Source organism: Streptomyces sp. NPDC088246, from assembly GCF_044741025.1.
Taxonomy (GTDB): Bacteria; Actinomycetota; Actinomycetes; order Streptomycetales; family Streptomycetaceae; genus Streptomyces.
The window spans coordinates 298,617-356,287 of the sequence record NZ_JBIURV010000001.1; the positions used below are offsets into that span (position 1 = coordinate 298,617).

Below are 57,671 nucleotides of genomic sequence, written 5' to 3' on the forward strand. Positions count from 1 at the left end.
CCGGTCAGACGGTCGCGTTCGTCGGCGAGACCGGCGCCGGGAAGTCCACCCTCGTCAAGCTCGTCGCCCGGTTCTACGACCCGACGGGCGGCCGGGTCACGGCGGACGGCACCGATCTGCGCCGCCTCGGCCTCACCGCGTACCGGCACCGGCTCGGAGTCGTACCGCAGGAGGCCTACCTCTTCGCCGGTACGGTCCGCGACGCCATCGCGTACGGGCGGCCCGAGGCCACCGACGCCGAGGTGGAGGCGGCGGCGCGGTCGGTCGGCGCCCACGACATGATCGCCACTCTGGACGGCGGCTATCTGCACGAGGTCGCCGAGCGGGGCCGTAACCTTTCGGCCGGCCAACGCCAGCTGATCGCACTCGCCCGCGCCGAACTCGTGGACCCGGACGTCCTGCTGCTCGACGAGGCGACCGCCTCCCTCGACCTGGCCAGCGAAGCCCTGGTCAACCAGGCGACCGACCGGCTCACCGGCCGCCGCACCACCCTCGTCGTCGCCCACCGGCTGACCACCGCCGCCCGCGCCGACCGGGTCGTGGTGATGGACCACGGCCGGGTCGTCGAGGACGGCACGCACGACGAACTCCTCGCCCGGGAAGGGCACTACGCCGTGCTGTGGCGCACCTTCATAGGGGAGGACGAGCCCGCGGGGGTGTGAGAGCCGGGCCCGTCCACCGGTTCACCCGCCGATGCCGGAGATCTTGCCGGTCTGCAGGTCCGACCGCACGGTCAGATACGAGTACGTGGGGTGCTTGCCGTTGCTCCAGGTGAGCCGCACCTTCGACCAGGTGTGGCCCGCGCCGCTGTCGCCGGAGGTGACCCGGAAGGCGAGCGGGGTGTTCTGGGCGCGGAGCACACCGTCCGCGTGGTTGCGCTCTTCCCACGTCTTCAGCTGGGTGCGCAGGTGGGGCGTCAGGTAGAACGTCCTCAGGGCGGTGGCGAGCTTGCCGCCGCCCTCCGCCGTGGCGGCATCGATGTAGGCGGCGTAGAAGTGGGCAACCTGTTGGAAAGCCGGGGTGCCGGCGTCGCTGCGTACCGGCGCCGCGGCCACCGGGGCCTGCGGGGCAGCCGCAGCGGCCGGGACTGCGGCGACGACGGTGAGGAGAGCGGTGGCGAGCAGCGTCCGGCCGGTGGTGTGCCGGCCGCGGGGGCCCTGTGAGTAGCGGAGTCGGAGCATGGCAGTTCCTGCCTTTCGTATGGCTCTGCCGTGTTGGAGCCATGCTGTGGCGATTCGGTTGCCCCGGAGGCGGAGCGCGCCGGGTGCAACCTCCGGATGGCCTCCTGCGTCGTACGCATGTACGTGTATGTGTCGAGCGAGGGCGTAAGTGTTCGATCGGACGATGGGGCTGCTGGTGATCAGAGGGACCGGAGAGGCCGGAGAGGTCGGCGGGGGCGGAAGCGGCCGGGGGTGCCGGATGCTTGTGCGCCTGTTCGTCCTGCCGCTGGTGGCCGCCGTCGGTCTGGTGCTCAGCGGCAGTGCGGCGAACAGCGCGGACGCCGCGACGGCCTGCGCCGGGCGCCCCGCGAAGACGGTCGAGTTCAAGACCGGCGAGCTGCGCGTCTACAAGAGCCGCTCCTACGCCTGCGCGGTCGCGGTCGCGAAGAAGCCGGGCTCACGCCGCAAGATGTCCGTGCACATCCAGGCGCGCGGCGGCAGCCCTGTCGTCGACAGCGGCAGATACGCCCGGCAGGCCGGCCCGGTGACGGTCCATGCGCTGAACCGGTGTGTCCGGGCCTCGGCCACGATCTCGGGAAGGTCCGGCTCCACGGGCTGGATTCTCTGCTGACGGCGGCGGCCCGTCGCGGTCCGTGCCAAAAGGGTCTGGCGGCAGAGGTGTTGCCCCGCTAGGTTCACGATGTCTGTTGTGAATCAAGGGGAGGGTGCATGCGCAAGGCGCTCAGAGGGTTCCTGTCGCTCGCGGTGCTCATCGGCACAGTGAGTGCGACGGGTGCCTCGGCCGGGGCGGCCACCGCCGCGGAACCGACCGCGTTCGGGAGCACGGCCGGCAGTGACAGCGGCACGAGCACGGACATCAAGGACCGCATCCTGGCCATCCCGGGAATGAGTCTCATCGAGGAGAAGCCGTACGCGGGCTACCGCTACTTCGTCCTCAACTACACCCAGCCGATCGATCACCGGCACCCGTCCAAGGGCACCTTCCAGCAGCGCATCACCCTGCTGCACAAGGACACGTCCCGCCCGACGGTCTTCTACACCAGCGGCTACAACGTCTCCACGAACCCCAGCCGCTCCGAGCCGACCCGGATCATCGACGGCAACCAGGTCTCTCTGGAGTACCGGTTCTTCACCCCGTCCCGCCCGGCTCCCGCCGACTGGTCCAAGCTCGACATCTGGCAGGCCGCCAGCGACCAGCACCGCGTCTTCACCGCGCTGAAGCAGATCTACACCAAGAACTGGCTGACCACCGGCGGCTCCAAGGGCGGCATGACCGCCACGTACTTCGAGCGCTTCTACCCCAAGGACATGGACGGCGTCGTCGCGTACGTCGCGCCCAACGACGTGGTCAACAAGGAGGACTCGGCGTACGACCGGTTCTTCGAGAACGTCGGCACCAAGGAGTGCCGTGACAAGCTGAACGGGGTGCAGCGCGAGGCGCTGATCCGCCGCGAGCCGCTGGAGAAGAAGTTCGAGGAGTACGCCGCCGAGAACGGTTACACCTTCAACACCGTCGGCTCGCTCGACAAGGCGTACGAAGCCGTCGTCATGGACTATGTCTGGGCGTTCTGGCAGTACAGCCTGCTGTCCGACTGCGACAGCATCCCGGCCGACGCCAAGACCGCCCCCGACCAGGCGATCTGGGACTCGATCGACGGCATATCCGGCTTCTCCGCCTACGCCGACCAGGGCCTGGAGAAGTACACCCCGTACTACTACCAGGCGGGTACCCAGCTCGGCTCGCCGGACATCGAGCAGCCGTGGCTCGGCAAGCTGAGCCGGTACGGATATCAGCCGCCGCGCACCTTCGTGCCGCGCTCCATCCCGATGAAGTTCCAGCCGTCGGTGATGCGCGACGTCGACAGCTGGGTGAAGCACCACGCCAACCACATGCTGTACGTGTACGGGCAGAACGACCCGTGGGGTGCGGAGCGCTTCCGGCTCGGGGCGGGCGCCCGTGACAGCTATGTCATGACCGTGGCCGGCGGCAACCACGGCTCCAACGTGGCCGGGCTCGCCGACGACGAAAAGGCGAAGGCCACCGCGGCCATCCTGCGCTGGGCGGGCGTCGCCCCGGCCGCCGTGCAGGACGACCCGGCGAAGGCGAAGCCGCTCGCGAAGTTCGACGAACGGCTCGACAAGCGGGACGTGATGAACGAGCGCGGGCTGCGGCCGTAACCGGTCCTTGACCGAAGCCGTACCAAGGAAGGGGCTGTGCGGGTGCACAGCCCCTTCCCGGTTACCGGATCTCTAGTAGGTCAGCCCGTACCCGACCGGGTACAGCACGCGCGCCGGATCGTCCGCGCGCTGCACCGGCACCGGCAGGGTGCCCTCCGGTTCGGCGCGGCCCGCGATCACCCGGGCGGCGGCCCGCAGTTCGACATCGGTCCAGGAGTACGTGGCCAGGTTCGCCGCGAACCCGGTCCCGGACAGCTGGGCGATGTCGTACGGATTGCGGATCGCGACCGTGATCACCGGGATGCCGGTCGCCGCCAGCGCGCTCACCAGGGTGCGCTGCGAGCTGGTCGCCGAGACGTTGTACGTCCCCACGATCACCGCGTCCTTGCCCTGTGCGGCCGCCACCGCCTCGTCGATCTTCGCCTTGGTGGGGGCGGTGCCGGTGGACAGCGCGCTTGCCGCGTACCCCAGTTCCACGAAGGCCGTGGCCAGGGTGGTGGTCGGCGGCCCGGTGGTGCCGGACGGCGAGGCCGGATCGGCGCCGACCACGAGGAGGTTCTTGTGGGAGCGGCGGGAAAGCGGCAGCACCGCGCCGTCGTTGGCGAGCAGTGTGGTCGTGCGCTCTGCGAGCCGGTCGGCGGCGGCGAGATGGGCCCGCGTCCCGACGGTGCGATCCACTCCCTTGTGGCTGACGAACGGGTCGTCGAACAGCCCGAGCTTCGTCTTCAGCCGCAGGATCCGCAGGATCGATTCCTCGATCCTGGCCTCGCTGATCTCGCCGTTCTTCACGGCCTCCAGGACGGCGTTCCAGGAGACGCCGAGGTTCGGCGGGTTGAGCAGCTGGTCGACTCCCGCCTGAAGCGCGAGGACCGGCACGCGCTCGTCGCCGTACTTGGTCCGTACGCCCTCCATGCCGAGCGAGTCGGTGACCACGACACCGTCGTAGCCGAGCTCCTCGCGCAGGATGCCGGTGAGGATCGGGCGGGACAGCGTCGCCGGGTCCTCCGCGGGATCCAGCGCCGGGACCACGATGTGTGCGGTCATGATCGAGTCGATGCCCGCGGCGATCGCGGCCCGGAACGGCGGCTCGTCCAGCTCCGCCCACTGCTCCCGGGTGTGGCGGATGACGGGCAGACCGGTGTGGCTGTCGGTGCTGGTGTCGCCGTGGCCGGGGAAGTGCTTGGCGGTCGAAGCGATGCCGCTGCTCTGATACCCCTTCACCTGGGCGGCGACCATCCCGGCCACGGACTGCGGGTCGGAGCCGAAGGAGCGTACGCCGATCACCGGGTTGGCCGGGTTGACGTTGACGTCGGCGTCCGGGGCGTAGTTCTGGTTGATGCCGATCGCGGCCAGTTCGGCGCCCGCGATCTGCCCGGCCCGGCGGGCGTCGGAGCGCGAACCGCCGGCGCCCAGCGCCATCGCGCCCGGCATCAAGGTGGCGGGCGCGCCGACGCGGCAGACGATGCCGTGCTCCTGGTCGGTGGAGACGAGGAGTGGCAGGGGAGTGGGGCCGGCGAGACCGGCGCGCTGGATGCCGTTGGAGAGGTCGGCGATCTGGTGCGGGTCGCGGGTGTTGTGCGCCCAGGCGAAGTAGATGATCCCGCCGACGTGGTACTTCGCGATCAACTCGGCGGCCGTACGGACCCCGATCTCGGCCAGGTTGGCGTCGATGTCGGCCTGGTCGGGTTTTGTGGCGGAGTGCCCGTACACCCGCATCACGAAGAGCTGCCCGACCTTCTCCTCCAGGCTCATCCGGGAGATGAGGCCCTTGAGGCGCTTGATGGCGGCGGCTGAGTTCTGCTGCCCGCTGCTCTGCCCGCTGCTCGCGGACCTCTGGGCGGCGACGGCGCCGGGGGCGACGACCCCGCCCGTGACGGCGGCTGCGGCGGTCGCGGCGGTGGCGGTGAGGAGGGTGCGTCTGGAGGTGCGGTGGTGCACGTGAGCTCCTTCGGCCGTACTCGGGGACGAGGGGGTGGTGAAAGAAACTTCCAAGGAGCACGGATATCCAGAAAATAACTTCCGGTCAAGGGTCCGGACCGTTTTGAGCCCGTCCGGTGATCGGGGAGGTGTGGGCGAATCCGGGCAGGTCCGGTGATCGGGGAGGTGTGGGCGAATCCGGGCAGGTCCGGTGATCGGGGCGCGGGGCCGGGACGCCTGCCGGGACCACTCACCTCCTCAGCCCCACCGCGGCCCCGTGCACCTGGAGTGCCGACACCGCCGCCGTGATCGCGGGCCGCCGGGCCGCCTCCGTACGCCACAGCGCGTACAGCCGACGCACCGGTACGGGATCGAGCGGCACCGCCACCACCCCCGTCGGCAGCGGCCCCCGCCCCAGTCGCGGGATCAGTGCGACCCCGAGACCGGCGGCGAGCAGGGCCAGTTGGGTGTGGTTCTCCTCCGCCTGGTGCCGGATGTCGGGCTCGTAGCCCGCCGCGCGCAGCGTCCGTAGGAGCCAGTCGTGGCAGACCGTCCCCGGCGGCTGGCAGATCCACCGCTCCTTCGCCAGCTCCTCGCGCCGCACCGCCTCCCGCCCGGCGAGCCGATGGCCCTCGGGCACCAGCAGATCGCACCGGTCGTCACCGATCACCGCCTGTGCCACCCCCTCCGGGGCGGGCAGCGGGGCGATGTCCCAGTCGTGCGCGACCGCCAGATCGATCACGCCCTTGGCCACCAGGTCGACCGAGAGATGCGGATCGACCTCGGTCAGCCGGACCTCCAGCGCCGGATGGTCCCGGTCCAGCCCGGCCAGCACACCGGGCAGCAGCCCGCGCGCCGCGGACGCGAACGCGCCGATCGAGAGCCGCCCGGTCGGCAGCCCCCTGCGCTCCTCCAGCGTCGTCTCCGCGCGCTCCACGATCGCCAGCAACTGCTGGGCCGTTTCGGCGAGATGGAGCGCCTCCTCGGTCAGTGCGACGCCGCGCCCGCGCCGTTCGAGAAGGGTCGTACGGGTCTCCCGCTCCAGCTTGGTGATCTGCTGCGAGACCGCCGACGGGGTGTAGCCGAGCGCGGCGGCGGCGCCCGCGACGGAGCCATGGACGGAGACGGCATGCAGCGCGCGCAGCCGGGAAAGATCGAGCACCGGAGCCTCCGGCCCTTGTTGATTCGTTAGCAACGCTCAATTCCATCATGAAGAAATCCGCGCTGGTGCTACATGGTCGGCGTGGGTGATCCTCGGTGCATGCGTCCCCTCCACATCGCCCTGGCCGCCCTGGTGGCCGCCGTCTGGGGTGTCAATTTCGTCGTCATCGAGGTCGGCCTCGGGCACTTCCCGCCGCTGCTCTTCTCCGCCCTGCGCTTCCTGGTCGCCGCGCTGCCCGCGGTCTTCTTCGTCGGCCGGCCCAAGGTCGCCTGGAAGTGGATCGTGGGTGTCGGGCTCGTCCTCGGAGTGGCGAAGTTCGGGCTGCTCTTCATCGGCATGGACCGCGGCATGCCCGCCGGTCTCTCCTCCCTCGTGCTCCAGGTCCAGGCGGTCTTCACGGCTCTCTTCGCGGCGCTCGCCCTCGGTGAACGGCCGGGCAGAATACGGGTGTTGGGGATGATGGTGGCTCTCGCGGGCATCGGGGTGGCCGCGGTCGACGAGGGCGCCGGCGGGCCCGTGCTCGCCTTCGTCCTGGTGATCGCGGCGGCGGCCTGCTGGGGCGTGTCCAACGTACTGACCCGCAAGGCCGCGCCGCCCGACTCCCTCAACTTCATGGTCTGGGTCTCGACCGTGCCCGTGCTCCCGCTGCTCGGTCTCTCCCTCCTCTTCGAGGGCTGGGACCGCGACGCCGACGCCCTGGCCGCGCTCGACTGGAGCGGCGTCGGGATCATCGTCTACGTCGCCTGGATCACCACCGTCTTCGGCTTCGGGGCCTGGGGCTTCCTGCTGCGCCATCACCCGGCCTCGTCGGTGGCCCCGTTCACCCTGCTCGTCCCGGTCTTCGGGATGTCGGCGGCCGCGCTGCTGCTGGGCGAGTCGGTGAGCCCGCTGCGGTGGTGCGCGGCGGCGCTGCTGGTCGGCGGGGTGGCCCTCACATCGCTGGCGGGGGCGCGGCGGACCGGCCGGGCGGCATCGGATCGGGCTCCCGTGCCCGATGGGAATGCGGGACCTGCGGAGCCGGAGACACCGGAACCGGCACCGCGGCCGGCGCGGACCTGAGCGCAGCCGCCTACGGCTTGGGCGCACCCAGCCGCAGCAGATGCTCCCGCCCCGCGCTCAGCAGCCCCGGCAGCTCCGCCGCCCCCGGGTGCCACCGCTTCTCGTACTCCCAGCAGACCCAGCTGTCCGGGTCCAGCGTGTCCAGACAGGCCCCCAGCGGCAGCACCCCGGCACCCAGCGCCAACGGTTCGGTGTCCTGGGCCGATGCGATGTCCTTCACCTGTACGTAGCCCAGGTGCGGGGCCAGCACCGCATGGCTCGCGGCAGGTTCCTCGCCCGCCAGCCAGGTGTGCATGATGTCCCAGAGCGCACCGATCTGCCCGTGCCCGACCGTCCCGACGACCCGGGCCACATCGGCGCCCGCCCGGTGCGAGTCATGGGTTTCGAGCAGGATGCGTACGCCCAGGTCGGCGGCGTGCGGAGCGGCGGCGGCCAGCCGGCGGGCGGCGGTCGCGTCGGCCACGGCCGGGTCCTGGTCACCGCCGCCCGGGAAGACCCGGACGTTCTTCGCACCCAGGTCGTGCGCCAGCTCCACCAGCCCGGCGAGCTCGTCCAGCGCGGCCCGGTCGTCCCCCTCGGCCGCGACCCGGACATACCCGGCGACGGTCAGGATCTCGACGCCGCCCTTCTCGAACTCCTCGACGACATCGGCCCGTTCGAGCGCCGAGATGCCCGGGTGAACCGGTTCCTCGGGGTGGGCGCGCAGCTCCACCCCCTGATAACCGTGCTCCGCGGCGAGCCGGACGACATCGGCCACCGGCATCCCCGGCACTCCGAGGGTCGAGAAAGCGAGCTTCACGTGCATGTTCCTTCCATCGGTACGTGCCACCGCGCCGTACGCACCGGACAGCGGCCAGCACATCATCGGCCCGGGGCATGCATACCGGTACCCCCGGGCCGGGAGCACAACCTCAGCCCACACGCGGCGGCGCCGTCGACCCCCGCACCATCAGCTCCGCCGCGATCGTCGCGATGCCGCCCGGCGGCGGCGTCTCCTTGCCCATCGCCAGCCGGCCCGCCCGCGCGCCCGCCTCGAACAGCGGCAGTCGTACGGTCGTCAGCGCCGGTACCGCGTCCACCGAGAACGGCAGATCGTCGAAGCCCGCCACCGAGATGTCCTCGGGGATGCGCAGACCACGGTCCCGGATCGCCGCGCTCGCGCCCAGGGCCACAGTGTCGTTGGCGGCGACGACAGCCGTCACCTCCGGCTCGCGGCGCAGGAGTTCGAGGGTGGCGTCGTAGCCGGAGCGGCGGTCGTAGGGGCCATGGACGGTGAGGTGCTCCTCGTCGCCGACGAGGCCCGCCGCTCTCATCGCGTCGCGGTGACCCTCAAGACGGTGCCGGGTCGTCGTCCGTTCCAACGGGCCCGCGACATAGCCGATCCGCCGGTGGCCGAGTGAGAGCAGATGCTCGGTGAGGCGACGCCCCCCGCCCCGGTTGTCGAAGGCCAGTGCGGCCACGACCGCCTCGCTGTCCGGCAGCGGGGGCCGCCCGCACAGCACCACCCGTGTGCCCGCGTCCGCGAGTTTCGCCAGCTTGGCGGAGATCGCCGCCTGGTGCGCCGGGTCCTCCACGGCGCCTCCGGTCAGGACGACGGCCGCGGCGCGCTGGCGCTGGAGCAGGGTGAGATAGGTGAGTTCGCGCTCGGGGGAGCCGCCGGTGTTGCAGACGATGGCGAGCTTCTCGCCGCCCGCCCGGCCCGAACCGTCCCCGGGTCCGCCGATCTCGGTCTGCGCCGCCCCCGCCATGATCCCGAAGAACGGGTCGGCGATGTCGTTGACCAGGATGCCGACCAGGTCGGACGTGGCCGCAGCGAGTGCACTCGCGGGCCCGTTGAGCACATAGTCCAGGTCGTCCACCGCGCGCAGGACCCGCTCCCGGGTGGATGCGGCCACCGGGTAGTTGCCGTTCAGCACGCGGGAGACGGTGGCCGGGGACACCCGGGCGCGGGCCGCCACATCCGCCAGGGTGACTGTCATCGTTTTCCTCCGAGGGTGACGAGGAGTGAGAGGAGTTGTCGGCGCGCCCCCTCTTGTCCGGGCCGCTGTCGGCAGGCTAGCGTCATCACCGATAGAAAGCGCTTGCTACGGGTGTATGGAGGAATTTTCGTGACACGCAGGACAGTGCGCATCGCCATGAACGGCGTCACGGGTCGCATGGGATACCGGCAGCACCTGGTGCGCTCGATCCTCGCGATCCGCGAGCAGGGCGGCCTCGATCTCGGTGACGGTGACGTGCTGTGGCCCGAGCCCGTTCTGGTCGGCCGTCGCGCCCATGCGCTGGAGGAGCTCGCCGCACAGCACGGTCTGACCGAGTGGTCGACCGACCTCGACGCGGTCCTCGCGGACGACAGCATCGACATCTACTTCGACGCCCAGGTCACCTCGGCCCGCGTCGAGGCGATCAAGAAGGCGATCGCCGCGGGCAAGCACATCTACACCGAGAAGCCCACCGCCACGGACGTCGAGGGTGCCCTGGAGCTGGCCCGCCTGGCCCGTGACGCCGGGATCAAGCACGGCGTCGTCCAGGACAAGATCTTCCTGCCGGGCCTGCTGAAGCTGAAGCGACTCATCGACGGCGGATTCTTCGGAGAGATCCTCTCCGTACGCGGCGAGTTCGGCTACTGGGTCTTCGAGGGCGACTGGCAGGAGGCCCAGCGCCCGTCCTGGAACTACCGCGCCGAGGACGGCGGCGGCATCGTCGTCGACATGTTCCCGCACTGGGAGTACGTGCTCCACGAGCTGTTCGGCCGGGTCTCCACCGTCCAGGCGCACGTCCAGACGCACATCCCGCAGCGCTGGGACGAGCAGGGGAAGCCGTACGCCGCCACCGCCGACGACGCCGCGTACGGCATCTTCCAGCTGGAGAGCGGAGCTGTCGCACAGATCAACTCCTCCTGGACGGTCCGCGTCAACCGCGACGAGCTCGTCGAGTTCCAGGTCGACGGAACCCACGGCTCCGCCGTCGCCGGCCTCCGCAACTGCCGTGTCCAGCACCGCTCGGCCACCCCCAAGCCGGTCTGGAACCCGGACCTCCCGGTCACCGAGTCGTTCCGCGACCAGTGGCAGGAAGTCCCCGACAACGCCACCTTCGACAACGGCTTCAAGGCCCAGTGGGAGCTCTTCCTGCGCCACATCGTGCTCGACGAGCCGTACACCTGGGACCTGATGGCCGGCGCCCGCGGCGTCCAGCTCGCCGAGCTGGGCCTGAAGTCCTCCGCCGAGGGCCGCCGCTTCGACGTACCGGAGCTGACGCTGTGACGATCCACCTCCCGCAGGGCCCCTACGAACCCCGCACCACCCCGCTCGACCTCGCCCCCGGCGATGCTCCCCTCGCCTCCCGAACGGTCTTCTCCGCCGCCCATGTCGTCGCCGACCCGTACGCCGACATCAGCCTCGACTCACCGGCCGCCGTCGACTGGGACGCCACCCTCGCCTTCCGCCGCCACCTCTGGTCGCACGGTCTCGGCGTCGCCGAAGCCATGGACACCGCCCAGCGCGGCATGGGTCTGGACTGGGCCGGCGCGGCCGAACTGATCCGCCGTTCCGCCGCCGAGGCGAAGGCGGTCGGCGGCCGCATCGCCTGCGGCGTCGGCACCGACCAGCTTCCCGCCGGACCCGCCTCTCTCGCCGAGGTGCGGTCCGCGTACGAGGAGCAGCTCACCCTCGTAGAGGAGAGCGGCGCCCAGGCCATTCTGATGGCCTCCCGCGCGCTCGCCGCCGCGGCAGAGGGGCCCGAGGACTATCTGGAGACGTACGCGCACCTCCTGCGCCAGGCCTCGGAGCCGGTCGTCCTGCACTGGCTCGGCCCGATGTTCGACCCGGCGCTGGAGGGCTACTGGGGCTCCTCGGACCTCGACGCCGCCACCGACACCTTCCTGAAGGTCATCGCCGAGCACCCGGACAAGGTCGACGGCATCAAGATCTCGCTCCTGGACGCCGAGCGCGAGATCGACGTCCGCCGCCGCCTGCCCGGCGGGGTCCGCTGCTACACCGGCGACGACTTCAACTACCCCGAGCTGATCGCGGGCGACGACCAGGGCTTCAGCCACGCCCTGCTCGGCATCTTCGACCCGCTGAGCCCGCTGGCCGCACACGCGGTACGGGTCCTGGACACCGGGGACGTCCAGGGCTTCCGGGACCTCCTCGACCCCACGGTCGAGCTGTCCCGCCACCTCTTCCAGGCGCCCACCCGCTTCTACAAGACGGGCGTGGTCCTCCTCGCCTGGCTGGCCGGCCATCAGGACCACTTCACCATGGTCGGCGGCCTGCAGTCCGCGCGCTCGCTGCCGCATCTGGCGAAGGCGTACGAACTCGCGGACCGGCTGGGACTGTTCCCCGACCCGGAGCTGGCCGAATCCCGGATGCGCGCCCTGCTCGCGGTCAACGGAGGCACACGATGAGCGACGGCCGGCTCTCCATCAACCAGGAGACGATCAAGCAGTGGTCGCTGCCCGAGCTGGCCGAGGGCTGCGTCAAGGCGGGCATCGACAAGGTCGGCCTGTGGCGGGCCCCCGTGCAGGAGTACGGCATCGAGCGCACCGCCCGACTGCTCGCCGATTCCGGCCTCTCGGTCACCAGCCTCTGCCGAGGCGGCTTCTTCACGGCCATCGACCCGGCGGAACGGGCCCGAGCCCTGGACGACAACCGCGCCGCGCTCGACGAGGCGGCGGCCCTGTCCACCGACACCCTGGTCCTCGTCTCCGGCGGCCTTCCCGTCGGCAGCAAGGACCTGTACGGCGCGCGTGAGCGGATCGCGGACGCCCTGGGCGAACTCGCACCGTACGCGGCCGAGCGGGGCGTACGTCTGGCGATCGAACCGCTGCACCCGATGTTCGCCTCGGACCGCTGCGTCGTCTCCACGCTCTCCCAGGCCCTGGACATCGCGGAACGCTTCCCCGCCGAGCAGGTCGGGGTGGTCGTCGACACCTACCACATCTGGTGGGACGACCAGGCGGCCGCACAGATCGCCCGGGCGGGCGCGGGCGGTCGTATCCACTCCTTCCAGCTGGCGGACTGGATCACCCCGCTCCCGGCGGGTGTCCTGGTCGGCCGGGGCCAACTGGGCGACGGGGCCGTGGACTTCCGCGCGTTCCGCACGCTGGTCGAGGCCACCGGCTTCGACGGCCCCATCGAGGTGGAGATCTTCAACGAGGCCCTCTGGGCCCGCGACGGCGCCGAAGTCCTCGCGGAGGTCGCGTCCCGGTACGCCGAACACGCCTGCTGAGAAGGCTTTTTGCCGCCAGGGTAAAGAGATCGCCAAGACGTGCAACCGTTCGGCACCCTGCCGGGTCATATCTGACGTCGGGCGCTTCCGGGGAGGGATCCGGGGGGATCGGGAAGCCCTGACGGAGGGGGAAAGCGAGGGGGCCCGGTCTTCTGACCGGGCCCGTTTCGCCTTGTCGGGACCGCCTCGCGAGTTCCCGACGTTTCATCGCATGCTGATCAATAGGCCGAGTTGACGTTGTCGATCGAGCCGTAGCGCTGTGCCGCGTAGTTGCAGGCGGCGGTGATGTTGGCGACCGGGTCGTAGATGTTCCACGAGGTGCCGGGGACGTGATACGCCCTGAAGGTCGGGTCGATGACCTGGAGCAGCCCCTTGGAGGGGATGCCCTTGGCGGCGTTGGAGTCCCAGTTGTTGATGGCATTCGGGTTGCCGCTCGACTCGCGCATCAGATTGCGGTGGATCCCGTGGTAGGAGCCCGGGATGCCCTGCGCGCGCATGATCTCCAGTGACTGGTTGATCCAGGTGTCGACACTGCCGCCGAGCCGGGCGGGGGTGGCGGCCGAGGCGGCCGGGGCACCGGCGAGAGAACCGGCGAGAGAACCGGCGACGACTGCGGCACCGGCGGCGGCCATGCCGAGCGAGATCTTCTTGGTCTGGGTCATGCGGGCGAACTTCTTGGGCAGCGCGGATATCTGCATCGGGAATCACCTCTTCCGTGGGATTCCGAGAATTGTTAAGCCGGGTTCAAGTTTCGGTCAATGGCTCTCTTTACTATCGGAATACGTACAGGGAACTGGCAACGGCCTCCGAAATCGCCGCAAACAGGCCATGAGGCGGGCTCTTTGCCCTACTAAGTCGTATCATGGTGACGCACACCATATCGGCCACATCACACGACAGAAGTGTTAAATCAGCCCAAAACGGACACTGTTATATGGTCCATGGCGAGCGAAAAAAGCCCTCTATTCGTCCCGTGTAATGAATGAAATACGCGGCGCAGTTGGAGCGCGGTCGGACCATTTGAAGTGACCTGAGGGAACTCGCGGTCCCCACCGCGCACGACCGGCATCACGCTGCGGACGGACGGATCTTCGTGGTTCCGAACGCGAATGCGTGCAGCCGTGGGCGGCGGTCGGCCGAGGTGCGGCGACGACGGCGGACGCTGCGGCTCGCCGCGCGGGACGTGGTCCGCGTCGCCTGGGGCCGCCCGTTGGCGGATGTACTGGCCGCGATGTTCCACCAGGCCGCCCTCCCGGTCGCCGAGAGCCTTTCGGCGGCGAGGACGATGTACTGGAGTTGCTGTGCGATGCGTCCGTGCGTGAAGGGTTTCTCGGGGGAGCGTGACAACGAGCCTCCGCCAACTTGAAACCGCAGCTCACAGGGCTGGTGTGACCAGCGCTCGGGGTGCTCACGCTGGTCGTGGGCGGCTGTCTGCGGAGTAGATCGTCTGACGGAACGGCCGTTTCGCTGTTTCCAGGTCAGGAGCGGTGCCTGATGCGGTCTAGGTCTGCGCCGAAACGTCCTGGTGGACCGGGACGTCGGCGGCCGCGCTCAGGCGCGGCGGGCCCGCCAGAGCCATACTGCCGTGCCGACCATCAGGGCGAGGCTTCCCAGGTTGCCCAGGAGGGCCGGGACTTCGCCCGCCGCCCAGCCGCTGATCAGGTTCCAGGTGACGATGACGGTGGTCGGCACGATGACGGTGAGCAGCACGCCGGTGGTCTTCTGGACGGCGGTCCAGTGCACTGAGGTGCAGAGAAGTACCGCGCCGGTGACACGGAACAGGAAGCCGAACACCGGGCCGGGGTCGAACGCCGCGTCGGGGCCGATGGAGAAGATCATCGTGAAAGGCAGCGAGAGGGTGAGCATCAGGAGCGGGACCAGGGGGTGCACCTTGCCGCGCCGGGCGGGTGCGTCCACGTCGCTCCGGGCCGGGGTGCCGGTGGTCCCGTTCCCCGCCTCGGCCAGTGCCATCGCCGCGATCGTGCGGGGGTCCCCCAGCTCCGCGAGTATCTCGCCGATCGCGGCGTCGGGACGCTCGGTGCGCGTCACCTCGATGTGTTCGGCGAGGTCGGCGAGGAGTTCCTGGCGACGGTCGGCGGGGAGTGCGGAGCTCTCGCGCTCGACGGCGGAGAGGTAGTCGCGTACGGGGTCGGCAGAGGTCTTCATGCGGGGTCTCCGGTGGAGGGGTGCGGGGTGGTCAGGAAGGCGTCGACGGCGTTGCGGAAGCCGGGCCAGACACGGGTGAACTCGTCGAGTGCGGCCCGGCCGCTGTCGGTGAGCGCGTAGTAGCGACGGGGTGGGCCGGAGGCGGACTCCTGCCAGGTGGTGGTGACCAGGTCGTCGCGGCGGAGCCGGGAGAGCAGCGGGTAGACCGTGCCCTGGCTGGTGGCCAGGGCGCCGGAGTCCTCCAGGGCATGGAGGAGTTCCACGCCGTAGCGGGGGCGGTCCCGCATCAGGGCGAGTACGCAGTACTCCAGGACGCCCTTGCGTAGCTGAGCGGCTGCCCGGGCCTGCTTGGTCGAATCACCTGGTTCCATGCGATGCAAGATACCTGGTGGGGCAAGCGGACAGGAAGGGGGGGTCCCCTTCCAGAGCGTCGTCAGCGGTTGTTTTCGAGGTTCGTCAGGACGAGCAGGGCACGCAGGAGGTAGGTGGCGCGGGCGGGGTCGGCGCGGAGCTTGGTGAGGATCCGCCAGTTCTTGAGGTGGGCGAAGCCGTGCTCGACGGGTGCGCGTCCGACGGCGAGGACACGGTTGGCGGTCTTCTGGCCGGGGGTGAGTTTGTGGGTGCGGCTGGCGGTGAAGCCGGTGACGATCACAGGATTGCGTACGTCGTTGTCCAGGCCGCGGAAGCCGAGGTCCGCGAGGGCGCCGAGTCCGGCGGCGCGCAGGCGGGCCAGGACGTGGTCGTGGCGGGCGGCGGTGATGTCGTGGGTGCGGCCGGGCCGGGCTGCGGATATCCAGATCCGTTCCAGCAGCTCGGGATCCATACACCGGATCGTAGAAGGCCGCCCCGCCACCGCGCGCAGGAACCGGCAAGTCAACCGTTGACGGACGATCTACTGCTCAGACAACTGCCCACGACCAGCGCGAGCACCCCGAGCACCGGTCACACCAGTCCTTTGACCAGCGACTTCAAGTTGGCGGAGGCTCAATGCCTCGCATCCGTTCGCCCGGGTCGATCGGTTGCGAGGCGTGGAAGGCGTCAGACCGCGATGCTGTCGTCGTTGACCGCCGCGACGAACGACGACCAGCCGTCGGCGGAGAAGGCGAGCGCGGGGCCGCTCGGGTTCTTGCATGCCGCCGACCTCCTGGCGGACCGGCGTGTGACCGGCAGCTGTCGTCGTGATCCCCAACCTGGCCGCCCCCACTGGCAACGAAAGAAAGCGCAGGTCAGAGCAGATATGCAACGAACTCCGGCGCTACGCGGCTCCGCCCCAAGGACCCATTCCTCCCGGGCTGAAGCCCGGGGCATCCTGGGAGAACCGGTGAAGCCGCACTGAAGCGGCGGTCCGGCCGGTCGCGGCGTGAGTGGGCGAGGAGGCGTGATGCGAACCAGCGACGAGATCTATCACCGGGTCCGCTGGGATCCGCGGTTCGACCCGGCCCGGTTCGTGCTGGGGATCAGCCAGCGGGGGGATGCCTGCAAACGCATCCCGCTGCCTTCATTCGTGCCCGGGGGCGACATCCCGTGGCACCGGGTGGTGTTCATCGAGGCGGACGGCGAGGTGGTCTGGGACCGGGCCACGGGCGTGGACCGTATCGATGTGTCGGGCGCCGGCCGGGTGCGGGACCCGCAAGCGGACCTGAGCTTCGATACGAGCTCCGGCAGGGGCGATCCCGCCGGCGTCCTCGACGTGCCCCCGACGGCCCGCACAGCGGTGGCCTGGATCCCGCCTGCGGAGCTGTGGCCGCCGATCCAGGACATCCGCCGGGATTACGATCCGCAGATCCACCGGTGGCCGCCGCACGTCAATGTGCTCTTCGGCTTCGTGCCGGAGTCCGACTTCGAGCGGGCCGCCCCGCTGCTCGCCGCGGCGACGGCCGAGACGCCGGTCTTCACCGCCCGGCTGGACGGGGTGCACACCTTCCGGCACAGGGCGTACTTCACCGTGTGGCTCGACCCGACGGCAGCCGGCCAGGCGCCGTGGGCCCACCTGCACCGCCTGCTGCAGCAGCGGTTCCCGCGCTGCAGTGGGCCCGCCAAGAACTTCACCCCACATCTGTCCCTGGGCCGGACCCGGGATCCGCGGCGAGTCACCGCCGACTGTGTCACCCGGCTCGACACCATGGCGGCGACAGTCTGGGAACTCGTCCTGCTTTCACGCAGGGGCGACGGGCCGATGCGGCCACGGGCCACGGTCGCCCTGCGAACGGGCGAGGTCCGCCGGCTGCCCGCGCCCGGCCTCGGAGCGCCGGGCCCGGAGGACACGGCATGGCTCTCCGGGATCACCGACAGATGAGGCCATGGCCAGCTGGGGCAAAGTGCCGCCGGACAACAGCTTCCCAGCCGCTCCGCCCCATGGGCGCAACAGGCCCTGGCCCGGCTGTGTTCCCGGCGGTCCGGACAGCGCTGCTCAGGCGCCGTCACCACAGGAAACGGGCGGCCTCCGAGGCCGGGAATGCGTTGTCGGTGGGAACCGATACCGTCGGAACATGTCCAACATGGCCGTCCTCGAAGGGGTCCTGGAGCGGATCACCTACGCCAACGAGGAGAACGGGTACACCGTCGCCCGCGTCGACACCGGTCGGGGCGCAGGTGATCTGCTCACCGTGGTCGGCTCGCTGCTCGGTGCGCAGGTCGGCGAGTCGCTGCGGATGGAGGGGCGCTGGAGCTCGCACTCCCAGTACGGCAAGCAGTTCACGGTGGAGAACTACACGACCGTGCTGCCCGCCACCATCCAGGGCATCCGCCGCTACCTCGGCTCCGGCCTGATCAAGGGCATCGGCCCGGTGATGGCGGACCGGATCACCACCCACTTCGGCGTCGACACCCTCGACGTCATCGAGCAGGAGCCGAAGCGGCTGGTCGAGGTGCCCGGGCTCGGGCCGAAGCGGACGAAGATGATCGCCGCGGCCTGGGAGGAGCAGAAGGCGATCAAGGAAGTGATGGTCTTCCTCCAGGGGGTCGGCGTCTCCACCTCCATCGCCGTCCGTATCTACAAGAAGTACGAGGACGCGTCGATCTCCGTCGTGAAGAACCAGCCCTACCGGCTGGCCGCCGACGTCTGGGGCATCGGATTCCTCACCGCCGACAAGATCGCGCAGGCCGTCGGCATCCCGCACGACAGCCCGGAGCGGGTCAAGGCCGGGCTCCAGTACGCGCTGTCGCAATCCACCGACCAGGGGCACTGCTTCCTTCCCGAGGAGCGGCTGATCGCCGACGGGGTGAAGCTGCTCCAGGTCGATACCGGGCTGGTCATCGAGTGCCTCGCCGAACTCGCCGAGGACCCGGAGGGTGTCGTCCGGGAAAAGGTGCCGTCGCCCGAGGGCGGTGAGCTGGTCACGGCGATCTACCTCGTGCCGTTCCACCGTGCCGAGGTCGCGCTCGCCGCGCAGGTGCAGCGACTGCTGCGGACGCCCGAGGACCGGCTGCCGGCCTTCGCGGACGTCGACTGGGACAAGGCGCTGACCTGGCTCGCGGGCCGTACGGGGGCGAAGCTGGCCCCCGAGCAGGAGGCCGCGGTCCGGCTCGCGCTCAGCCGTAAGGTCGCCGTCCTGACCGGTGGGCCCGGCTGCGGGAAGTCGTTCACCGTCCGGTCCATCGTCGAGCTGGCCCGCGCCAAGAAGGCCAAGGTGGTGCTGGCCGCGCCCACCGGGCGGGCCGCCAAGCGGCTCTCCGAGCTGACCGGGGCCGAGGCGTCCACCGTGCACCGGCTGCTCGAACTGAAGCCGGGGGGCGATGCCGCGTACGACCGGGACCGGCCGCTGGACGCCGATCTGGTCGTCGTCGACGAGGCGTCGATGCTGGATCTGCTGCTCGCCAACAAACTGCTGAAGGCGGTGGCACCCGGTGCCCATCTGTTGCTCGTGGGAGATGTCGACCAGCTGCCGTCGGTCGGCGCGGGGGAGGTGCTGCGCGATCTGCTCGCCGACGGCAGCCCCGTTCCGGCGGTCCGGCTGACCACGATCTTCCGCCAGGCCCAGCAGTCCGGAGTCGTCACCAACGCACACCGGATCAACTCCGGAGTACCGCCCCTCACCCAGGGCCTCACGGACTTCTTCCTCTTCGTGGAGGACGAGACGGAGGACGCGGGCGTGCTCGCGGTGGACGTCGCCGCCCGCCGCATTCCGGCCAAATTCGGGCTGGACGCGCGGCGTGACGTACAGGTCCTCGCCCCGATGCACCGAGGCCCGGCCGGGGCGGGCACGCTCAACGGGCTCCTCCAGCAGGCCATCACCCCGGCCCGCCCCGACCTGCCCGAGAAGCGGTTCGGCGGCCGGGTCTTCCGGGTCGGCGACAAGGTCACCCAGATCCGCAACAACTACGACAAGGGGGAGAACGGTGTCTTCAACGGCACGGTCGGCGTCGTCACCGCCCTCGACCTGGACGAACAGCGGCTGACGGTACTGACCGACGAGGACGAGGAGATCGGTTACGACTTCGACGAGCTGGACGAGCTGGCCCACGCGTACGCCATGACGATTCACCGCTCCCAGGGCAGCGAGTACCCGGCCGTCGTCATCCCCGTCACCAAGAGCGCCTGGATGATGCTCCAGCGGAACCTGCTGTACACCGCCGTGACCAGGGCCAAGAAGCTCGTCGTGCTGGTCGGCTCGCGGCAGGCGATCGGCCAGGCGGTCCGCACGGTTTCCGCAGGCAGACGCTGTACGGCGCTGGATTACCGGTTGTCAGGGGGTCTGGGCGGAGGATCCCCGGAAAAAATGATCGATCAAATCGGTGGGAAACATCACGGAGGCCTTCCGGAACCGGAGTCAAGGGGGCAGGATGAGTAAGCTCGCGGCACTCAGTGCCGCGAGTAGGTCCAATGGACGACCCCGAGTGCACTCTCCTGAGCCAAATGGGGGAGGGTGGAGACAGTCAGGGAACCTCGAAGAAGAGGCACTACGTCGGTGAGGGATGACGTGAGCGAGCACACCAACAACGCTGTAGTACTGCGGTACGGCGATGGCGAGTACACCTACCCGGTGGTCGACAGCACCGTCGGCGACAAGGGCTTCGACATCGGGAAGCTCCGGGCCAATACCGGCCTGGTCACGCTGGACAGCGGATACGGCAACACCGCAGCGTATAAATCCGCCATCACCTACCTCGACGGTGAGCAGGGCATCCTGCGCTACCGCGGCTACCCGATCGAGCAGCTCGCCGAGCGCTCGACGTTCCTCGAGGTCGCGTACACGCTCATCAACGGTGAGCTTCCCAAGGTCGACGAGCTGTCGACCTTCAAGAACGAGATCACCCAGCACACGCTGCTGCACGAGGACGTCAAGCGGTTCTTCGACGGCTTCCCGCGCGACGCCCACCCGATGGCCATGCTGTCCTCGGTCGTCAGCGCGCTGTCCACGTTCTACCAGGACAGCCACAACCCGTTCGACGAGGAGCAGCGTCACCTCTCGACGATCCGTCTGCTGGCCAAGCTGCCGACGATCGCCGCGTACGCGTACAAGAAGTCGATCGGCCACCCCTTCGTCTACCCGCGCAACGACCTCGGGTACGTCGAGAACTTCCTGCGCATGACCTTCTCGGTCCCCGCCCAGGAGTACGACCTGGACCCGGTCGTCGTCTCCGCGCTCGACAAGCTGCTCATCCTGCACGCGGACCACGAGCAGAACTGTTCGACCTCCACCGTGCGTCTGGTCGGCTCCTCGCAGGCGAACATGTTCGCCTCGATCTCCGCCGGTATCTCGGCGCTGTGGGGCCCGCTGCACGGTGGCGCCAACCAGTCGGTGCTGGAGATGCTCGAAGGCATCCAGGCCAACGGCGGCGATGTCGACTCCTTCATCCGCAAGGTGAAGAACAAGGAGGACGGCGTCCGGCTGATGGGCTTCGGCCACCGCGTCTACAAGTCCTTCGACCCGCGCGCCAAGATCATCAAGGCCGCGGCCCATGACGTGCTGTCCGCGCTCGGCAAGTCCGACGAGCTGCTCGACATCGCGCTGAAGCTGGAGGAGCACGCGCTCTCCGACGAGTACTTCGTCTCGCGCAACCTCTACCCCAACGTGGACTTCTACACGGGTCTGATCTACCGGGCCATGGGCTTCCCGACCGAGATGTTCACCGTGCTCTTCGCGCTCGGTCGGCTTCCCGGCTGGATCGCCCAGTGGCACGAGATGATCAAGGAGCCGGGTTCCCGCATCGGCCGCCCGCGCCAGATCTACACCGGCGAGGTCCTGCGTGACTTCGTCCCGGTCGAGGGCCGCTGAACCTCGTACCGCCCCTGCGTCACCCCGGCCGCCGAGGCCGGTCGTCTTCGCCCCGAGTACCGCGCTTTCGCACAGAGCGCGGTGTCCGGGGCGATTTGCGTGACCGGCGCAGCCGTGCGGGGTGTTGCCCGCCGGGCGGACAGCGAGAAGCGCCCCGCCATCGATCCCCCCACGGGCCGACAGCGAGGCGCTTCCCATATCCCGGAGCGGATTCCCCCCACGGGATCCGGCCGGGCGTCTGCGGGAGCCGAAGCTCCTGGGCGCTCCTCACCTACTGCGAGCTGCGCTCTTCACTTGTACTTCCAGTGCGGTCCGCCGGGGTACGTACGCACGGGAGGGCCGCTCAAAGCTCCCCGGTGCACGTGCCCCGGCCAACGCTTGCCCGAAGCATCCCCCAAGACACTTCGATGGACGTCCCCCAAGACATCCTTGGCATCGCACTCTTAGACTCGCGAACCCGCCGGATGGTTACCCTGAAACCGGTGTGATCTAAATCTCTTTGTGGAAGTTACGTGAAGGCGCGCAACCGCAGGCTGTTCGTCACGACGAAGACTGATGAGAACGCCATCGCCGCTCCCGCAATCATAGGGTTGAGCAGGCCAAATGCCGCAAGGGGTAGGGCGGCTACGTTATAGCCGAATGCCCAGAAGAGATTGCCCTTGATGGTCGCCAGGGTGCGCCGGGAGAGCCGGATCGCATCGGCCGCCACCTTGAGATCTCCACGAACGAGGGTCAGATCGCTCGCCTCGATCGCGGCGTCCGTACCGGTTCCCATCGCCAGGCCGAGATCGGCGGTGGCGAGTGCGGCCGCGTCGTTGACCCCGTCGCCGACCATGGCTACGGAGCGCCCCTGGGCCCGGAGCCGCTCGATGACGTGAACCTTCTCCTCGGGCAGGACCTCGGCATGGACCTCGTCGATTCCGACGGCGTGGGCCACGGCGTCCGCCACGGCCCGGTTGTCGCCGGTCAGCAGAACGGGACGGAGGCCGAGTGCGCGCAGCTCGGCGACGGCTGCCGCGCTGGACTCCTTGACCGCGTCGGCGACGGCGAGGACGCCGCGTGCCTGTCCGTCCCAGGCGACCACGATCGCGGTACGGCCCCGAGCCGCCGCGTCCGCCGCGGCGCCGGACAGGTTGTCGGGGATGCCGATGCCCGCGTCGGCGAGCAATTTCGGGCGGCCGACCAGTACTTGGTGCCCGTCGACCGTGCCGCGTACGCCGAGGCCCGCGACGTTGGCGAAGTCCTCGGGGGTGGGGAGGGGGCCGCCGATGCGTTCCGTGGCTCCGGCGGCGACGGCCTGGGCGATGGGGTGCTCGGAGGAGTGCTCCAGCGCGCCGGCCAGCCGCAGGAGCCGGGTCTCGTCGGTGCCGGGTGCGGGGTGGATGTCCTGGAGCGTCATCCGGCCGGTGGTGACCGTGCCGGTCTTGTCGAGGACGATCGTGTCGATGCGATGCGTGGTCTCCAGGACCTCGGGGCCCTTGATCAGGATGCCGAGCTGGGCGCCGCGTCCCGTACCGACCATGAGAGCGGTGGGAGTGGCGAGGCCCAGGGCGCAGGGGCAGGCGATGATCAGTACGGCGACGGCGGCGGTGAACGCGGCGGTCACGTCGTCCGTGACGAGCAGCCACGCGATCAGGGTGGCCACTGCGAGCACCAGCACCACGGGGACGAAGACCGCGGAGATCCGGTCGGCGAGGCGCTGCACCTCTGCCTTGCCGTTCTGCGCGTCCTCGACGAGCTTCGCCATCCGGGCCAACTGGGTGTCGGCGCCGACCCGGATGGCTTCGACGACGAGCCGGCCGGAGGCGTTCACGGTGGCCCCGGTGACCCGGTCGCCGACGCCCACATCGACCGGGACGGACTCGCCGGTGAGCATGGAGGCGTCCACGGCGGACGCGCCCTCGACGACGGTGCCGTCGGTGGCGATCTTCTCGCCGGGGCGGACGACGAAGCGGTCGCCGACGGCGAGCCGGCCGACGGGGATGCGTACCTCGGTGCCGTCCCGGAGGACGGAGACGTCCCTCGCGCCCAGGTGCATCAGCGCGCGCAGGGCGGAACCGGCCTTCCGCTTGGACTTCGCCTCCAGGTAGCGGCCCAGCAGGATGAAGGTGACGACGCCGGCCGCGACCTCCAGATAGATGGTGGACGAGCCTTCCCCGAGCTCCCGGCTCCGCTCGAGCAGGGGAGAGCCCATTGCGCGCGAGACCGTGAAGTCGAAGCCGTGCCGCATCCCGGTCATGCCGGCGTCACCGAAGAACAGCGCCCACAGGGACCAGCCGAAGGCGGCGAGGGTGCCGACCGAGACCAGGGTGTCCATGGTGGCCGCGCCGTGCCGGAGATTGGTCCAGGTGGCGCGGTGGAAGGGCAGCCCGCCCCAGACGACGACGGGGGCGGCGAGGGTGAAGGAGAGCCACTGCCAGTTGTCGAACTGGAGGGCGGGGACCATCGCGAGCACGACGACGGGGGCGGCGAGGACGGCAGAGACGGTCAGACGCTGACGCAGTGATGCGAGGGCGTCGGCGGCCTTCCGCTCGGCGGGGTCGTCGGCGTAGGCCTCGGTCTCGGTCTCGGCTTCGGTGCCTGTGCCTGTGCCTGTATCGGTCGGGCTTTCGGTGGCCTGCTCGGTGCGGACCCGGGTGCTGTGCGGGCCGCCGTCCTCGGGGGTGCCTGTGACGGTGATTGCGGACGTGACCGGTGCCTCGGCACGTGCCGGGGTGGGCGGTGCCGATTCGGGGCGGCGTACCGGCTGAGCGGTATAGCCGGTCTTCTCGACCGTGGCGATCAGATCCGCGAGGCCGGTCTCTGAGCCGAAGGAGACGCGGGCCTTCTCGGTCGCGTAGTTGACGGTGGCGGTGACGCCGTCCATCCGGTTGAGCTTCTTCTCGACGCGGGCCGCGCAGGAGGCGCAGGTCATCCCGCCGATCGTGAGTTCGGCCTGCGAACTCTCCGCTGCCGGGGTCTCGGCCTCTGTTGCGCTGTGCATGTCCGAACTCCTGAAACGCCGACCGGGCCGTACTCCACCAGTATCTGCTGGTCGGTCCGGCCCGGCGGCAAAGGGGGGTTATTCGGGTGTATCCGGCGTATCGGGTGCGCCCGATGGTGTTCAGGCCCGGCCGACGAGCTCGTAGCCGGCCTCGTCGACTGCGGCGCGCACGACGTCCTCGGCCAGCGGGGCCCCGGAGACGACGGTCACTTGGCCGGTGGCGGCGACGGCCTTCACCGAGGTGACGCCATCGATGCCGGAGATCTCCTCGGAGACGGCGCCTTCGCAGTGGCCGCACGTCATGCCGGACACCTGGTAGACGGTGGTCACCCCGCCCGCAGGGGTGCCGGAGTCCGCACCGTCGTGGCAGGAGCCGCTGGGTGAGCAGCAGGAGCCGGTGGCCTGGGGGAGCTGGGTCTCGGCGGTCATGGTGTTCTCCTCTTCGACGAGCACAAAGGGCGTGGCGTGTCGGGAACCCCGGGAGACCCGTGAGCCCCAACGCTCATCACACTATACCCCTAGGGGGTATGAATGCGAGTGTCCGCTGCGCGCGCTTGCTCGTCGGTGGAGGCCGGGGTGCATCCCTGTGCGAAGCGTGCGCGGCTCGGGCCGGTGTCGGTGACCCGGGCGGCCGGATCGCGATACGTGCATCGAGTCCCGGAGTGAGTGCAGCACGGTGACGCCGAGGTGCCTGGCTATCGCGGGCGCGGCGAGCTGGAAACGCCCGTTCGGCCTCCGGAGGGAGAGTGGGGCGGCAACCCCGGCGAACGCCGTCCGGAGGCTGCGCCCGACGGTGTGGGCGCCCCGCACGGTACCTCGGTCTCCAGTGGGGCGCGCAGGCCTGCGCCGTTCATGGCGACGGCATCATGCCGAGCCTGCCCACGAGTCAGCTCCGAACGTGCCCTTCACATCGGATGCGACGGTGGTGGCGTCCACCTTGGCCTGCAGGGCGTACACGATCGTCTTGCGTGCGCTGCGGACGCTGAGGTGGACTGGGCTGTCGCCCGGGTGGTCCGCAAGGATGCGCTTCAGTTCTCTGACGGACTGTTCGGTGATCCGGTGGGCGGGGAGGGCAAGCCGCACGGGGGGTTTCCCGCCGTGCTCGGCGGAGGACACGTCCAGTACCGCGAGTTCTCTGCCGAAGACGTTCACGGTTCCGTCCCGGTCTTCGATCTTGCCCTTGACAGCAATGACGTTGTCTTCGGCCAGTGCGTGCTGCACGAGCTGGTAGGCGGCGGGGAAGAAGAGGACCTCGATGCCGGCATCACGGTCCGCGAGGTTCACGATGGCCCAGGCGTTGCCCTGTTTGGTCATCTTGAGCTGGATGCTGGTGATCAGACCGGAAAGCTGCACGTCCCCGGTGGTGCGGCCGGAGGCGAGCAGTTCGGCGATGGAGCAGTCCCGCGCGCCGGAGAGGATGTGCTCGGCGCCGTCCAGCGGGTGGGCCGAGACGTAGAGGCCGAGCATTTCGCGTTCGGTCGCCAGGAGCTGTCTGCGGGGCCACTCCGAGTCGTCGATGGGGAAGTCGAGGCCGAAGGCCGGTTCGCCGCTTCCTTCGCCGCCCAGGTCGGCGAAGAGATCGTCTTGTCCGAAGCTTGCCGCTTTCTTCACGGGGATGATCGCGTCGATGGCGTCCTCGTGGATGGCGGTGAGGCCCTTGCGGGAATGCTCCAGGGAGTCGAAGGTGCCGGCCTTGATCAGGGACTCCACAGCTCGCTTGTTCAGTGCGGGCAGGTCGGCCTTGTCGAGGAAGTCGGAGAAGGAAGCGAATTTCCCTTTCCGGCGGCGGGTGTCGACGATGGCCTCGATGACGTTGTCGCCGACGTTGCGTACGGACCGCAGCCCGAACCGTACGTCGTCGCCGATGGCGGTGAACTCGGCGACGGATTCGTTCACGTCGGGCTGGAGGACCCGGACGCCGTTCCTGCGGGCGTCGGCGAGGTAGATCGCGGCCTTGTCCTTGTCGTCGCCGACCGAGGTGAGCAGGGCGGCCATGTACTCGGCCGGGTAGTTGGCCTTGAGGTAGGCGGTCCAGTATGAGACGAGGCCGTAGCCGGCGGTGTGGGACTTGTTGAAGGCGTAGCCGGAGAACGGGAGCATGACGTCCCACAGGGCCTTGATGGCTTCCTCGCTGTACCCGTTGCCCCGCATGCCGTCGTGGAACTTGTCCCACTCCGCGGCCAGCACCTCCGGTTTCTTCTTGCCCATCGCACGGCGCAACAGGTCGGCACCGCCGAGGGTGTACCCGGCCAGTTCCCGGGCGATGGCCATGATCTGCTCCTGGTAGACGAGCAGATGGAAGGTGTTGCCGAGGATCGGCTCCAGTGAGTCGCGCAGCTCGGGGTGGATCGGGGTGATCTCCTGGCGGCCGGTCTTACGGTGTGCGTAGTTGGTGTGCGCGTTCGCCGCCATGGGGCCGGGCCGGTAGAGGGCGTTGACCGCGGCGATGTCCTCGAACCGGGTGGGTTCCATCTGCTTCAGCAGGACGCGCATGCCGCCGCCGTCGAGCTGGAAGACACCGAAAGTGTTGCCCTCGGCCAGCAGTCGGTACGTCTTGGCGTCGTCCAGAGGGATCACGACGGTGGACGGGGCGCCGTCCAGGGGATCTACGGTGGCCAGACTGATGCCCCGGTTCTCGCGGATGTTCTCGATGGCCTGGTCGATGACCCCCAGGTTCCGCAGTCCCAGGAAGTCCATCTTGATCAGGCCCATGGCTTCGCAGGACGGGTAGTCGAAGCCGGTGATCTTCACGCCGTCCGAGGCGCGCATGTGCAGGGGGATGCGGTCGGTGAGCTTCGTCTTGGAGAGGATCACCGCCGCGGCGTGCACGCCGGTGCCGCGGGTGAGGCCCTCCACCCCGCGGGCGGTGTCGATGACCCGCTTCACATCCTGTTCGCTGTCATACATCTGCCGGATCTCGCCGGCCTCGCCATACCGCTCGTGGGAGGAGTCGAAGACGGCAGCCAGTGGGGCTGACTTGCCGTTCTGGTCCGGCGGGAGCGCCTTGGTGATCCGCTCGCCGTGGGAGTAGGGGTAGCCGAGGATGCGCGAGGAGTCCTTGATCGCGTTCTTGGCCTTGATCTTGCCGAACGTGTTCACCATGGCGGTGTACTCCTCGCCGTACTTCTCGGTGACGTAGCGGACCATCCGGTCGCGCTGACGGTCGTCGAAGTCGAGGTCGACGTCCGGCGGGTTGATGCGTTCGGGGTTCAGGAACCGTTCGAAGAGAAGGCCGTGCTCCAGGGGGCACAGCTCGGTGATGCGGGTGGCGTAGGCCACGATGGAGCCGGTGGCCGACCCCCGGCCCGGACCGAGCGGGATCTTGTTCTCCCGGGCATGGCGGCAGATGTCCGCCACGACGAGGAAGTAGGAGCTGAAACCCATGGGGCCGATGACCGACATCTCGGTCTCGAAGCGGTCCATGACGTGCTGGGGGACCGGGTCCCCGTAGCGCGTCGCCAGACCCTTGAGGACTTCCTTGCGAAGCCACGACTCCTGGGTCTCGCCTTCGGGCACGTCCGGGAACTGCGGCATCTCGTCGACGTAGTCGAAGACCTCGTCATAGGACTCGATGCGCTCGGCAATCAGCAGGGTGTTGTCGCAGGCTTCCGGCAGCTCCGAGAACAGGCTGCGCATCTCGGCGGCTGTCCTGAGGTAGTAGCCGGAGCCGTTGAACCGGAAGCGGCCCGGGTCGTCCTTGTTCTTGCCGACACCGATGCACAGCAGGCTGTCGTGAGCGTCGGCCTGGTCCTCGGTGACGTAGTGCGCGTCATTGGTGGCCAGGAGGGGAATGCTCAGTTCCCTGGCCAGACGCAGCAGGCCCTCACGGACCTCACGCTCGATGTCCAGGCCGTGGTCCATCAGCTCCAGGAAGTAGTTCTCGCGGCCGAAGATCTCCTGGTAGACCGCGGCAGCAGCCTTCGCCTCGTCATACTGGTTCAGCCGCAGGCGGGTCTGGATCTCGCCGGACGGGCAGCCGGTGGTGGCGATGACGCCGTCCGGTCGCTCAGCGATCAACTCCCGGTCCATGCGCGGCTTTCCGGCAGGGAACTGACCCTCATAGCTGGCCTGCGTGCTGAGCCAGAACAGGTTCCGCAAGCCCTGGCTGTTCCGCGCCCACATGGTCACGTGAGTGAAGCGGCCGCCACCGGAGACATCCTTCGACCCCTCACCGTCCGCGCTCATGGCGCGACGGCCTCCCGGCCCCCAGAACTCCTGCTTCCGGACGAACCGGGAGGAAGGCGCCACGTACGCCTCGATGCCGATGATCGGCCTGATCCCCTCGAAGCCCTTCGCGACCTGCGCGAACTCGTAGGCGCCGAACATGTTGCCGTGATCGCTCATGGCGATCGCAGGCATCCCCTGTCGGGCCACCTCGCCGAACATCGGCTTCAGCTTCTGCGCGCCGTCCAGCATCGAGTATTCGGTGTGATTGTGCAGGTGAACGAAGGAATCCGGCACGGGTGGGTCACCTCCGAGGTGAGTAGGAAGCCCCATCCCGACCAGAGACGCGATGGTGGCCTTGTCGGTGGCCGACCGCACCGGCATCGGCAGATGGGCGGACGGCTCGGCCCGTCGCGGTGCGGTCACGCCGACAGGACGGCCAATGGGCCGCACCGCTCGTGAACGCGATCGGCCCGAGCCCTTGAAGCGCAGGCCCGTAGCCACCCGGCCGCCGGGCAGCACTCCTCCTGCCGCACTGCTTGCCAAACCACACGTTGACCAGAGACATCAAAGCGAGCATGGAGTACTGGAATCAAACAACCATTTCGCCGATCGGACTCAACGATTGGTTGTCCATCTAAGATGGTCGGCATGGACCTCACCGCCGTGCGCACCTTCGTCACCGCTACGGACGCGGGACAGTTCCAAGAAGCCGCTGCCAACTTGTCGATCACCCCACAAGCCGTCTCCAAGCGCATCGCCGCGCTGGAGAAGGACCTCGGTGTGCAGCTGTTCAGCCGTACGGCCCGCGGAGCCCGGCTCACCATCGATGGGCAGGCGTTCCTGCCTTACGCCCGGGCTCTCCTCCAAGCCGAGGAACGGGCAGCCGCTTCCGTGCGGCCAGGGCGCCGGGCGTTGCGCGTCGACGTGATCGGCCGCCGGGTCTCAGTGGCGGGTCTGCTGCGCGACTTCCACCGCGCGTATCCCGAGACCGATCTCGATGTCGTGACCCTCTTCGACTCCGACACGGCCATCGCCGCCGTCCGGTCCGGGACGATCGACGCGACCTTCCGCGCCGTGACCATGCCGGGCCGGCAGCTCCCCGACGGTATCGAGGCCACTCCGGTCTTCGATGAACCGCTGTACCTGTTCACCGGGCCGGCTCACGAGTTCGCGGCCGCCCGCGCGATCGCTCCCGCCCAGCTCGCCGGGCGCCGGATCTGGATGCCCGGCAACATGCCTGGCACCGAGTGGGCCGCCTACTACGACGAACTCGCCGCCACGTTCGGTCTCACCATCGACTCGGTCGGCCCCAACTTCGGTATCGAGCCCCTCCTCGACACGATCGCGGGCTCCTCGACATTGGCGACCTTCGTCAGCGAGCAGACTCCGCTGGTCTGGCCCGCCGGCCACGACCTGCGGCGCATCCCCCTGCACGACCCGACCCCGGTCTACCCCCACTCGCTGATCTGGCGCACCGACAACCCGCACCCCGCCCTCACCGCACTGCGTAACCACCTCACCTCTACATACCCCGGCCGCCCCGACAGCGGGACCTGGACACCGAAGTGGGCCCAGCGAGCCACACGGCCGAGCTAGTCGACGGTCTTGAATGCCTCGATCCGGCTCACCGGAGACGGCCTCGTCGCGGGGTCGGTATCAGTGCAGCAGGTCGTACACGTAGCTCCGGCAGGTCAGTGGGCTCATGTCACCAAGCATCCGGTCCAGCGAATAGGTGCTGACAGACACGATCTCCCGACCCGCGCCATCCGCCACAACCCACGGCAATGACGGACTGTCGCCGGCAAGTGCCGCCCCGATCCGCGGCGGCCGGCCTCGGCCACCGGGCGCCACCACCGGGTCGAGCCCTACTCCTTGCTGGTGCAGTCAGCAGACCAGTGGCTCCAGATAACGGAGCAGTGCGGTCTTCAGCTCCCTGATGTACGCGTCCCGCTCATCGCCCTCGTGGGCCATGATCAGGTCGAGCCCGCCCTTGAAGAGGATGAAGATCATGTTGGCGATACGGGTGATCTGGGCGGGCGGAGTGTCCGGCAGGTAGTCGCCGAGGATCGCCTCGACGCGGTCGAGCATGGTCATGTGCAGCGCGTCGTGCCCCTGGGTGATTCCGGGGATCTCGGAGCCGTGCATGAGGACGGTGAACGCCGGATTCTCGCAGTTGAAGGCGATCAGCGGGTCAAGGGTGGCGTCCAGCATCCGGTCCAGCGGGAGCGTCAGATGGTCCGGAAGGAATGCGGCGCCGTATGTCTCCCGCCAGCGGTTCAGGAGTTGGTCGCCGAGTTCGACGGCGATGGCCTCCTTGTTGGGGAAGAACTGGTAGAGCGTGCCCGGTGAGACGCCTGCCTCGCGGGCGATGGCGTTGGTGCTCGCCGCGGTGTAGCCGGTTGTGCAGAAAACGTTGGCCGCCGCTTTGAGGAGCTGCGTGATACGGGCTTCGCCGCGGGCCTGGCGACGGCGGGGGCGGGTGGCACCGGCGGCCGCTTCGGGGCGTGCGCTGCCGGTGTCGCTCGCGCTGTGTGCGCTGCCGCCCACGCTCCCGGCGCCGCTCGTGGCCGGGGGGTTCGCGGTGCCGCCCGCGCCGCCCGTGCCCCTGGCACCACCGGTGCCCTTCGCTCTGGCCTCCGACACGGTCGATCCCCAGCTTTCATGACGCGATTGACAAACACGAGCGGTCGCTCGCATTCTTGGTGAAACGCGAGCGATGACTCGTGTTTGCCAGTGTAATTGGCAACGACTGATCCATGCTGCCCTGCGCGGCCACTCCGTGTGGCCGTCTCGCGCCGCCGGATCTGGGGGAAGGGGACACCGCGCCATGCCTGAAGTCAACAGTCCGGAGCGTCTGGGGGGCTGGACCCGCTTCGTCACTGCGCGGCCACGGCTCGCGCTGCTCGCGGCCCTGGTCATCACGGCGCTCGCCGTGTTCGCGGGAAGCGGGGTGGCCGACCGGATGGGCAGCGGCGGCTGGGAGGCCCCGGACGCCGAATCGACCTGTACGACCAAGGCGCTGGAGCGTGAGTTCCCCGCATCCCAGCCGAATCTGCTGCTGCTCGTGGACAGCGGCAGCACATCGGTCGACGATCCCGCGGTGGCCGCCGAGGCGGCCCGGCTGGCCGAACGGCTGGCCGGAGAGAAGGACATCACGGGCGTCGGCTCGTACTGGCAGAGCAAGGCACCCGCGCTACGTGCCGAGGACGGGCGGGAAGCGTTGATCGCCGCCCGGATAGAGGGCGACGACAAGGCGATGGGCGAGGTCCTGGACCGGATAGCCCCCGCATACCGTGGTGCGCACGGCCCCGTGGAGGTCTCGGTCGGCGGCCCGGTCGCCGTACGGCACGAGATGCAGACGATCATCCAGGAGGACCTGCTGCGGGCCGAGATGATTGCTCTGCCGGTGACGCTCGTGCTGCTGGTCATGGTCTTCGGCAGTGCGATCGCCGCCCTGCTGCCGCTCGGCGTGGGCATCGTCGCAATCCTGGGGACCAACGCCGTGCTGCGCGGCATCACCGAATTCACCGACGTCTCGGTCTTCGCCCAGAACCTCACCACGGCCCTCGGCCTCGGGCTCGCCATCGACTACGCGCTGTTCATCGTGCGCCGGTTCAGGGAAGAGCTCGCGGCCGGGGCGGACACCCGGGCGGCTGTGGGGGCGACGCTGCGCACCGCGGGGCGCACGGTGCTGTTCTCCGCGCTGACCGTCGCGGTTTCGCTCGCCGCGATGCTGGTCTTCCCGCAGTACTTCCTGCGCTCGTTCGCCTACGCGGGGATCGCCGTGGTGCTGCTGGCGGCTGCCGCCGCACTGATCCTGCTGCCGGCCGCGCTGATGCTGCTCGGACCACGGGTCAACTCCCTGGATCTGCGCCGTCTGCTGCGACGGGGGGCCGGGCGCACGGGTGGGCGTGTCGAGCTGTCCGCGACCGCCGCAGCCGGATCCGGCAGCGGGTGGGGCCGGTTCGCGGCCCTCGTGATGCGTCGGGCGCCGGTCTTCGCCGCCGTCACCACCGTGGGTCTCGTCCTGCTCGGGCTGCCCTTCCTCGGGGTGAAGTTCGGTACGGCGGACGACCGCCAGCTGCCCGCGACCGCCGAGTCGCATGTCGTCCAGCAGCACATCCGGGACGGCTTCCCCGGCAGCCCGGGCGGCGGCCTCGCAGTACTCGCGGAGGGTGCGGCGACGCCGGCCCAGTACGCCGAATACCGCAGCAGGATCGCCGGCCTTCCCGGTGTGCTGCGGGTCGACGGGCCGGTCACGACGGGGCGGTTCGCCTACTTCAGCGTTCTGCCCGACGGTGAGTCCGTGGGGGAGGAGTCCCAGCAGCTCGTCCAGGACCTCCGGGCCGAGCCCGCCCCCTTCGACACCTCGGTGACGGGCACGGCAGCCGTCCTGGTCGACTCCAAGCACGCCATCGCGGACCGGCTGCCCTGGGCGGTGGGCATCATCGTCGTGGTGACACTGCTTCTGGTCTTCCTGCTCACCGGAAGCGTGCTGATCCCCCTCCAGGCGGTCGTGCTCAACGCGCTGAGTCTCACGGCGATGTTCGGAGCGGTCGTCTGGGTCTTCCAGGACGGGCATCTGTCCGGACTGCTCTCCTTCACCAGCACCGGGGACATAGAGACGACACTGCCGGTTCTGATGTTCTGCGTCGCCTTCGGACTCTCCATGGACTACGGGGTCTTCCTGCTTTCCCGGATCAAGGAGGAGTACGACCGCACCGGGGACCACGAGCGGTCGGTGACCTTCGGGCTGCGGCACACCGGCGGGCTGATCACCGCGGCAGCCGTGATCCTGGCGGTGGTGATGGTCGCCATCGGTACGTCACGGGTGGCCAACACCAAGATGCTTGGCCTCGGTATCGCCCTGGCCGTGCTGATGGACGCGATGGTGGTGCGCAGCCTGCTGGTTCCTTCCGTGATGAAGCTGATGGGCAAGGCCACCTGGTGGGCACCCGCTCGGCTCCGGGCCTTCCACCGGAGGTTCGGCCTGAGCGAAGGGACGTCCGTGCCGCTGCCGGCCGAGGAGATATCGAAGGACGCTCCGGAGCGGGACAAGATCACCAGCGGAGCGTAGATTCGGCCGCCCGGACGACGGATGCGGAGCGCATCGCGGCGCGGACCGAACAACGGCGCGGAGCGGACAACGGGGCTGAACGAAGGGCTGGGCCGATGCGAGCAGTAGTGTTCGAGGAGTTCAAGCAGGACGCCCGGGTGCGGGAAGTGCCGGACCCGAGCCCTTCCGGCCAGGGCGTCGTGGTCCGCGTCGAGGCAACCGGGCTGTGCCGCAGCGACTGGCACGGCTGGATGGGCCACGACCCCGACATCACCCTGCCTCATGTGCCCGGTCATGAACTCGCCGGTGTGGTCGAGGCGGTGGGGAGCGATGTCGTCAACTGGCGGCCCGGTGACCGGGTCACCGTGCCCTTCGTCTGCGCGTGCGGCCGCTGTCCCGCCTGTGCGGCCGGGGCCCAGCAGGTCTGCGAGCGGCAGATCCAGCCCGGCTTCACCCACTGGGGCTCGTTCGCCGAGTACGTGGCGCTGGAACGGGCCGACGTCAATCTGGTCTCCGTTCCCGAGGGCCTGTCCTTCGCCACGGCGGCAGGTCTGGGGTGCAGGTTCGCCACGGCGTTCCGGGCGGTCGTGGCTCAGGGGCGGGTGGCACCGGGCGAGTGGGTCGCGGTGCACGGTTGCGGAGGGGTCGGGCTCTCGGCCGTCATGATCGCGGTGGCCTGTGGGGCCAGGGTCGTCGCGGTCGACGTCTCGGCGGGTGCTCTTGAACTGGCGCGGGCGTTCGGCGCGGTGGAGTGCGTGGACGCGTCCACGCACCCGGACGGGGCGGACGAGGTGGTACGCGAACTGACGGGCGGCGGGGCCCATCTGTCTCTCGACGCGTTGGGCTCCCCGGTGACCTGCGCCGCCTCGGTGCGGAGCCTGCGCCGGCAGGGCCGCCATGTGCAGGTCGGGCTGATGCCCACGGCCGCCGGTGACCCCGTCGTGCCCATGGCGCGGGTGATCGGCCTGGAGCTGGAGATGCTCGGCAGCCACGGCATGGCCGCGCACGCGTACCCGCCGATGATGGACATGGTCCTGGCCGGCACCCTGCGCCCCGATCTGCTGGTGACCTCCACCATCGGCCTGGACGCGGCCCCGGCGGCGCTCGCCGCGATGGGGACGGCGCCCGGGGCAGGGTTGACGATCATCCAGCCGTCGAGCGGTGGGACGTACACCCCGGCGAAGGAGTGAAGCCCCGTACGGCGGCAGGTGGGAGTTGTTCCCCGTACGGGGCGCCGGAGGTGTCAGTCCCTGCGTCCTCGGTTGCCGGGTCTTGAGGCGACCCAGGCGCGGATGGTGTCCGCGTACCAGTAGGGCTTGCCGCTCTCCACATGGTCGGGTGACGGGAGGAGGCCGTGTTTGCGGTAGGAGCGGACGGTGTCCGGCTGTACCCGGATGTGCGCGGCAATGTCCTTGTAGGACCAGAGTCTTCTGTCCGTCATGTATGACACCTCTCTGCGCCGCAGCGCAGCCGGGCAGGCCGTCGGGGGAGCTGCGGCGCGGACGCTGACGATCACTCAGCCTGCTCCCGGTGCAACGACAGGGGGAGAGTTCCGGGGAGGGGCTGTCGAGCGCCTGTGACGGAAGACCCGCGTAACGGAGACATGTGTGACGAGAGTGTGATCTCTGTTACAGAAGGCATGCATGGTGCCCAACGGGGCCACGGGAGAGGAGTCCCGCGTGCCGGGTCACACCGGTGGGTAGGGGAGAGGGGTCGTGCGGGTCGGTCCCGCGTGCCAGAGCGCCGACCAGGTGACCGGGGTGACCAGGCCGTCCGGCACGAGCGGCGGATTGTCCGCCTGGAAGCGCTGTACGGCGAGGAGGGTCTGCGGTCCGAACGTTCCGTCGAGTGCTGACCACGGCAGATAGTGGCGGTTGGCCAGCATGCACTGCACCTGGGAGACCCGATCGCCCTGGTCGCCGTACACGGTGAGCCCGTCGCCGTCGTAGAAGACGCAGACCGGGCTCGAGCCGGGCGGTGGCGGCGGGTTGTGCTCGTCGGCCGAGGCGCCCGGGGCAGTGGCGAGGGCGGCGGCCAGGGCGACGACGGCCAGGGCCGAGGCACCGGCCGTCCTGCGGGACGACAACATCTTCCGGATCATGGCGAGTTGCTCCTGGTGCGCTGGTGGGGTGTGCGGTGGTGGGGCGCGGCCCGGGCCGCGCACCGACTTCTCATCGAGGACAACACCGCGTACCGCCACTACGTCACTTCCCGGGGCCGCTCGGCGTGTCAGGGAGCCCGGTGCGGGCTGCCGCAGGAGCGGAGGAAGTCCCGGGTGCGGCGGGCGATGGGAAAGGGCTTGTCGGGCGGGCAGGGATACATGTCCTGCTCGACGATGGCGAAGAGATCGACATCCAGCTTGCGGGCGGCTGCGAGTACGGGCTCCAGCGCGGGCACCCCGCCCGGCGGTTCGCACATCACTCCACGCGCCACGGCGGGTCCGAACGGCAGTTCGTCCGCCACGACTTCGGCCAGGATCCCCGGGTCGACCTGCTTGAGATGCAGATAGCCGACCCGTTCGCCGTAGGTCTCGATCAGCTTGACGCTGTCGCCGCCGCAGTAGGCGTAGTGGCCGGTGTCGAGGCACAGCGAGACCAGTTCGGGATCGGTGGCGTCGAGGAAGCGGCTGACGTTCTCCTCGCTGTCGATATGGGTGTCGGCATGCGGATGGACGACGATGCGCAGCCCGAAACGGTCCTGCACCTCGCGGCCCAGCCGCTCCGTCTGGGTGGTGAGGCTGCGCCACTGCTCCGCGGTGAGGCTGCGGTCCTCCAGGACCTCGCCAGTCTTGTCGTCGCGCCAGAACGACGGGATGACCACGAGATGTCCGGCGCCCATCGCCCGGGTGAGTGCCGCGATGTCGGCGACATGCGCCCAGGTCCGGTCCCAGACGTCCGTGCCATGGTGCAATCCGGTGAAAACGGTCCCGGCCGAGACCGTGAGCCCGCGGCGGCGCGTCTCGTCGGCGAGGCGGGCCGGGTCGGTCGGGAGGTAGCCGTACGGGCCGAGTTCGATCCACTCGTAACCCGCCGCGGAGACCTCATCGAGGAAGCGCTGCCAGGGCACTTGCCGCGGATCGTCGGGGAACCACACACCCCACGAGTCGGGTGCCGAACCGATACGGATACGGGCCGGAGCCAATGCGGAGGAGGTCATGCGGCCCAGCCTTCCGGCCCGGAAGACGAGTGTCAATCATTCGTCCTTATGTCCGGACAAAACATTGACAGGGTTCCGGGGGAGGGCTAGACCTGGGAGCAGCCGCCCCGGTCGCCGGTCGAAGGGATGCATATGCCTGAGCTGTACGACGTGATCACCATGGGCCGGATCGGTGTGGATCTCTACCCCCTGCAGACCGGTGTGCCGCTGGCCCGGGTCGAGACATTCGGGAAGTTCCTCGGCGGCTCACCGGCCAATGTCGCCGTCGCGGCAGCCCGGCTCGGCCGGCGGACCGCCGTGGTGACCCGCACGGGCCGGGACGCCTTCGGGGAGTATCTCCACCACCAGTTGCGGGAGTTCGGGGTGGACGACCGGTGGGTGACGCCCGTCGACGCGTATCCGACACCGGTCACCTTCTGCGAGATCTTCCCGCCCGACGACTTCCCGCTCTACTTCTACCGGCAGCCCAAGGCCCCCGACCTGGAGATCCACGAGTCGGAGCTGGACCTCGACGCGGTGCGGTCCGCCCGGGTCTTCTGGATGACGGGCACCGGGCTGTGCGCCGAACCGAGCCGCACATCGACCCTCGCCGCACTGCGCGCCCGCGACCGGTCCGGCATCACCGTCTTCGACCTCGACTGGCGCCCGATGTTCTGGGACTCCACAGAAGCAATCCCCGAGGCCGCGTCCAACCCCTCCGCCCGCTACCGCGAGGCCCTCGCCCATGCCACCGTCGCCGTCGGAAACCTCGACGAATGCGAGATCGCGACCGGCGAGCGCGAACCGCACGCGGCCGCCCGCGCCCTGATCGCCGCGGGTGTCGAGCTCGCCGTCGTCAAACAGGGCCCCAAGGGCGTACTCGCCGTCCACCGCGACGGCACGGTGGCCGATGTGCCGCCGCTGCCCGTCGAGGTCGTCAACGGCCTCGGTGCCGGTGACGCCTTCGGCGGGGCGCTCTGCCACGGGCTGCTCGCAGGATGGGAGACCGAACGCATCATGCGGTACGCCAACGCCGCCGGTGCCATCGTCGCCTCCCGGCTCGCCTGCTCGTCCGCCATGCCGTTCCCGTACGAAGTCGAAGCGGCCCTGACCGAAGGTGCCGTCACCTCCCGCCCCACCGGAGCCACCCCATGACGCCCCCGGCCTCCTCGGTCTCCGAACTCGTCCAGCTGCGCATGCGCCACCCCGAGGCCATCGCCGAAGCTGCCGCGCGACGCCGCAGACGCCCCCTCGTCGGCAGCGGCGGCCGCCTGATGATCATCGCGGCGGACCATCCGGCCCGTGGCTCCCTGGCCGTCGGCGGCCGCGAACTGGCCATGGCCAACCGCTTCGAGCTCCTGGACCGGCTCTGCCTCGCCCTCTCCCGCCCCGGCGTCGACGGAGTCCTCGCCACCGCCGACATCCTCGACGATTTGCTGCTCCTCGGCGCACTGGAGAACAAGGTCGTCGTCGGCTCGATGAACCGTGGCGGACTCGCGGGCGCCGCCTTCGAACTCGACGACCGCTTCACCGGCCACCGCCCCGAGGACCTCGCCCGGCTCCGCTTCGACGCGGGCAAGCTGCTGCTCCGTATCGACTACGACGACCCCGGCTCGCTCGACACCATGCACGCCACCGCCCGTGCCATCGACGCCATGGCCGCGCACCGGCTGCCCGTCTTCGTCGAGCCGTTCCTCTGCCGCCGCATGGACGGCCACGTCCGCAACGACCTCGGCGCGGAGGCGGTCACCACCTCGATCGCCATCGCCTCGGGGCTGGCCGGGACATCCGCGTACACCTGGCTCAAGGTCCCCGTCACCGAGAACCCCGACGACATGGCCCGGGTGATGGAGGCTTCGACGCTGCCCGCCGTGCTGCTGGGCGGCGAGGTGGGTGACGACCTGGACGGCGCGTTCGAGAAGTGGCGCACGGCGCTGCAACTGCCGACCGTCCAGGGCCTGGTGGTGGGGCGTTCGCTGCTCTACCCGGCCGACGGTGAGGTGGCCGCGGCCGTCGACACGGCCGTATCGCTGCTGGAGCCGAGAGGAACGGGCGGGGACCGGGTATCGAGTAGGGAATGGGTATGACGACGCACAACGAACCGCGGTACCACCTCGGCGCCGGGAGCGCGGCGAGCGGGCCCTACGCCCTCGACATCGACCCGAAGCGCGCCGGCTGGGACCGGTCGAGCCTGCGTGTGCTGGAGCTGGGGCCGGGCGGAGTTCACACGCTTGTCACCGGGGAGAGCGAATGGATCGTTCTGCCTTTGACCGGTGGCTGTACGGTGCACACCTCAGGTGAGATCTTTGAACTACTGGGCCGGGAAAGCGTGTTCAGCGGGGTATCCGACTTCGCGTACGTACCGCGCGACGCCCATGCACAGATCGCCTCCGGCGCAGGAGGCCGCTTCGCCCTGGCAGGAGCGAAGTGCGAGCGACGACTCCCCGCTCGCTACGGCCCCGCGCCGGAGGTACCCGTCGAGCTGCGCGGCTCCGGGAACTGCTCCCGCCAGGTCAACAACTTCGCCGCCGCCGACACCTTCGAGTGCGACCGGCTGATCGCCGTCGAGGTACTCACCCCGGGCGGCAACTGGTCGTCCTACCCACCGCACAAGCACGACGAGCACCGACCCGGCGTCGAGTCCGTGCTGGAGGAGATCTACTACTTCGAGGTGGAGAACGACGGCCTCGGCTACCACCGCGTGTCGCCGTCGAGGGACGGCGGTACGGATGTCCTCGCCGAGGTCCGCAGCGGTGACGCGGTCCTCATTCCCGACGGCTGGCACGGTCCGTCCATCGCCGCCCCCGGCCGCACGCTCTACTACCTCAATGTGATGGCGGGCCCGGGGGAGCAGCGGGAGTGGCTGATCAGCGACCACCCCGACCACAGCTGGATCCGCGACACCTGGCCGTCGCAGCCGGTGGACCCCAGACTCCCGCTCTACGGACCGGAGGCGACCTCGTGAGCGCACCACGCACCCGCAGGCTCACCACCGCCCAGGCCCTGGTGTCCTTCCTGTCCCGCCAGTACACCGAGCGCGACGGCCGACGACAGCGCCTGATCAGCGCCACCTGGGGCATCTTCGGCCACGGCAATGTCGCCGGAGTCGGTCAGGCGCTCGTCGAGTCGGGCCGGGCGATGCCCTATCTCCAGGGCCGCAACGAGCAGGCCATGGTGCACGCCGCCGTCGGCTACGCCCGCCAGTCCGGCCGGCTCTCCGCGCACGCCGTCACCACCTCCATCGGCCCCGGCGCCACGAACCTCGTGACCGGCGCCGCCCTCGCCACCATCAACCACCTCCCCGTCCTCCTCCTGCCCGGGGACACCTTCGCGACCCGGCCCGCCGACCCCGTGCTCCAGCAGCTCGAAGTCCCGTCCGCGGGCGACATCTCGGTCAACGACTGTCTGCGTCCCGTCTCCCGCTACTTCGACCGGATCACCCGCCCCGAGGCCCTGATCCCGGCCGCACTCCAGGCCATGCGGACCCTCGCCGACCCGGCGGAGACCGGCGCGGTCACGCTCGCGCTGCCGCAGGACGTGCAGGCGCAGGCGCACGACTGGCCGCAGGAGTTCTTCGCCGAGCGCATCTGGTACGTACGCCGGCCGGCCCCCGATCCGCACGAGCTCGACCGGGCGGTGCGGGCCGTGCGCAGCGCCCGCCGGCCGCTGATCGTGGCGGGCGGCGGCGTCCATCACAGCGCGGCGCAGGAGACCCTCGCCGCGTTCGCCGCCGCCACCCGTATCCCCGTCGCCTCCACCCAGGCCGGCAAGGGCTCCCTGCGTCACGACCACCCCGCCGACGTCGGCGGCATCGGCCACACCGGCACCGCGACCGCCGACGAGCTGGCCCGCACCGCCGACCTGGTGATCGGAATCGGCACCCGCTACTCCGATTTCACCACCGCCTCGGCCACGCTCTTCTGCGACCCGGCGGTCCGCTTCCTCAACCTCAACATCACCGGCTTCGACGCACACAAACTCGGCGCGCTCCCGCTCGTCGCCGACGCCCGCACCGCCCTCGAAGCCCTCACCGCCGCGCTTGCCGCACGCAACCACCGCGTCGACCCGTCCTACGAGACCGAGTACACCGAGGCCAAGGAGAAATGGGAGCAGCGCGTCACCGCCGCGTTCGCCGCCGACGACCCGCATGCCCGCCCCACCCAGGCCCAGGTCCTCGGCCTGCTCGACGCTCTCGTCACCGAGGACGACATCCTGATCAACGCGGCCGGATCGCTCCCCGGTGACCTGCACAAACTCTGGCGGGCCCGCTCCCCGCACCAGTACCACGTCGAATACGGCTACTCCTGCATGGGCTACGAGATCCCCGCCGCGATCGGGGTCCAGCTGGCCGCCTCCGGCCGCCCCGTCTGGGCCCTCGTCGGCGACGGCACATATCTGATGAATCCCACCGAGATCGTCACCGCGGTGCAGCAAGAACTCCCCGTGAAGCTGGTCATCCTGCAGAACCACGGTTACGCGTCCATCGGCGGCCTGTCCGAGACGGTCGGTGGTGAGCGCTTCGGTACGGCCTACCGCCACCGTGCCGCGGACGGTACCTTCACCGGGCCCCCGCTCCCCGTCGACCTCGCGGCCAACGCCGGCTCGCTGGGGATGCGGGTACTGCGCGCCAAGACCGTGCGTGACCTGCGCGAAGCCCTTACCGAGGCGCGCGTCGCGGACCGTCCCACTTGTGTCTACGTCGAGACCGAAACGGCAGACACAGTGTCGGGCCCCCCTCCGGCGCAGGCGTGGTGGGATGTTCCTGTAGCCGAAACGGCCACCCGGCCGTCGGCCGTGAAAGCCCGGGAAGAGTACGACCGTCACGTCGCCGACCGACGCCACCACCTTTGAAGGAGTTCTGTCATGAAGACCGTCAACCACTGGATCGGTGGCAAGACCGTCGAGGGTGCGTCGGGCAACTACGGCCCGGTCACCGACCCGGCCACCGGCGCCGTCACCACCCAGGTCGCGCTCGCGTCGCTCGAAGAGGTCGACGCCGCGGTCGCCGCCGCCAAGGACGCCTACGCCACCTGGGGCACGTCCTCGCTGGCCGCCCGCACCACGGTCCTCTTCCGCTACCGCGCGCTGCTCGACGCCCACCGGGACGAGATCGCCGCGCTGATCACCGCCGAGCACGGCAAGGTGCACTCGGACGCGCTGGGCGAGGTCGCCCGCGGTCTGGAGATCGTCGAGCTGGCCTGCGGCATCACCACCCAGCTCAAGGGCGAGCTGTCCACCCAGGTCTCCAGCCGGGTCGACGTCTCCTCCATCCGTCAGTCGCTCGGTGTCGTCGCCGGTATCACCCCGTTCAACTTCCCGGCCATGGTGCCGATGTGGATGTTCCCGCTCGCCATCGCCTGCGGAAACACCTTTGTGCTCAAGCCCAGCGAGAAGGACCCGTCGGCCGCCAACCTGCTGGCCGAGCTGGCCGCCGAGGCCGGTCTGCCGGACGGTGTGCTGAACGTCCTGCACGGCGACAAGGTCGCCGTCGACGGCCTGCTCAGCCACCCCGACGTGGCCGCGGTCTCCTTCGTCGGCTCCACCCCGATCGCCCGCTACATCCACGCCACCGCCTCCGCCAACGGCAAGCGCGTCCAGGCACTCGGCGGCGCGAAGAACCACATGCTGGTGCTGCCGGACGCGGACCTCGACGCCGCGGCCGACGCCGCCGTCTCCGCCGCGTACGGCTCCGCCGGTGAGCGTTGCATGGCGATCTCCGCGGTCGTCGCGGTCGGCTCCATCGCCGACGAGCTCGTCGCCAAGATCAAGGAGCGCGCCGAGAAGATCAAGATCGGCCCCGGCAACGACCCGGCGTCCGAGATGGGCCCGCTGATCACCGCCGCCCACCGCGACAAGGTCGCCTCCTACGTCAAGGGCGCGGCCGCCCAGGGCGCCGACGTCGTCCTCGACGGCACCGGCTTCACCGTCGAGGGCTTCGAGGACGGCCACTGGATCGGCCTCTCCCTCCTCGACAACGTGTCCACCGACTCGGACGCGTACAAGGACGAGATCTTCGGCCCGGTCCTGTGCGTCCTGCGCACCGAGACGTACGAAGAGGGCGTCGCCCTCATGAACGCCTCGCCGTTCGGCAACGGCACCGCGATCTTCACCCGTGACGGCGGCGCCGCCCGCCGCTTCCAGCTGGAGATCGAGGCCGGCATGGTCGGCGTCAACGTGCCGATCCCGGTGCCGGTCGGCTACCACTCCTTCGGTGGCTGGAAGGACTCCCTCTTCGGCGACCACCACATCTACGGCAACGACGGCGTGCACTTCTACACCCGCGGCAAGGTCGTCACCACCCGCTGGCCGGACCCGGCCGACGCCCCGGCAGGCGTGGACCTGGGCTTCCCGCGCAACCACTGAGCCCACCGCCCTTCTGCACCGACGGCCCGTACGGAAGCTGTATCCGTACGGGCCGTCGCCATGCCCGCGGCACCCCCGCGCTGACGTGTCGCTGACGCCGGGGACACATGGCCGTACCGCCGTTCCGACGGCGCTGGACTGCTCTCGTGCCCGTCGACTGGAATGGAGCAGGCACCCACGAAGCGCGGTACGGGGGCTCTTGCGGAGGCTCGACCTGGCGGAGGCGATGGCAGTGAGTGCGGTGGACGAACGCCCTTCGGGGCCCGAGACGGTGGGCGCCGCCAGGGTTGTGGACGACCTGCTCGATCTGCCCCGGTCCGAGCGACGGCAGGCGTTGGAGGATCTCGTCGTCGCCGAGTTCAAGGTCGTGCTGCTCATGGACGACGGTGACGAACTTCCTTTGGACGAGAGCTACTTCGACCTGGGGCTCACCTCGCTGACGATCACCGATCTGAAGCAGAGCCTGGAGTCGATGATCGGACACGAACTCAGCGCGAGCCTGCTGTTCAACAGCCCCACCGTGGGCCGGCTGATGGACCACATCTGCGATGAGCTGCTCCCCGGCCTGTTCCGCCCCGCGAGCGTGTCCGCACCCGCGAACGGGCCCGCATCCGCCGTTGCCTCCCGCTCGGTGGACCACTCGGCGGACGCGCTGGTCGACGAAGCCCTCAAGAACCTCTACCAGGGGTAGGAGACATGGTGGATCCGGACGACGCGACCACTGAGAGTGCCCTGAAGCAGGCACACGACGACCTGCGCAAGCAGCGCGGACTCCTGAAGGAGCTGCTGCAGGAGAAGTACGAACCGATCGCGATCGTGGGCGTCGGTCTGCGCTTTCCCGGCGGAAACAACTCCCTGGAGGAATTCACCGAGTTCCTGCGCGAGGGACGCAGCGCCATCGGACCGTTCCCGAAGGACCGCTGGGACGTAGAGGCATACGCGTCCGGCGAAGGCCGCGGCGTCATCCGGACCTCGGGCGGTGGCTTCCTCGACGGGCTCGAACGGTTCGACCCCAGGTTCTTCAGGACGGCCCCCGCCGAGGCGCACTGCCTGGACCCGCAGCAGCGGCTGGTGCTGGAGACCGCGTGGGAGTCCCTCGAACACGCCGGGATCGACCCGACCGCGCTGCGGCACGGCAATGGCGGCATCTACGTGGGGGCCAGCTCCCTCGACTACGTGATGGAGATGGACGAGCTCCGCGACGACGAACTGGACGGCCGGATCGCGGCCGGTGTCTCGCACTCGGGCATCTGCGGCAGACTCTCGTACTTCCTGGGCTGGCGCGGCCCTTCCATCACCGTGGACACCGCCTGTTCGGCCTCCCTCGTCGCACTCCACCTCGCCGTCCAGGGGCTGCGCCACCGCGAGTGCGACATCGCCCTGGCCGGCGGGGTCAATGCCATTCACCACCCCCGCAGCACCGCGCTCTTCTCCGATCTGAGCGCGCTCTCGCCCGACGGCCGGTGCAAGACCTTCGACGACACGGCCGACGGCTACGGCCGGGCCGAGGGCTGCGGCATGATCGTGCTGAAGCGGCTGTCGGACGCCCGGCGCGACGGCGACACCGTCCTGGCGCTCGTCCGGGGCAGCGCCGTCGGGCAGGACGGGGAGAGCGCCGGGCTCACCGTGCCCAACGGTGCCGCGCAGGAGGCCCTGTTACGGAGGGCGCTCGGCAGCGCCCGGCTGGAGCCCGGCGACATCCAGTACGTGGAGGCGCACGGCACCGGAACCCCCCTCGGGGACCCGATCGAGATCGGTGCGATCAGCGAGGTCTTCGCGGACTCGCACAGCAGGAACGATCCGGTGATCGTCGGCTCGGCCAAGACCAACATCGGACACATGGAGCCGGCCGCGGGCATCGGCGGAGTCATCAAGGCCGTTGCCCAGCTGCGGAGCGGCGAGATCTTCCCCCACCTCAACTTCGAGAAGCCGTCGACACGCATTCCCTGGGAGGTCTCCCCGGTCGAGATCCCCACCGAGACCCGCCCCTGGAAATCCGGCACCCGGCGGGCGATGGTCAACTCCTTCGGCTTCGCCGGCACCCTGGCGTCCGCCGTGCTCGAAGAGGCCCCCGCCGGTGCGGACGGTCCCGCCCGCGAAGAAGCCGAGCAGGCCGGGGGTGCGAGGGACGCGAACCGCGACAGCGGCCATGTCTTCACGCTGTCCGCCAAGTCGGCCCGCTCGCTCGCCCTGCAGATCGAGCGCTACCAACGACTGCTGGCCGACCGCCCCGACCTTCCGGTCTCCGCCATCTGCTACACGGGCAACACCGGGCGCGCCCACTTCGACCACCGGATCGCCGGAGTCGTCCGCGACCACGCCGGCCTCTTTGCGCTGCTCGCCGACCGGGCCGCCCGGACCACGACGGCCAGGCCGGAGGCCGTACGCAAAACGGTCTTCCTGTTCACCGGTCAGGGCGCGCAGCACCCGGGCATGGGCCTCGCCCTGTACGGGCGCCACCCGCTGTTCCGCCGGACCGTCGACGAGCTGGACGAACTCTTCATCCCGTATCTGGGCCGCTCCATCAGGGAGTTGATGTTCGGCCGCACCGAGGACGCCGGAGAACTGCACCGCACCCGGTACACCCAGCCCGCCCTGTTCGTCCTGGAGTACGCGCTGGCACGGCTGTGGCTCTCCTGGGGCGTGCGGCCCTCGGCCGTCATCGGACACAGCATCGGCGAGGTGGTCGCCGCTGCTGTCGCCGGCCTCTTCGGCGTGGGCGACGCGGTCCGGCTGGTCGCGGTCCGGGCCCGGCTGATGGATTCGGTCACCGCCCCCGGCGGCATGGCGGCCGTCGGGGCCGACGCACAGACGGCGACCGCTCTGGTGGAGCCGTACGACGACCTCGCCGTCGCCGCGTACAACGCATCCACGCAGTGCGTCATTTCGGGAGGTGCCGCTTCGCTGGACGCGGCGATGGCCGAGCTGTCCGCCAAGGGTGTGCGGGTCAAGCGGCTGCCCGTCTCGCACGCCTTCCACTCGCCCCTGATGGGCGCGGTCACCGAGGAGTTCCGCGCGGCCTTCGACGACATCGCCTTCCATGAGCCCGAGTTCACCCTGATCTCCAACCTCACGGGCCAGGTCGCCAGGTGGCGGGACATCTCCAAACCCGACTACTGGGTCCGGCACATCTGCGAACCGGTGGACTTCGCGGCCGGTATGCGGACCGTGGCCCGGCGCGGCAGGCACGCGTTCATCGAGATCGGGCCGTCCGCCACACTGTCGTCGCTGGCCCGGGAGAACCTCGACGCCCCGGGCGACACCTGGCTGACCAGCCTGCGCCCCGCTCAGCAGGACGACCTCGCACTGCTGTCCTCGGCGGCCAAGCTGTACGCCGCCGGATACCCGGTGTCCTGGTCCGGTTTCCACGCGGAGCGGCGGCTGCGCCGGGTGGTGCTGCCGGGCTACGCGTTCGACCGTCAGGAGTACTGGCTCCGGTCGGCGAACCCCCGCCGCTCCGTGCCCGGGACCGGAGCCGGCGCACGGCCTGGCACCGCCCCGGACGCCCCCGCGACCGTTCCCGTCGCCGCTGCCACCGCCACCGCCCCCGCGGAGCTGGACACCGAGCGGCTGCTCTCCATGGACCAGGGCGAACGGCTCGCCGCCCTCACCGGACACATCCGTGCGCTGATGGCCGCCGAGCTGCAGTTCGACGACCCCACGGAGATAGAGCCCGGTGCGCACTTCCTCGACCTGGGCCTCGACTCGCTGGCCGCCGCCCGGCTCAGCGGACAGCTGGGCACGGCCCTGGGCCGCAGGACCACGGTGTCCGAGGTCATGGACCACCCCAGCGCACGCTCCCTGGCCGAGTTCGCCGAGCAGCGGCTGACCTCGGACTGAACCCCGTGCCGCACACGGCCGGGGCCCCGACCTCCGGATCAGCCGGACCTGTTGATGGAGAGACCATGGACGAGGCCACGCCAGAGACACTCGCCGCCATCCCCGGACACCACGCCGCCGTCCGGCCCGATCATGTCGCCGTGATCCACCTCGGCACCGAGGTGACGTACGCCGAACTCGACCGCGAGAGCAACCGCGCCGCGCACGCCCTGCTCGCCGCTGGGCTCGCTCCCGGCGACCGGGTCGCGTTCCTCGGCATGGAGTCGCACCACTACTACGAGATCGCCTTCGCCTGCGCCAAGAGCGGCACCGTCCTGGTGCCGGTCAACTGGCGGCTCACCGAGAGCGAGGTCGAGCACCAGCTGCGGGACTCCTGCGCCCGGCTGCTCTTCGTGGAGGAGGAGTACCGCGCCACCGTCGAGCGGATCGAGGCCGAGCTGCCGGAACTGAAATGCGTCATCGGCATGGACATCACCGGCCGGCGCGGCGCGGGCTTCCTGGACTGGAAGTCCGCCCTCCCGGACACCGGCACCGGGTACCGCCCCGATCCCGCCCAGCCCGTCGCCCAGATGTACACGAGCGGCACCACCGGGCTGCCGAAGGGCGTGGTCCTGCCGCACCGCAGCTTCTTCGCACTGGGCCGGGCCATGGACGACAACGGTCTCGACTGGGTGGACTGGAAGCCGGACGACAAGAGCCTGATCGGGCTGCCGGGACTGCACATCGCCGGGCTCTCCTGGTCCATGCAGGGCTTCACCGCGGGCGTGACGAACGTGATCATGCGGATGTTCGTCGCCCAGGACGCGGTCGCCCTGATCCGGGACGTGGGTGTCACCACCACCTTCGTCGCCCCGGCCATGCTCCAGATGATGCTGGCCGAGCCCGCCGCGTCCAAGGAGACCTTCGCGACACTGCGCAAGGCGGTCTACGGCGGCTCGCCGATCGCCGAGGAACTGCTGGTCCGCTCCATCGAGGTGCTGGAGGCCGACCTGGTGCAGGCGTACGCCGCCACCGAGACGGGCAACGCGGTGGCCCTGCTGCCGATGCCCGACCACATACCGGGAAGCCCCCGGCTGCGTGCCGCCGGACGCGCCTGCCCGGGGGTGGAGATACGGATCGTCTCCGACGGCAGGACCTGTGCCACGGGTGAGACCGGCGAGGTATGGGTGCGGTCGCCCGCGGTCATGCTGGGCTACTGGAACCTGCCGGAGGCCAGCGCGCAGACCCTGGCGGACGGCTGGCTGCGGATGGGCGACGCCGGCTGTCTCGACGAGGACGGCTATCTCTACCTCTGCGACCGGATCAAGGACACGATCATCGTCGCGGGGGAGAACGTCTACCCCGGCGAGGTCGAGGAGGCACTCGGAAAGCACCCCGCGGTGGCCGAGGTGGCGGTCATCGGGGCCCCGCACCCGCGCTGGGGCGAGGCGGTGCACGCCTGCGTGGTGCTGCACGAGGGAATGCGGGCGACCCCGAGGGAGCTGATGCTGTCCCTGAAGGGGCGGATTGCCGACTTCAAGATCCCCGTCCGGTACGACTTCCTGGACCGCCTGCCCCGCAATTCGACCGGCAAGGTGCTCCGCCGCGAACTGCGGGACCGGTTCTGGGCGGGACGAGCCAGCAAGATCCACTGACGTCGGGCACCGGCACCGGCACCGGTGCCGGTGTCAGCCCCGTCGAGGGCCCGCCGCGCTCCGCCGCAGCCGGCGTGCCAGGTCCGCGGCCACCGCCATGGCGTGCTCATAGATGTAGAAGTGACCGCCCGGCAGCTCGTTGAGCCCCTGGAACGCATCCGCCCGGTCGGCCCAGGCACCCATGGCACCCGCTCCCAGGAGCGGATCCGAGGCCCCGCCGTAGGCCACGACCGGGCAGTCGACCCGTGCGCGGTCGTCCGTATAGCCATTGACCACGGTGAAATCGGCGCGCAGTGCCGGGAGTACGAGGTCGAGCAGCTCGCGGTTCCCGGTGACCTCCGGCGGCAGACCCCCGAACTCCCCGACGCGGGCCAGGAACTCCTCGTCGGAGAGCTGCGCGACGGGCACCGGGCTCGGCCGGTGCGCGCTCCCTTCCCATCCCGAGACCGCGAGCAGAGCGGGAGCGGGGGCGCCGTCCTTCTGCAGGGCGAGGGTCAGCCGGTAGGCGATCAGCGCGCCCATGCTGTGCCCGAAGAACGCGAAGCGGCGTCCGTCGAGGTCGCCCTCCAGGGCCTCATACACGGCCTCGACGAGTGTGTCCAGATCGGTGAACGCAGGGGTGGAGCGGCGGTTCTGCCGGCCGGGCAGCTGGACGGCGGCGACCTCCACGTCGTCGGGCAGCATCTGTGCCCAGCGGGCGTACGTCGCGGCCGATCCGCCCGCGTGGTGGAAGACGTACAGCCTGCACGCCGCGTCGGGCCGTGCCCGGCCGGTGTGGAACCAAGCGGCGCCGAGCCCCGCGTTCTCCTGGACCATCTGCCCTCCCGCGTTTGTGCCGCAATGGGCGGGGGCCTTGCCGCGGCCCCGCCTCGCGTCCGTACCGCTCGACGCTAGGCAGCGGGCGGTGGCCCGGACAATTACCTGCCAGGTAATCGACACCGTTGCCGCCGTGCGCGGAAGGTGAGCGGACTCGTACCGGTCCGAGCGCGGGGAGGAACGCTGTGACCGACGTCAACACCGCACCACCGAAACGTGGCCGGGCCGCTGCCGACCGGCCCGGCTCCCTGGCGCTGCCGGTGATCCTGGCCGGCACCTTCATGGTCGTCCTCGACTTCTTCATCGTGAACGTCGCGATTCCCGCGATGCAGAGCGAGCTCGGTGCGAATACGGCCCAGGTCCAGCTGATCGTGGCCGGATACGGTCTGGCGTACGCCTGCGGCCTGATCACGGCGGGGCGGCTGGGCGACATCTTCGGGCGGCGCCGTCTCTACGTCATCGGGCTGCTGCTGTTCACGGCGGCCTCGCTGGTGTGCGGGATCGCGCCGAACACCCCGGTGCTGGTGCTCGCCAGGGTCGCCCAGGGCATCGGGGCCGCAGTGCTCTCCCCGCAGGTGCTGACCATCCTCGGGGTCACCTACACCGGAGCCTCCCGTGTCCGGGCGTTCACGGCGTACGGCCTGGTCCTGGCCTCGGCTTCGGTCGGTGGCCAGCTGATAGGCGGGGCGCTGATCCAGGCCGATGTCGCCGGTCTGGGCTGGCGCAGCTGCTTCCTGATCAATGTGCCGATCGGGGCAGCCGCGCTGCTGCTGACCCCCGGGCTGATCACGGAGTCACGCGCGGAGGGGGCCAGCCGGCTCGACATCCCCGGGATGCTGCTGGTCACGTTGGGCCTGGTGGCCGTGGTGCTGCCGCTGGTCGAAGGACGGGAGGCGGGCTGGCCGGCCTGGACCTGGGCGTGTCTGATTCTCGCCGTGCCGTTCCTCGGAGCCTTCGTACTGCATCAGCGACGGCTGTCGGCGAGGGGCGGCTCGCCCCTGCTGGATCCGGGGCTCTTCCGCCAGCGTGCCTTCACGGTCGGCCTGTTCGCGGTGATCGTCTTCTACTCGGGGATGGCCTCGTTCTTCCTCGTCCTCGCGCTGTATCTGCAGCAGGGACGGGGGCTGAGCGCACTGGGCTCCGGTCTCACCTTCACGATCATGGGAGCCGGGTTCTTCGTCACGTCCGTGTTCGGGCGGCGGCTCGGGGCATGGCTGGGGCGACAGTCGCTGGCCCTGGGCGGGGTGCTGATCGCGGTCGGTCAGCTGCTGCTCTTCCTCACGGTGTCCCGCATCGGCGTCGAGGGGAACATCTGGCTGCTCGCCCCGGCCCTGCTGCTCGACGGGGCGGGGATGGGGATGGTGATGGCGCCGCTCAACTCGACGGTCCTGGCGGGCATTCCGCCCCGTCTGGCCGGTGCGGCCTCCGGGGTTCTGACCACGATGATGCAGGTGGGCAACGCGCTGGGGGTCGCACTGATCGGCATCATCTACTACGGCAGGGCCGACGCCGTCCCGGCGAGCGCGGCGGATGGGCTGGACGCCGGGCTGGTGTATCTGACCGCCCTCGCAGTGCTGCTCGTCCTCGCCATCCAGCTGCTGCCGAAGAAGGCCACCGAGGAAGCCGCCTGAGTGCACGGCCACCGAGAAACTCTCTGAGTGCACGGCCACCGAGAAACTCTCTGAGTGCACGGCCACCGAGAAACTCTCTGAGTGCACGGCCACCGAGAAACCCTCTGAGTGCACGGCCACCGAGGAAGCCCGACCGGGCGCACCCGCAGCAGCGGCGGGTGCGCTCAGCGGCCGGTCGGCAGCAGGGGAGAGCTCTCGGGCACAGCCGCGCGCAGGTGATCGTTCCAGTGGTGGGAGTGGAGCGTGCCCGCGGTGTGCCTGTCGGCGGGATAGAACGTCTCGATGGTCAGCTCGGCCAGTGTGATGTCGACCGGTGCCACAAAGGTGGTCATGGCACTGAAGAAGCTCAACTCGGTCCCGAGCGCGCGGATGTGCAGCGGAATCGCGATCTGGTTGGTGTCCGAGGTGTCCGGGGAGTTCGGCTCCGTGCTCAGCAGACCCGGCGGGTATCGGTAGGCGCGGACCTCCTCGTACAGGCAGCTGAGCCGCTCGTCATTGGCGAACGCGGCATCGCGCCGCAGCCGGGAGAGCAGATGCCGGCGCCACTCGGCGAAGTTGGTGATCCTGCGCGCCATTCCCTTCGGATGCAGCCCGAGCCGCACGATGTTGACGGGCGGCAGCAGAAGCTCCTCGGCCACACCGTCCAGCAGTGCCATCGCCGACCGGTTGGCCCGGAACAGATCCGAGACGGTGTCGAAGACCAGGGCGGGGTACGGCTCATGGCCGGTGAGGAGCCGCTCGACGGCCTCGTTGACCCGATTCATATGTGACTCGCCGATCGGCGTCTCCTCGTAGGCCGGCGCGTAACCCGCGGCCATGATGAGGGGATTGCGCTGGCGTACGGGCACGTCCAACTGGTCGCAGAGTCTCAGGAGCAGTTCGCGGCTCGGCCTGGCGCGGCCGGTCTCTATGAAGCTCAGATGACGGCTGGACGTCTCGGCCAGCAGGGCCAGTGCCAATTGACTCAGATTCCGTCGATGGCGCCACTCCCGGATCATGGGGCCGATTCGATTGGGCTTCGTGTGTCCGCTGGGCATCGTGTGTCCGCGCATTTGCCCATCGTAGGCAGGTCGACTTCACCATTCCCGGCCCGGCCGTGAGCTGTAATAAAGTTTGGCCGGAATGATTCGCCCGCAGCGGCAGAGGCTGTTTATCGCCTTCCTGTCCTGTTGTTGACTCCCTGGTAAATAAACGGGAATCGGCGATAAGAATCCGGACTCCCGATCCCGCACGTGCGAAGCCGCGCTCCGTCCGGATTCCGGATGGGTCAGTCCACTGTCAGGGCCGTATCAGTGCGCCCTGCCAGAATCGCCGACGTGCCGAGTCGCACAGCTTCCGGCCACTTCCGTGTATCCGCAGCTTTTGTCTCCGCAGTGTCGAGCGCCCAGCACCTCGGAAGGAAGACATCGAATCGTGGAATCTCCCACCGGGACCTTCGGACAAGTCGCCACGAGTGGTTCGCGACCGGCCCGACCCGTGTTCCTCAGCTACGACTCGTATATCGCCGGACGTGAGGTGGCTGCAGAAAGACATGTCTACACGGTGAAGACGTCATCCATTCTTGACGATGTCTTCAGAAGCCTGACACTCAAACGAAAACTGGAACGTGGTAAAGCCGATCCCGCGGAAGCGGCGGACTTTGTCGTGGGACGCTGTGCGCTGGCCGACGACCGCACGGTCGAGGAGGCATCCCGCAAAGCGGCCGAGGCGGCTCCGGTATGGGCGCGGTTTCCGCTGGAACAGCGTCTCGGGCTGGGCAGAGGAATCCGCGAACGACTGCTGAGCCGCCACCTGGAGTTCGTCGATCTGCTCATCGCCGAAGGCAACCCGCGAGCACTCGCCGAATGGCAGGTGGCCGGACTGCTGGAGATCTTCAGCGAGGAGACCCTCGGCTGGTGCGCCCGGCAGATGGAGCAGAGCATCGAGCACGCCGACCGGCGCATGACCGTACGGCGGGTGGCGGACGGCGTGGTCGCCGTCAACCCGCCGCAGAACGCGCCCGCCAGCAGCGCACTGTTCGGGATCACCCCGCTGATCGCCGGCAACGCCGTGGTCGTGCGGGCCCCGCGCAGCGCACCGCTCGGCGTCATGTACGCGATGCGTGAGCTGGTGGCACCGGCCCTCGACGACATCGGCGCTCCCCCCGGCACGCTCAACGTCTTCTGCTCCCGCCCCGGGCCGGCCATCAAGAGCTGGCTGGAGAGCCCGCACATCAACGACATCTTCTACACCGGAGGCGTGATCACCGGGCTGGAGCTGGAGCGCGACTGTGTCGCGCACGGCAAGAAGCCCGTCCTCGAACTCGCCGGCAACGACGCCGTGCTGATCTGGCACGACGCCGATCTGGAGGCCGCCTGCGAGGCCCTCGTGGAGTGCTTCTTCGGCTCGGGGCAGATCTGCATGGTGCCCAACCAGGTGATCGTGCACCCCGCCGTCGCCGAACAGCTGCTGGAACGCCTGCGGCTGACCGCATCACTGATCCGCCCGGGACTGCCCGAGGACCCCGGCGCGCTGCTCTCCCCAGTACTGCGCAGCGAGCGCTTCTACGCCTATGTCCAGGACGCCCTCGACAAGGGCGCCACCCTGGTACACGGCGCCCGGCGGATGGAGACCGACGGTACGCCCTCCGACACCGGCCTCTTCCTCGAACCGACCGTGCTGCGGGTGGACGGCCTCGACCACTGCCGCGACATCGAGGCGGTCGCCGAGGAGACGTTCTTCCCGCTGCTGCCGGTCATCGTGCCCGAGCCGGCCCCCGACGGCGAACTGCTGGACCGGATGCTCGCCTACGTCAACAGCAACCCCTACGGGCTCCGCAACTCGCTGTGGACCCGGGACGAGGCCGTCGCCGACCGCTTCGTGGACGAGGTGTCCAACGGCGGCCTGCTCAAGGTCAACGACTCGCACATCGGCTTCCTGCCCTATCTGCCGACGCACGGCGGCACCGGACGCACCGGCGGCGCCTTCGGCGAGGCCAACTACCCGATGCTGCGCACCACTCATCTGCAGGGCGTCTCGCGCGCCACCGGGGTACGGCCGCGCGAGGCGGTGTTCGGAGCGTACGCCGAGCTCGCCGGAATGCGCCCGGCGCCACTGCCGACCGTCACGCCGGATCACAACTCTGAGGAGCAGTAATGCAGTTCATGCAAGCCGACCGCGAAACCTGTGAGGCGCTGCTGCCCGGCCTGCTGGACCGGCTGGACGAAGTCCCCTTCGCCGAGCTGGAGTCCGACAACAGCCCCGCCGTCGGGATCTTCCGGGACCACGGCGGATCCAACCTGCTGGTGCCCGCCGCGTTCGGAGGGGCGGACGCCACCGCGCTGCAGGCGGCCCGGGTGGTGCGCGCCCTGGGCGCCGCGGCCCCCTCCCTCTCCGTGGCGACCGCCATGCACCACTTCTCGATCGGCACGCTCTTCGGCGTCGCCGACACCTTCGCGGACGGCACCGACCTCGACGACCTGCTGCTGAAGCGGGTCTCCCAGGAACGCCTGCTGGTGGCCTCGGCCTTCGCCGAAGGACGTACCGAACAGGGCATCCTCAGCCCCACCATGGAGGCCCGGCCGGTGGACGGCGGGTATCTGCTGACCGGCTCCAAGAAGCCGTGCAGCCTGTCGAAGTCCATGGACCTGATCACCGCGAGCGTCGGGATGCGCCGGCCGGACGGCTCGGTCGACATGGGCTTCCTGATCCTGCCCGCCGACACCCCCGGCATCAGCGTGCACCCCTTCTGGCAGACCAGCGCGCTACTGGGCTCCGAGAGCAACGAAGTCCGCCTGACCGACGTATTTGTGACAGACCGCCAGATTCTTCAGCCGCCGGCCGAGCTGGCCGAGGAGCTCAGCGAGCTCCAGGAGGTCGGACTGATCTGGTTCCAGATGATCGTGTGCGCCGCGTACACCGGCATGGCCAGCTCACTGGTCGACCGGGTGCTGCGGCGCGGACGCGGCTCCGCCTCCGACCGCGGGTCCCTCGCCGTCGGCATCGAGACCGCGGCCGCGCTCACCGAGGGACTGGCCCGGCGCGTCATGGACGGCGACACCGACAACGACGGGCTCGCGGCCGCCCTGGTCACCCGGTTCGGCGTGCAGAAGCTGATCGCCGAGACCACCGCACAGGCCGTGGAGATGCTCGGCGGCATGGCCTTCATCTCCTCCTGCGACATCGCGTACCTTGCCGCGGCGACCCACGCGATCGCCTTCCACCCGCCGTCGCGCACCAGCACCGTCGACGGCCTGCTCGACTACTACGCGGGCCAGCCGCTGGTTGTGGCATGACACCGGGAGCGTCCACGATGACCACCACGTACACCGGCACCGCACCGGCGCCCGCCAAGGACCCGTACGCCGACCTCGTCACCCGCTACCGCCGCTACCTGAGCAAGGGCCGCGCCTCCCTCGGAGAGATGTTCGGCGGCGATGTGGAGGTCGCCGCCGAGGGCCCCTGGATCCACACCGCGTCCGGAAGCCGCATCCTCAACTGCGGCGGATACGGGGTCTTCCTGATGGGTGCCCGGCACCCCCGGGTCGTCGCCGAGGTGACCCGGCAGCTCAACACCAATCCGGTCGCCACCCGGCTGCTCCTCGAACCCGCCGTCGTCGACGCGGCCGAGGCGCTGATCGACGTCGTCCCCGCCGGGCTGCAGAAGGTGCACTTCGCGGGCTCGGGAGCGGAGGCCGTGGAAGGTGCCATCAAGCTGGCGCGCGCCCAGGGCCGCAGCCGGCTGATCTCCATGGACCTCGGCTACCACGGCAAGACCATGGGCGCCCTCAGCCTCACCGCGAAGGATGTCTTCCAGCAGCCGTTCCGGCCGCTGCTGCCCCAGGTCTCGCATGTGCCGTACGGCGACGCGGCCGCCCTGGAGGCCGAGCTGGCGCGCTACCCGGGAGAAGGCTGCGTCATCGTCGAGCCGGTGCAGGGCGAGGCCGGTGTGATCGTGCCGCCCGAGGGCTATCTGCGGGACGTCGCACGGCTCTGCCGTGAGTACGGGGCGCTCTTCGTGCTCGACGAGATCCAGACCGGACTCGGCCGCCTCGGCACCTGGTGGGGCGCCGACCGGGAGGGCGTGGTGCCGGACATCCTCCTGGTGGGCAAGGGGCTGGCCGGCGGCGTGGTGCCGGTCTCGGCCCTGGTGGCGACACCCGAGGTGTTCCGGCCCTTCGACAAGGACCCGTTCATCCACACCTCGACCTTCTCCGGCAACCCGCTGGCGATGGCCGCGGCCCGCGGTGCGCTCGCCGCCATCAAGGAGGACTCCCTGGTGGAACGGTCCGGCGAGCTGGGGCGGCTGCTGCTGACCGAGCTGGACCGGATCGCCCGCGAGGTACTCGGCCACCGGCTGCTGGAGGTACGCGGAGCGGGCCTGCTCATCGGCCTGGAGTTCACCGTGCCGGGACTGGCGGGGGACCTGCTCCTGGAGCTGATCGGCGCAGGTGTCCTCGCCAACCACTCGCTGAACTCCTCCACCGTCATGCGGCTGACGCCACCGGCGGTGCTAGGTCAGGACGACGTGCAGTTCCTTCTCGACGCGTTCGAGAAGGCCGCCCACGCCGTCATCGCCTGACCCCCCGGACAGTTACGGCCGCGCCATCCCCCCGACAACTGGAGCAGCATCACCGTGAGAAGCATTCACCTCCGGGTGGCCCTGGACGCCGAGAACGCCTCGGCGGCCTTCGGGACCATCGCGGACTTCACCCGCTTCGCGGACATCGCGGAGGACATCCACGTCGTCGAAACCCATCCGCCCGCCACCCCGGACACTCCGCGCGACAGCGACTGGGAGGTCAACTTCCGGCGCGGCATCATGCGCTGGAACGAGGCGGAGACCCTCGATCCGGAGAACCTGAGGATCGAATTCGACCAGACCGACGGCGACTTCGAGGAGTTCCGGGGCAGCTGGCAGCTGACCTCGGCCGGCTCCGGTACCGAGGTCCGCTTCGAGGTCACCTACGACTTCGGCATCGAGAGCCTCGTGGGAATCATGGACCCCATCGCCGAACGCGTCATCAAACGGGCCATCTGCGCCGTACTCGAAGGGCTCTTCGGCTCCATCGCGGTGCTGGAGGGCGGCGAGGCGCTCACCGATCTGCCCGGCCCCGCCCCGGAAGCGGCCCACTCGCTCTCCGCCCGAGGAGGTGCCTGATGGACGCGCTCAACCGCTTCGACACCAAGGCCACCTACCGGCTGATCCGGCTCGAATACCTCTTCGCCCTCGGTGTCAGCTTCTACTTCTTCTTCCGGCACCTGGGCGACATCCGCTGGTGGCCCTTCGCCCTGCTCTTCGTCTACATCGACCTGATCGGCTACATCCCCGGCGCCATCGCCTACCACCGCAGCAGGACCAAGCGGATTCCGAAGGCGTACTACGTGCTGTACAACACCATGCACAGCATGGCGACCCAGGGCGCCGTCGCCCTGCTGTGGATCCTGCTGATCGGCAACGAGTGGGCGCTGCTCGCCCTCCCCATCCATCTGTGCGGGGACAGGGCCCTGTTCGGCAACTTCCTGAAACCGTTCGGCGTCAGCTTCGAGCCCGTCGTCCATCCGCAGTTCGCCGCGCTGGAAGCGGCCGTGGAGCAGGGATCCGGCCGGCCCCCGGCCGCCGTTCCCGCCCCGGCCCCCGCCCGTCAGTCCGCCACCTCATGACCTCGCCGATCGGCACGGCGCACCGGCCGGTCGTCGAGACCACGGTGTGGAGCGCCGCCCGGAGGTTCCCCACCGGGGTGTCGGTGGTGACGGTGGGCAGCGGCGATTCGGTGCACGGCAGCACCGTCAGCGCGTTCTCCTTCGTCTCCCACGAGCCCCCGATGGTCTCCATCTGTCTGCAGAACGACAGCTCACTGCTCCCTCGCATCACGCGGCACCGAGCCTTCACCGTCAATGTGCTCGCCGCCCACCAGTCCGCGCTGGCCCGGCACTTCGCCAGCCGCTCCAGAAGCCCCG

Annotated in this window: 46 protein-coding genes and 1 pseudogene (2 of these 47 cut by a window edge); 28 read left to right on the top strand and 19 right to left on the bottom strand. The window is 69.7% G+C overall.

What is annotated here, in order from left to right; all coding sequences use genetic code 11:
• Positions 1–662 carry the 3' portion of an ABC transporter ATP-binding protein gene (locus tag ACIPEK_RS01375; protein ID WP_401989572.1) on the top strand. It extends 3,094 nt beyond the left edge of the window, so the window shows 662 of its 3,756 coding nt (coding positions 3,095–3,756); the start codon falls outside the window, past its left edge; it ends in the stop codon at positions 660–662.
• A 21-nt stretch (positions 663–683) separates the two neighbouring features.
• Here ACIPEK_RS01375 and ACIPEK_RS01380 read toward each other — a convergent pair whose 3' ends face one another.
• Positions 684–1,181: a hypothetical protein gene (locus ACIPEK_RS01380; protein WP_401989573.1), complete on the bottom strand. Its 498-nt coding sequence runs from the start codon at positions 1,179–1,181 to the stop codon at positions 684–686.
• Between the two features lie 238 nt (positions 1,182–1,419).
• On the opposite strand from ACIPEK_RS01380, the gene ACIPEK_RS01385 reads away from it, so the two are divergent.
• Positions 1,420–1,791 (top strand): hypothetical protein, encoded by a 372-nt coding sequence (locus ACIPEK_RS01385; protein WP_383069075.1) that lies wholly within the window; start codon positions 1,420–1,422, stop codon positions 1,789–1,791.
• A 98-nt stretch (positions 1,792–1,889) separates the two neighbouring features.
• Positions 1,890–3,359 carry a S28 family serine protease gene (locus tag ACIPEK_RS01390; protein ID WP_401989574.1) on the top strand — a complete coding sequence of 490 codons (1,470 nt, stop codon included), beginning with the start codon at positions 1,890–1,892 and terminating at the stop codon, positions 3,357–3,359.
• A 72-nt stretch (positions 3,360–3,431) separates the two neighbouring features.
• On the opposite strand, the gene ACIPEK_RS01395 is transcribed toward ACIPEK_RS01390, so the two are convergent.
• Positions 3,432–5,297: a glycoside hydrolase family 3 protein gene (locus tag ACIPEK_RS01395; RefSeq protein WP_401989575.1), complete on the bottom strand. Its 1,866-nt coding sequence runs from the start codon at positions 5,295–5,297 to the stop codon at positions 3,432–3,434.
• A 229-nt stretch (positions 5,298–5,526) separates the two neighbouring features.
• Positions 5,527–6,438 carry a LysR family transcriptional regulator gene (locus ACIPEK_RS01400; RefSeq protein WP_401989576.1) on the bottom strand — a complete coding sequence of 304 codons (912 nt, stop codon included), beginning with the start codon at positions 6,436–6,438 and terminating at the stop codon, positions 5,527–5,529.
• A 99-nt stretch (positions 6,439–6,537) separates the two neighbouring features.
• On the opposite strand from ACIPEK_RS01400, the gene ACIPEK_RS01405 reads away from it, so the two are divergent.
• On the top strand, positions 6,538–7,497 hold the full coding sequence (locus ACIPEK_RS01405) for an EamA family transporter (RefSeq protein ID WP_401989577.1): 960 nt from the start codon (positions 6,538–6,540) through the stop codon (positions 7,495–7,497).
• A gap of 10 nt (positions 7,498–7,507) precedes the next feature.
• Here the strand turns inward: ACIPEK_RS01405 and ACIPEK_RS01410 are convergent, their stop codons facing one another.
• Positions 7,508–8,296, bottom strand: coding sequence for a sugar phosphate isomerase/epimerase family protein (locus ACIPEK_RS01410; protein ID WP_401989578.1), 789 nt, complete (start codon positions 8,294–8,296; stop codon positions 7,508–7,510).
• A 112-nt stretch (positions 8,297–8,408) separates the two neighbouring features.
• Complete coding sequence (locus tag ACIPEK_RS01415; protein WP_401989579.1) at positions 8,409–9,476, bottom strand: LacI family DNA-binding transcriptional regulator; 1,068 nt, start codon at positions 9,474–9,476, stop codon at positions 8,409–8,411.
• A 129-nt stretch (positions 9,477–9,605) separates the two neighbouring features.
• Between ACIPEK_RS01415 and ACIPEK_RS01420 the strand changes: the two genes are divergently transcribed.
• Genes ACIPEK_RS01420 through ACIPEK_RS01430 form a run of 3 tightly spaced genes read left to right on the top strand, consistent with a single transcriptional unit; the run spans position 9,606 to position 12,723 of the window.
• Positions 9,606–10,757 carry a Gfo/Idh/MocA family protein gene (locus ACIPEK_RS01420; RefSeq protein WP_401989580.1) on the top strand — a complete coding sequence of 384 codons (1,152 nt, stop codon included), beginning with the start codon at positions 9,606–9,608 and terminating at the stop codon, positions 10,755–10,757.
• Positions 10,754–11,899: a dihydrodipicolinate synthase family protein gene (locus ACIPEK_RS01425; RefSeq protein WP_401989581.1), complete on the top strand. Its 1,146-nt coding sequence runs from the start codon at positions 10,754–10,756 to the stop codon at positions 11,897–11,899. Before ACIPEK_RS01420 ends, ACIPEK_RS01425 begins: the two co-directional genes overlap by 4 nt.
• On the top strand, positions 11,896–12,723 hold the full coding sequence (locus ACIPEK_RS01430; protein WP_401989582.1) for a sugar phosphate isomerase/epimerase family protein: 828 nt from the start codon (positions 11,896–11,898) through the stop codon (positions 12,721–12,723). Before ACIPEK_RS01425 ends, ACIPEK_RS01430 begins: the two co-directional genes overlap by 4 nt.
• Before the next feature lie 218 nt (positions 12,724–12,941).
• Here ACIPEK_RS01430 and ACIPEK_RS01435 read toward each other — a convergent pair whose 3' ends face one another.
• The 5 genes from ACIPEK_RS01435 to ACIPEK_RS01455 all read right to left on the bottom strand — a co-directional run bounded on the left by ACIPEK_RS01435 (position 12,942) and on the right by ACIPEK_RS01455 (position 15,712).
• The gene (locus tag ACIPEK_RS01435; RefSeq protein ID WP_401989583.1) at positions 12,942–13,421 is read right to left on the bottom strand and encodes a transglycosylase SLT domain-containing protein; all 480 of its coding nucleotides are present in this window, start codon (positions 13,419–13,421) and stop codon (positions 12,942–12,944) included.
• A gap of 370 nt (positions 13,422–13,791) precedes the next feature.
• Positions 13,792–14,070, bottom strand: coding sequence for a hypothetical protein (locus ACIPEK_RS01440; protein WP_401989584.1), 279 nt, complete (start codon positions 14,068–14,070; stop codon positions 13,792–13,794).
• A 204-nt stretch (positions 14,071–14,274) separates the two neighbouring features.
• The gene (locus ACIPEK_RS01445) at positions 14,275–14,889 is read right to left on the bottom strand and encodes an HAAS signaling domain-containing protein (RefSeq protein ID WP_401989585.1); all 615 of its coding nucleotides are present in this window, start codon (positions 14,887–14,889) and stop codon (positions 14,275–14,277) included.
• Positions 14,886–15,260: a PadR family transcriptional regulator gene (locus ACIPEK_RS01450; protein ID WP_266360896.1), complete on the bottom strand. Its 375-nt coding sequence runs from the start codon at positions 15,258–15,260 to the stop codon at positions 14,886–14,888. The genes ACIPEK_RS01445 and ACIPEK_RS01450 overlap by 4 nt, the downstream gene beginning before the upstream one ends.
• Before the next feature lie 62 nt (positions 15,261–15,322).
• The gene (locus ACIPEK_RS01455) at positions 15,323–15,712 is read right to left on the bottom strand and encodes a transposase family protein (protein ID WP_401989586.1); all 390 of its coding nucleotides are present in this window, start codon (positions 15,710–15,712) and stop codon (positions 15,323–15,325) included.
• Positions 15,713–16,270: 558 nt separating this feature from the next.
• Here ACIPEK_RS01455 and ACIPEK_RS01460 point away from each other — a divergent pair.
• The 3 genes and pseudogenes from ACIPEK_RS01460 to ACIPEK_RS01470 form a co-directional block, all read left to right on the top strand.
• Positions 16,271–17,146, top strand: a pseudogene (locus ACIPEK_RS01460) (RNA repair domain-containing protein); the annotation flags it as partial.
• A 232-nt stretch (positions 17,147–17,378) separates the two neighbouring features.
• Positions 17,379–19,679, top strand: coding sequence for an ATP-dependent RecD-like DNA helicase (locus ACIPEK_RS01465; RefSeq protein ID WP_401989587.1), 2,301 nt, complete (start codon positions 17,379–17,381; stop codon positions 19,677–19,679).
• 129 nt (positions 19,680–19,808) lie between these two features.
• A complete protein-coding gene (locus ACIPEK_RS01470; RefSeq protein ID WP_189274267.1) occupies positions 19,809–21,107 on the top strand; it encodes a citrate synthase in 1,299 nt (432 codons plus the stop codon).
• 508 nt (positions 21,108–21,615) lie between these two features.
• On the opposite strand, the gene ACIPEK_RS01475 is transcribed toward ACIPEK_RS01470, so the two are convergent.
• The 3 genes from ACIPEK_RS01475 to dnaE form a co-directional block, all read right to left on the bottom strand.
• Positions 21,616–24,090 carry a heavy metal translocating P-type ATPase gene (locus tag ACIPEK_RS01475; RefSeq protein ID WP_401989588.1) on the bottom strand — a complete coding sequence of 825 codons (2,475 nt, stop codon included), beginning with the start codon at positions 24,088–24,090 and terminating at the stop codon, positions 21,616–21,618.
• 120 nt (positions 24,091–24,210) lie between these two features.
• The gene (locus tag ACIPEK_RS01480; RefSeq protein ID WP_401989589.1) at positions 24,211–24,519 is read right to left on the bottom strand and encodes a heavy-metal-associated domain-containing protein; all 309 of its coding nucleotides are present in this window, start codon (positions 24,517–24,519) and stop codon (positions 24,211–24,213) included.
• A 435-nt stretch (positions 24,520–24,954) separates the two neighbouring features.
• Positions 24,955–28,551, bottom strand: coding sequence for a DNA polymerase III subunit alpha (dnaE, locus tag ACIPEK_RS01485; RefSeq protein WP_401989790.1), 3,597 nt, complete (start codon positions 28,549–28,551; stop codon positions 24,955–24,957).
• 354 nt (positions 28,552–28,905) lie between these two features.
• Here dnaE and ACIPEK_RS01490 point away from each other — a divergent pair, with 354 nt between their 5' ends.
• Entirely contained in the window at positions 28,906–29,853 is a 948-nt protein-coding gene (locus tag ACIPEK_RS01490; protein ID WP_401989590.1) for a LysR family transcriptional regulator, read from the top strand.
• Positions 29,854–30,141: 288 nt separating this feature from the next.
• On the opposite strand, the gene ACIPEK_RS01495 is transcribed toward ACIPEK_RS01490, so the two are convergent.
• The gene (locus tag ACIPEK_RS01495) at positions 30,142–30,804 is read right to left on the bottom strand and encodes a TetR family transcriptional regulator (protein WP_401989792.1); all 663 of its coding nucleotides are present in this window, start codon (positions 30,802–30,804) and stop codon (positions 30,142–30,144) included.
• Between the two features lie 280 nt (positions 30,805–31,084).
• Here ACIPEK_RS01495 and ACIPEK_RS01500 point away from each other — a divergent pair, with 280 nt between their 5' ends.
• Together ACIPEK_RS01500 and ACIPEK_RS01505 are read left to right on the top strand one after the other, a co-directional pair.
• Positions 31,085–33,334 (top strand): MMPL family transporter, encoded by a 2,250-nt coding sequence (locus tag ACIPEK_RS01500; protein WP_401989591.1) that lies wholly within the window; start codon positions 31,085–31,087, stop codon positions 33,332–33,334.
• Between the two features lie 95 nt (positions 33,335–33,429).
• Entirely contained in the window at positions 33,430–34,503 is a 1,074-nt protein-coding gene (locus ACIPEK_RS01505) for a zinc-dependent alcohol dehydrogenase family protein (protein WP_401989592.1), read from the top strand.
• Positions 34,504–34,556: 53 nt separating this feature from the next.
• Here the strand turns inward: ACIPEK_RS01505 and ACIPEK_RS01510 are convergent, their stop codons facing one another.
• The 3 genes from ACIPEK_RS01510 to ACIPEK_RS01520 form a co-directional block, all read right to left on the bottom strand.
• On the bottom strand, positions 34,557–34,754 hold the full coding sequence (locus ACIPEK_RS01510; protein ID WP_093898674.1) for an AlpA family transcriptional regulator: 198 nt from the start codon (positions 34,752–34,754) through the stop codon (positions 34,557–34,559).
• A gap of 246 nt (positions 34,755–35,000) precedes the next feature.
• The gene (locus ACIPEK_RS01515) at positions 35,001–35,414 is read right to left on the bottom strand and encodes a peptidoglycan-binding protein (RefSeq protein ID WP_401989593.1); all 414 of its coding nucleotides are present in this window, start codon (positions 35,412–35,414) and stop codon (positions 35,001–35,003) included.
• A gap of 128 nt (positions 35,415–35,542) precedes the next feature.
• On the bottom strand, positions 35,543–36,469 hold the full coding sequence (locus ACIPEK_RS01520) for a sugar phosphate isomerase/epimerase family protein (RefSeq protein ID WP_401989594.1): 927 nt from the start codon (positions 36,467–36,469) through the stop codon (positions 35,543–35,545).
• Positions 36,470–36,601: 132 nt separating this feature from the next.
• Here ACIPEK_RS01520 and iolC point away from each other — a divergent pair, with 132 nt between their 5' ends.
• From iolC to ACIPEK_RS01560, 8 genes are all read left to right on the top strand, one after another.
• On the top strand, positions 36,602–37,603 hold the full coding sequence (iolC, locus tag ACIPEK_RS01525) for a 5-dehydro-2-deoxygluconokinase (RefSeq protein ID WP_401989595.1): 1,002 nt from the start codon (positions 36,602–36,604) through the stop codon (positions 37,601–37,603).
• The gene (locus ACIPEK_RS01530; RefSeq protein ID WP_401989596.1) at positions 37,600–38,535 is read left to right on the top strand and encodes a deoxyribose-phosphate aldolase; all 936 of its coding nucleotides are present in this window, start codon (positions 37,600–37,602) and stop codon (positions 38,533–38,535) included. The genes iolC and ACIPEK_RS01530 overlap by 4 nt, the downstream gene beginning before the upstream one ends.
• Complete coding sequence (gene iolB / locus ACIPEK_RS01535) at positions 38,532–39,413, top strand: 5-deoxy-glucuronate isomerase (protein WP_401989597.1); 882 nt, start codon at positions 38,532–38,534, stop codon at positions 39,411–39,413. The genes ACIPEK_RS01530 and iolB overlap by 4 nt, the downstream gene beginning before the upstream one ends.
• Complete coding sequence (gene iolD, locus ACIPEK_RS01540; protein WP_401989598.1) at positions 39,410–41,299, top strand: 3D-(3,5/4)-trihydroxycyclohexane-1,2-dione acylhydrolase (decyclizing); 1,890 nt, start codon at positions 39,410–39,412, stop codon at positions 41,297–41,299. The genes iolB and iolD overlap by 4 nt, the downstream gene beginning before the upstream one ends.
• A gap of 12 nt (positions 41,300–41,311) precedes the next feature.
• Positions 41,312–42,811: a CoA-acylating methylmalonate-semialdehyde dehydrogenase gene (mmsA, locus tag ACIPEK_RS01545; RefSeq protein WP_401989599.1), complete on the top strand. Its 1,500-nt coding sequence runs from the start codon at positions 41,312–41,314 to the stop codon at positions 42,809–42,811.
• A 226-nt stretch (positions 42,812–43,037) separates the two neighbouring features.
• Entirely contained in the window at positions 43,038–43,502 is a 465-nt protein-coding gene (locus ACIPEK_RS01550) for an acyl carrier protein (RefSeq protein WP_401989600.1), read from the top strand.
• Between the two features lie 5 nt (positions 43,503–43,507).
• On the top strand, positions 43,508–46,651 hold the full coding sequence (locus ACIPEK_RS01555; RefSeq protein WP_401989601.1) for a type I polyketide synthase: 3,144 nt from the start codon (positions 43,508–43,510) through the stop codon (positions 46,649–46,651).
• 65 nt (positions 46,652–46,716) lie between these two features.
• The gene (locus ACIPEK_RS01560) at positions 46,717–48,285 is read left to right on the top strand and encodes a long-chain-fatty-acid--CoA ligase (protein ID WP_401989602.1); all 1,569 of its coding nucleotides are present in this window, start codon (positions 46,717–46,719) and stop codon (positions 48,283–48,285) included.
• Between the two features lie 33 nt (positions 48,286–48,318).
• On the opposite strand, the gene ACIPEK_RS01565 is transcribed toward ACIPEK_RS01560, so the two are convergent.
• Positions 48,319–49,101 carry a thioesterase II family protein gene (locus ACIPEK_RS01565; RefSeq protein ID WP_401989603.1) on the bottom strand — a complete coding sequence of 261 codons (783 nt, stop codon included), beginning with the start codon at positions 49,099–49,101 and terminating at the stop codon, positions 48,319–48,321.
• Positions 49,102–49,286: 185 nt separating this feature from the next.
• Between ACIPEK_RS01565 and ACIPEK_RS01570 the strand changes: the two genes are divergently transcribed.
• A complete protein-coding gene (locus tag ACIPEK_RS01570; RefSeq protein ID WP_401989604.1) occupies positions 49,287–50,732 on the top strand; it encodes an MFS transporter in 1,446 nt (481 codons plus the stop codon).
• Between the two features lie 164 nt (positions 50,733–50,896).
• Here the strand turns inward: ACIPEK_RS01570 and ACIPEK_RS01575 are convergent, their stop codons facing one another.
• Positions 50,897–51,784, bottom strand: coding sequence for a helix-turn-helix domain-containing protein (locus tag ACIPEK_RS01575; RefSeq protein ID WP_401989605.1), 888 nt, complete (start codon positions 51,782–51,784; stop codon positions 50,897–50,899).
• Between the two features lie 490 nt (positions 51,785–52,274).
• On the opposite strand from ACIPEK_RS01575, the gene ACIPEK_RS01580 reads away from it, so the two are divergent.
• The 6 genes in view from ACIPEK_RS01580 to ACIPEK_RS01605 are tightly spaced (at most 54 nt apart) and all read left to right on the top strand, a layout consistent with a single transcriptional unit that may run on beyond the window.
• The gene (locus ACIPEK_RS01580; RefSeq protein ID WP_401989793.1) at positions 52,275–53,867 is read left to right on the top strand and encodes an aldehyde dehydrogenase family protein; all 1,593 of its coding nucleotides are present in this window, start codon (positions 52,275–52,277) and stop codon (positions 53,865–53,867) included.
• The gene (locus ACIPEK_RS01585; RefSeq protein ID WP_383069004.1) at positions 53,867–55,006 is read left to right on the top strand and encodes an acyl-CoA dehydrogenase; all 1,140 of its coding nucleotides are present in this window, start codon (positions 53,867–53,869) and stop codon (positions 55,004–55,006) included. The genes ACIPEK_RS01580 and ACIPEK_RS01585 overlap by 1 nt, the downstream gene beginning before the upstream one ends.
• A gap of 17 nt (positions 55,007–55,023) precedes the next feature.
• Positions 55,024–56,292 (top strand): aspartate aminotransferase family protein, encoded by a 1,269-nt coding sequence (locus ACIPEK_RS01590; protein ID WP_383069002.1) that lies wholly within the window; start codon positions 55,024–55,026, stop codon positions 56,290–56,292.
• A gap of 54 nt (positions 56,293–56,346) precedes the next feature.
• Positions 56,347–56,871, top strand: a complete 525-nt coding sequence (locus ACIPEK_RS01595) for a type II toxin-antitoxin system RatA family toxin (RefSeq protein ID WP_401989606.1) — start codon at positions 56,347–56,349, stop codon at positions 56,869–56,871.
• The gene (locus ACIPEK_RS01600) at positions 56,871–57,374 is read left to right on the top strand and encodes a hypothetical protein (protein WP_383068998.1); all 504 of its coding nucleotides are present in this window, start codon (positions 56,871–56,873) and stop codon (positions 57,372–57,374) included. Before ACIPEK_RS01595 ends, ACIPEK_RS01600 begins: the two co-directional genes overlap by 1 nt.
• Positions 57,371–57,671, top strand: the 5' portion of a protein-coding gene (locus ACIPEK_RS01605; RefSeq protein WP_383068996.1) for a flavin reductase family protein. It continues 236 nt past the right edge of the window; the window shows 301 of its 537 coding nt (coding positions 1–301); it begins with the start codon at positions 57,371–57,373; the stop codon falls past the right edge of the window. Before ACIPEK_RS01600 ends, ACIPEK_RS01605 begins: the two co-directional genes overlap by 4 nt.

Excerpts from the sequence above, each read along its gene's own strand:
- ACIPEK_RS01500 (WP_401989591.1), top strand. The coding sequence starts at position 31,085 with ATGCCTGAAGTCAACAGTCCGGAGCGTCTGGGGGGCTGGACCCGCTTC.
- ACIPEK_RS01575 (WP_401989605.1), bottom strand. The coding sequence starts at position 51,784 with ATGCGCGGACACACGATGCCCAGCGGACACACGAAGCCCAATCGAATC.
- ACIPEK_RS01430 (WP_401989582.1), top strand. The coding sequence starts at position 11,896 with ATGAGCGACGGCCGGCTCTCCATCAACCAGGAGACGATCAAGCAGTGG.
- iolC (WP_401989595.1), top strand. The coding sequence starts at position 36,602 with ATGCCTGAGCTGTACGACGTGATCACCATGGGCCGGATCGGTGTGGAT.
- ACIPEK_RS01385 (WP_383069075.1), top strand. The coding sequence starts at position 1,420 with ATGCTTGTGCGCCTGTTCGTCCTGCCGCTGGTGGCCGCCGTCGGTCTG.
- ACIPEK_RS01465 (WP_401989587.1), top strand. The coding sequence starts at position 17,379 with ATGTCCAACATGGCCGTCCTCGAAGGGGTCCTGGAGCGGATCACCTAC.
- ACIPEK_RS01455 (WP_401989586.1), bottom strand. The coding sequence starts at position 15,712 with ATGGATCCCGAGCTGCTGGAACGGATCTGGATATCCGCAGCCCGGCCC.
- ACIPEK_RS01530 (WP_401989596.1), top strand. The coding sequence starts at position 37,600 with ATGACGCCCCCGGCCTCCTCGGTCTCCGAACTCGTCCAGCTGCGCATG.
- ACIPEK_RS01560 (WP_401989602.1), top strand. The coding sequence starts at position 46,717 with ATGGACGAGGCCACGCCAGAGACACTCGCCGCCATCCCCGGACACCAC.
- ACIPEK_RS01435 (WP_401989583.1), bottom strand. The coding sequence starts at position 13,421 with ATGCAGATATCCGCGCTGCCCAAGAAGTTCGCCCGCATGACCCAGACC.
- ACIPEK_RS01550 (WP_401989600.1), top strand. The coding sequence starts at position 43,038 with ATGGCAGTGAGTGCGGTGGACGAACGCCCTTCGGGGCCCGAGACGGTG.
- ACIPEK_RS01405 (WP_401989577.1), top strand. The coding sequence starts at position 6,538 with ATGCGTCCCCTCCACATCGCCCTGGCCGCCCTGGTGGCCGCCGTCTGG.
- ACIPEK_RS01510 (WP_093898674.1), bottom strand. The coding sequence starts at position 34,754 with ATGACGGACAGAAGACTCTGGTCCTACAAGGACATTGCCGCGCACATC.
- ACIPEK_RS01475 (WP_401989588.1), bottom strand. The coding sequence starts at position 24,090 with ATGCACAGCGCAACAGAGGCCGAGACCCCGGCAGCGGAGAGTTCGCAG.
- ACIPEK_RS01585 (WP_383069004.1), top strand. The coding sequence starts at position 53,867 with ATGCAGTTCATGCAAGCCGACCGCGAAACCTGTGAGGCGCTGCTGCCC.
- ACIPEK_RS01600 (WP_383068998.1), top strand. The coding sequence starts at position 56,871 with ATGGACGCGCTCAACCGCTTCGACACCAAGGCCACCTACCGGCTGATC.
- ACIPEK_RS01445 (WP_401989585.1), bottom strand. The coding sequence starts at position 14,889 with ATGAAGACCTCTGCCGACCCCGTACGCGACTACCTCTCCGCCGTCGAG.
- ACIPEK_RS01415 (WP_401989579.1), bottom strand. The coding sequence starts at position 9,476 with ATGACAGTCACCCTGGCGGATGTGGCGGCCCGCGCCCGGGTGTCCCCG.
- ACIPEK_RS01505 (WP_401989592.1), top strand. The coding sequence starts at position 33,430 with ATGCGAGCAGTAGTGTTCGAGGAGTTCAAGCAGGACGCCCGGGTGCGG.
- ACIPEK_RS01515 (WP_401989593.1), bottom strand. The coding sequence starts at position 35,414 with ATGATCCGGAAGATGTTGTCGTCCCGCAGGACGGCCGGTGCCTCGGCC.
- ACIPEK_RS01590 (WP_383069002.1), top strand. The coding sequence starts at position 55,024 with ATGACCACCACGTACACCGGCACCGCACCGGCGCCCGCCAAGGACCCG.
- ACIPEK_RS01380 (WP_401989573.1), bottom strand. The coding sequence starts at position 1,181 with ATGCTCCGACTCCGCTACTCACAGGGCCCCCGCGGCCGGCACACCACC.
- mmsA (WP_401989599.1), top strand. The coding sequence starts at position 41,312 with ATGAAGACCGTCAACCACTGGATCGGTGGCAAGACCGTCGAGGGTGCG.
- ACIPEK_RS01450 (WP_266360896.1), bottom strand. The coding sequence starts at position 15,260 with ATGGAACCAGGTGATTCGACCAAGCAGGCCCGGGCAGCCGCTCAGCTA.
- ACIPEK_RS01555 (WP_401989601.1), top strand. The coding sequence starts at position 43,508 with ATGGTGGATCCGGACGACGCGACCACTGAGAGTGCCCTGAAGCAGGCA.
- ACIPEK_RS01520 (WP_401989594.1), bottom strand. The coding sequence starts at position 36,469 with ATGACCTCCTCCGCATTGGCTCCGGCCCGTATCCGTATCGGTTCGGCA.
- ACIPEK_RS01490 (WP_401989590.1), top strand. The coding sequence starts at position 28,906 with ATGGACCTCACCGCCGTGCGCACCTTCGTCACCGCTACGGACGCGGGA.
- ACIPEK_RS01390 (WP_401989574.1), top strand. The coding sequence starts at position 1,890 with ATGCGCAAGGCGCTCAGAGGGTTCCTGTCGCTCGCGGTGCTCATCGGC.
- ACIPEK_RS01480 (WP_401989589.1), bottom strand. The coding sequence starts at position 24,519 with ATGACCGCCGAGACCCAGCTCCCCCAGGCCACCGGCTCCTGCTGCTCA.
- ACIPEK_RS01565 (WP_401989603.1), bottom strand. The coding sequence starts at position 49,101 with ATGGTCCAGGAGAACGCGGGGCTCGGCGCCGCTTGGTTCCACACCGGC.
- iolB (WP_401989597.1), top strand. The coding sequence starts at position 38,532 with ATGACGACGCACAACGAACCGCGGTACCACCTCGGCGCCGGGAGCGCG.